General features: G+C 57.4%; 59 protein-coding genes and 1 other RNA gene (2 of these 60 cut by a window edge). 28 read left to right on the top strand and 32 right to left on the bottom strand.

Translation table 11 applies throughout. The features are described from left to right. Positions 1 to 342 carry the beginning of a thymidylate synthase gene (locus ABJ076_RS13480; RefSeq protein ID WP_348184500.1) on the bottom strand. Its footprint begins 453 nt before the window's first position, so only the first 342 of its 795 coding nucleotides appear in the window; its start codon is at positions 340 to 342; its stop codon lies off the left edge, out of view. Positions 343 to 514: 172 nt separating this feature from the next. Between ABJ076_RS13480 and ABJ076_RS13475 the strand changes: the two genes are divergently transcribed. The 5 genes from ABJ076_RS13475 to ABJ076_RS13455 all read left to right on the top strand — a co-directional run bounded on the left by ABJ076_RS13475 (position 515) and on the right by ABJ076_RS13455 (position 5,292). Further along, positions 515 to 2,032, top strand: coding sequence for a tetratricopeptide repeat protein (locus ABJ076_RS13475; RefSeq protein ID WP_348184502.1), 1,518 nt, complete (start codon positions 515 to 517; stop codon positions 2,030 to 2,032). Between the two features lie 23 nt (positions 2,033 to 2,055). Continuing rightward, positions 2,056 to 2,415: a transfer-messenger RNA gene (gene ssrA / locus ABJ076_RS13470) on the top strand. Positions 2,416 to 2,439: 24 nt separating this feature from the next. Further along, a complete protein-coding gene (locus ABJ076_RS13465) occupies positions 2,440 to 2,943 on the top strand; it encodes a ClpXP protease specificity-enhancing factor SspB (RefSeq protein WP_348184504.1) in 504 nt (167 codons plus the stop codon). Between the two features lie 92 nt (positions 2,944 to 3,035). Continuing rightward, complete coding sequence (locus tag ABJ076_RS13460; RefSeq protein WP_348184505.1) at positions 3,036 to 4,646, top strand: fumarate hydratase; 1,611 nt, start codon at positions 3,036 to 3,038, stop codon at positions 4,644 to 4,646. Between the two features lie 13 nt (positions 4,647 to 4,659). After that, entirely contained in the window at positions 4,660 to 5,292 is a 633-nt protein-coding gene (locus ABJ076_RS13455; RefSeq protein WP_348184507.1) for an alpha/beta family hydrolase, read from the top strand. A 5-nt stretch (positions 5,293 to 5,297) separates the two neighbouring features. Here ABJ076_RS13455 and ABJ076_RS13450 read toward each other — a convergent pair whose 3' ends face one another. Further along, positions 5,298 to 5,552 carry a hypothetical protein gene (locus ABJ076_RS13450; protein WP_348184509.1) on the bottom strand — a complete coding sequence of 85 codons (255 nt, stop codon included), beginning with the start codon at positions 5,550 to 5,552 and terminating at the stop codon, positions 5,298 to 5,300. Between the two features lie 665 nt (positions 5,553 to 6,217). Between ABJ076_RS13450 and ABJ076_RS13445 the strand changes: the two genes are divergently transcribed. After that, a complete protein-coding gene (locus ABJ076_RS13445) occupies positions 6,218 to 7,039 on the top strand; it encodes a flagellin (protein ID WP_348184511.1) in 822 nt (273 codons plus the stop codon). An 81-nt stretch (positions 7,040 to 7,120) separates the two neighbouring features. Here ABJ076_RS13445 and ABJ076_RS13440 read toward each other — a convergent pair whose 3' ends face one another. From ABJ076_RS13440 to ABJ076_RS13405, 8 genes are all read right to left on the bottom strand, one after another. Beyond that, positions 7,121 to 7,546, bottom strand: a complete 426-nt coding sequence (locus ABJ076_RS13440; protein ID WP_348189033.1) for a universal stress protein — start codon at positions 7,544 to 7,546, stop codon at positions 7,121 to 7,123. A gap of 12 nt (positions 7,547 to 7,558) precedes the next feature. Further along, positions 7,559 to 10,153 (bottom strand): TRAP transporter permease, encoded by a 2,595-nt coding sequence (locus ABJ076_RS13435; RefSeq protein ID WP_348189035.1) that lies wholly within the window; start codon positions 10,151 to 10,153, stop codon positions 7,559 to 7,561. Between the two features lie 185 nt (positions 10,154 to 10,338). Next, positions 10,339 to 11,322, bottom strand: coding sequence for a TAXI family TRAP transporter solute-binding subunit (locus ABJ076_RS13430; RefSeq protein ID WP_348189037.1), 984 nt, complete (start codon positions 11,320 to 11,322; stop codon positions 10,339 to 10,341). Positions 11,323 to 11,684: 362 nt separating this feature from the next. Continuing rightward, positions 11,685 to 13,040, bottom strand: coding sequence for an aspartate aminotransferase family protein (locus tag ABJ076_RS13425; RefSeq protein WP_348189039.1), 1,356 nt, complete (start codon positions 13,038 to 13,040; stop codon positions 11,685 to 11,687). Positions 13,041 to 13,088: 48 nt separating this feature from the next. Beyond that, a complete protein-coding gene (locus tag ABJ076_RS13420) occupies positions 13,089 to 13,736 on the bottom strand; it encodes an ABC-type transport auxiliary lipoprotein family protein (protein ID WP_348189041.1) in 648 nt (215 codons plus the stop codon). After that, positions 13,733 to 14,722 (bottom strand): MlaD family protein, encoded by a 990-nt coding sequence (locus ABJ076_RS13415; protein ID WP_348189043.1) that lies wholly within the window; start codon positions 14,720 to 14,722, stop codon positions 13,733 to 13,735. Before ABJ076_RS13415 ends, ABJ076_RS13420 begins: the two co-directional genes overlap by 4 nt. A 20-nt stretch (positions 14,723 to 14,742) precedes the next feature. Beyond that, the gene (locus tag ABJ076_RS13410; RefSeq protein ID WP_348189547.1) at positions 14,743 to 15,549 is read right to left on the bottom strand and encodes an ATP-binding cassette domain-containing protein; all 807 of its coding nucleotides are present in this window, start codon (positions 15,547 to 15,549) and stop codon (positions 14,743 to 14,745) included. 12 nt (positions 15,550 to 15,561) lie between these two features. Then, complete coding sequence (locus ABJ076_RS13405; protein ID WP_348189045.1) at positions 15,562 to 16,698, bottom strand: MlaE family lipid ABC transporter permease subunit; 1,137 nt, start codon at positions 16,696 to 16,698, stop codon at positions 15,562 to 15,564. Positions 16,699 to 16,868: 170 nt separating this feature from the next. Between ABJ076_RS13405 and ABJ076_RS13400 the strand changes: the two genes are divergently transcribed. The 4 genes from ABJ076_RS13400 (at position 16,869) to ABJ076_RS13385 (ending at position 21,026) form a co-directional block, all read left to right on the top strand. Beyond that, the gene (locus tag ABJ076_RS13400; RefSeq protein ID WP_348189047.1) at positions 16,869 to 17,384 is read left to right on the top strand and encodes an adenine phosphoribosyltransferase; all 516 of its coding nucleotides are present in this window, start codon (positions 16,869 to 16,871) and stop codon (positions 17,382 to 17,384) included. A 439-nt stretch (positions 17,385 to 17,823) separates the two neighbouring features. After that, complete coding sequence (locus ABJ076_RS13395) at positions 17,824 to 18,864, top strand: PP2C family serine/threonine-protein phosphatase (protein WP_348189049.1); 1,041 nt, start codon at positions 17,824 to 17,826, stop codon at positions 18,862 to 18,864. Between the two features lie 57 nt (positions 18,865 to 18,921). Beyond that, entirely contained in the window at positions 18,922 to 19,944 is a 1,023-nt protein-coding gene (locus ABJ076_RS13390; protein ID WP_348189051.1) for a serine/threonine-protein kinase, read from the top strand. Next, complete coding sequence (locus tag ABJ076_RS13385; RefSeq protein WP_348189053.1) at positions 19,944 to 21,026, top strand: serine/threonine-protein kinase; 1,083 nt, start codon at positions 19,944 to 19,946, stop codon at positions 21,024 to 21,026. The genes ABJ076_RS13390 and ABJ076_RS13385 overlap by 1 nt, the downstream gene beginning before the upstream one ends. Positions 21,027 to 21,150: 124 nt before the next feature. Here ABJ076_RS13385 and gcvA (ABJ076_RS13380) read toward each other — a convergent pair whose 3' ends face one another. Next, entirely contained in the window at positions 21,151 to 22,062 is a 912-nt protein-coding gene (gene gcvA / locus ABJ076_RS13380; protein ID WP_348189055.1) for a transcriptional regulator GcvA, read from the bottom strand. Positions 22,063 to 22,255: 193 nt separating this feature from the next. Between gcvA (ABJ076_RS13380) and ABJ076_RS13375 the strand changes: the two genes are divergently transcribed. Next, positions 22,256 to 22,540, top strand: a complete 285-nt coding sequence (locus tag ABJ076_RS13375; RefSeq protein ID WP_348189057.1) for a DUF1127 domain-containing protein — start codon at positions 22,256 to 22,258, stop codon at positions 22,538 to 22,540. Next, complete coding sequence (locus ABJ076_RS13370) at positions 22,537 to 23,385, top strand: DMT family transporter (RefSeq protein ID WP_348189059.1); 849 nt, start codon at positions 22,537 to 22,539, stop codon at positions 23,383 to 23,385. Before ABJ076_RS13375 ends, ABJ076_RS13370 begins: the two co-directional genes overlap by 4 nt. On the opposite strand, the gene ABJ076_RS13365 is transcribed toward ABJ076_RS13370, so the two are convergent. Together ABJ076_RS13365 and ABJ076_RS13360 are read right to left on the bottom strand one after the other, a co-directional pair. After that, positions 23,369 to 24,169, bottom strand: coding sequence for a phosphodiesterase (locus tag ABJ076_RS13365; RefSeq protein WP_348189061.1), 801 nt, complete (start codon positions 24,167 to 24,169; stop codon positions 23,369 to 23,371). The genes ABJ076_RS13370 and ABJ076_RS13365 overlap by 17 nt on opposite strands. A gap of 8 nt (positions 24,170 to 24,177) precedes the next feature. Continuing rightward, positions 24,178 to 24,723 (bottom strand): GNAT family N-acetyltransferase, encoded by a 546-nt coding sequence (locus ABJ076_RS13360; protein WP_348189063.1) that lies wholly within the window; start codon positions 24,721 to 24,723, stop codon positions 24,178 to 24,180. 93 nt (positions 24,724 to 24,816) lie between these two features. On the opposite strand from ABJ076_RS13360, the gene gcvA (ABJ076_RS13355) reads away from it, so the two are divergent. After that, complete coding sequence (gene gcvA, locus ABJ076_RS13355) at positions 24,817 to 25,704, top strand: transcriptional regulator GcvA (RefSeq protein WP_348189065.1); 888 nt, start codon at positions 24,817 to 24,819, stop codon at positions 25,702 to 25,704. Between the two features lie 60 nt (positions 25,705 to 25,764). Here the strand turns inward: gcvA (ABJ076_RS13355) and ABJ076_RS13350 are convergent, their stop codons facing one another. The 4 genes from ABJ076_RS13350 to ABJ076_RS13335 form a co-directional block, all read right to left on the bottom strand. Continuing rightward, positions 25,765 to 26,991 carry a bifunctional alpha/beta hydrolase/OsmC family protein gene (locus ABJ076_RS13350; protein ID WP_348189067.1) on the bottom strand — a complete coding sequence of 409 codons (1,227 nt, stop codon included), beginning with the start codon at positions 26,989 to 26,991 and terminating at the stop codon, positions 25,765 to 25,767. Positions 26,992 to 27,172: 181 nt separating this feature from the next. Then, a complete protein-coding gene (locus ABJ076_RS13345) occupies positions 27,173 to 27,802 on the bottom strand; it encodes a DNA-3-methyladenine glycosylase I (RefSeq protein ID WP_348189069.1) in 630 nt (209 codons plus the stop codon). Between the two features lie 13 nt (positions 27,803 to 27,815). Next, a complete protein-coding gene (locus ABJ076_RS13340) occupies positions 27,816 to 28,103 on the bottom strand; it encodes a hypothetical protein (RefSeq protein ID WP_348189071.1) in 288 nt (95 codons plus the stop codon). Between the two features lie 16 nt (positions 28,104 to 28,119). After that, positions 28,120 to 28,722 (bottom strand): TetR/AcrR family transcriptional regulator, encoded by a 603-nt coding sequence (locus ABJ076_RS13335; protein WP_348189073.1) that lies wholly within the window; start codon positions 28,720 to 28,722, stop codon positions 28,120 to 28,122. Between the two features lie 232 nt (positions 28,723 to 28,954). On the opposite strand from ABJ076_RS13335, the gene ABJ076_RS13330 reads away from it, so the two are divergent. From ABJ076_RS13330 to ABJ076_RS13315, 4 genes are read left to right on the top strand one after another with little or no spacing between them, the layout of a single operon-like run. Next, positions 28,955 to 29,404 carry a hypothetical protein gene (locus tag ABJ076_RS13330; RefSeq protein ID WP_348189075.1) on the top strand — a complete coding sequence of 150 codons (450 nt, stop codon included), beginning with the start codon at positions 28,955 to 28,957 and terminating at the stop codon, positions 29,402 to 29,404. Then, on the top strand, positions 29,401 to 29,994 hold the full coding sequence (locus tag ABJ076_RS13325) for a GNAT family N-acetyltransferase (RefSeq protein ID WP_348189077.1): 594 nt from the start codon (positions 29,401 to 29,403) through the stop codon (positions 29,992 to 29,994). Before ABJ076_RS13330 ends, ABJ076_RS13325 begins: the two co-directional genes overlap by 4 nt. 24 nt (positions 29,995 to 30,018) lie before the next feature. Beyond that, positions 30,019 to 30,165: an isopentenyl transferase family protein gene (locus ABJ076_RS13320; RefSeq protein WP_348189079.1), complete on the top strand. Its 147-nt coding sequence runs from the start codon at positions 30,019 to 30,021 to the stop codon at positions 30,163 to 30,165. Between the two features lie 18 nt (positions 30,166 to 30,183). Continuing rightward, the gene (locus ABJ076_RS13315; RefSeq protein ID WP_348189081.1) at positions 30,184 to 30,540 is read left to right on the top strand and encodes a hypothetical protein; all 357 of its coding nucleotides are present in this window, start codon (positions 30,184 to 30,186) and stop codon (positions 30,538 to 30,540) included. 5 nt (positions 30,541 to 30,545) lie between these two features. Here ABJ076_RS13315 and ABJ076_RS13310 read toward each other — a convergent pair whose 3' ends face one another. Beyond that, positions 30,546 to 31,499, bottom strand: coding sequence for a GlxA family transcriptional regulator (locus ABJ076_RS13310; protein ID WP_348189083.1), 954 nt, complete (start codon positions 31,497 to 31,499; stop codon positions 30,546 to 30,548). Between the two features lie 82 nt (positions 31,500 to 31,581). Here ABJ076_RS13310 and ABJ076_RS13305 point away from each other — a divergent pair, with 82 nt between their 5' ends. Next, positions 31,582 to 32,247, top strand: a complete 666-nt coding sequence (locus ABJ076_RS13305; protein ID WP_348189085.1) for a DJ-1/PfpI family protein — start codon at positions 31,582 to 31,584, stop codon at positions 32,245 to 32,247. 72 nt (positions 32,248 to 32,319) lie between these two features. Here ABJ076_RS13305 and serA read toward each other — a convergent pair whose 3' ends face one another. Further along, positions 32,320 to 33,897, bottom strand: coding sequence for a phosphoglycerate dehydrogenase (gene serA, locus ABJ076_RS13300; protein WP_348189087.1), 1,578 nt, complete (start codon positions 33,895 to 33,897; stop codon positions 32,320 to 32,322). A 99-nt stretch (positions 33,898 to 33,996) separates the two neighbouring features. Beyond that, positions 33,997 to 35,160 carry a phosphoserine transaminase gene (locus ABJ076_RS13295; protein WP_348189089.1) on the bottom strand — a complete coding sequence of 388 codons (1,164 nt, stop codon included), beginning with the start codon at positions 35,158 to 35,160 and terminating at the stop codon, positions 33,997 to 33,999. 613 nt (positions 35,161 to 35,773) lie between these two features. Between ABJ076_RS13295 and ABJ076_RS13290 the strand changes: the two genes are divergently transcribed. Then, a complete protein-coding gene (locus ABJ076_RS13290) occupies positions 35,774 to 36,280 on the top strand; it encodes a hypothetical protein (protein WP_348189091.1) in 507 nt (168 codons plus the stop codon). Positions 36,281 to 36,464: 184 nt separating this feature from the next. Here the strand turns inward: ABJ076_RS13290 and ABJ076_RS13285 are convergent, their stop codons facing one another. From ABJ076_RS13285 to ABJ076_RS13275, 3 genes are all read right to left on the bottom strand, one after another. Beyond that, positions 36,465 to 36,779 carry a hypothetical protein gene (locus tag ABJ076_RS13285; RefSeq protein WP_348189093.1) on the bottom strand — a complete coding sequence of 105 codons (315 nt, stop codon included), beginning with the start codon at positions 36,777 to 36,779 and terminating at the stop codon, positions 36,465 to 36,467. A gap of 200 nt (positions 36,780 to 36,979) precedes the next feature. After that, positions 36,980 to 37,669 carry a hypothetical protein gene (locus ABJ076_RS13280; RefSeq protein WP_348189095.1) on the bottom strand — a complete coding sequence of 230 codons (690 nt, stop codon included), beginning with the start codon at positions 37,667 to 37,669 and terminating at the stop codon, positions 36,980 to 36,982. Positions 37,670 to 37,749: 80 nt separating this feature from the next. Further along, complete coding sequence (locus tag ABJ076_RS13275) at positions 37,750 to 38,724, bottom strand: glutathione S-transferase family protein (protein WP_348189097.1); 975 nt, start codon at positions 38,722 to 38,724, stop codon at positions 37,750 to 37,752. Between the two features lie 130 nt (positions 38,725 to 38,854). Between ABJ076_RS13275 and ABJ076_RS13270 the strand changes: the two genes are divergently transcribed. Next, complete coding sequence (locus ABJ076_RS13270; protein ID WP_348189099.1) at positions 38,855 to 39,526, top strand: Fe2+-dependent dioxygenase; 672 nt, start codon at positions 38,855 to 38,857, stop codon at positions 39,524 to 39,526. Positions 39,527 to 39,537: 11 nt separating this feature from the next. Here ABJ076_RS13270 and ABJ076_RS13265 read toward each other — a convergent pair whose 3' ends face one another. Together ABJ076_RS13265 and mdoH are read right to left on the bottom strand one after the other, a co-directional pair. Beyond that, on the bottom strand, positions 39,538 to 40,128 hold the full coding sequence (locus tag ABJ076_RS13265; RefSeq protein ID WP_348189101.1) for an NUDIX hydrolase: 591 nt from the start codon (positions 40,126 to 40,128) through the stop codon (positions 39,538 to 39,540). Positions 40,129 to 40,213: 85 nt separating this feature from the next. After that, on the bottom strand, positions 40,214 to 42,070 hold the full coding sequence (mdoH, locus tag ABJ076_RS13260; protein WP_348189103.1) for a glucans biosynthesis glucosyltransferase MdoH: 1,857 nt from the start codon (positions 42,068 to 42,070) through the stop codon (positions 40,214 to 40,216). A gap of 308 nt (positions 42,071 to 42,378) precedes the next feature. On the opposite strand from mdoH, the gene ABJ076_RS13255 reads away from it, so the two are divergent. Both ABJ076_RS13255 and ABJ076_RS13250 read left to right on the top strand, forming a co-directional pair. After that, positions 42,379 to 43,590, top strand: coding sequence for an OpgC domain-containing protein (locus ABJ076_RS13255; RefSeq protein ID WP_348189105.1), 1,212 nt, complete (start codon positions 42,379 to 42,381; stop codon positions 43,588 to 43,590). Then, positions 43,587 to 44,474, top strand: a complete 888-nt coding sequence (locus ABJ076_RS13250; protein ID WP_348189107.1) for an alpha/beta hydrolase family protein — start codon at positions 43,587 to 43,589, stop codon at positions 44,472 to 44,474. Before ABJ076_RS13255 ends, ABJ076_RS13250 begins: the two co-directional genes overlap by 4 nt. A gap of 6 nt (positions 44,475 to 44,480) precedes the next feature. Here the strand turns inward: ABJ076_RS13250 and ABJ076_RS13245 are convergent, their stop codons facing one another. Further along, complete coding sequence (locus tag ABJ076_RS13245) at positions 44,481 to 44,696, bottom strand: hypothetical protein (protein ID WP_348189109.1); 216 nt, start codon at positions 44,694 to 44,696, stop codon at positions 44,481 to 44,483. A 149-nt stretch (positions 44,697 to 44,845) separates the two neighbouring features. Between ABJ076_RS13245 and ABJ076_RS13240 the strand changes: the two genes are divergently transcribed. After that, positions 44,846 to 46,384 (top strand): AMP-binding protein, encoded by a 1,539-nt coding sequence (locus ABJ076_RS13240; RefSeq protein WP_348189111.1) that lies wholly within the window; start codon positions 44,846 to 44,848, stop codon positions 46,382 to 46,384. A 40-nt stretch (positions 46,385 to 46,424) separates the two neighbouring features. Then, positions 46,425 to 47,318 carry an arginine deiminase family protein gene (locus ABJ076_RS13235; RefSeq protein WP_348189113.1) on the top strand — a complete coding sequence of 298 codons (894 nt, stop codon included), beginning with the start codon at positions 46,425 to 46,427 and terminating at the stop codon, positions 47,316 to 47,318. On the opposite strand, the gene ABJ076_RS13230 is transcribed toward ABJ076_RS13235, so the two are convergent. The 5 genes from ABJ076_RS13230 to ABJ076_RS13210 all read right to left on the bottom strand — a co-directional run bounded on the left by ABJ076_RS13230 (position 47,315) and on the right by ABJ076_RS13210 (position 51,420). After that, entirely contained in the window at positions 47,315 to 47,689 is a 375-nt protein-coding gene (locus ABJ076_RS13230) for a VOC family protein (RefSeq protein WP_348189115.1), read from the bottom strand. The genes ABJ076_RS13235 and ABJ076_RS13230 overlap by 4 nt on opposite strands. 32 nt (positions 47,690 to 47,721) lie before the next feature. Further along, positions 47,722 to 48,972, bottom strand: coding sequence for a TIGR04372 family glycosyltransferase (locus ABJ076_RS13225; RefSeq protein WP_348189117.1), 1,251 nt, complete (start codon positions 48,970 to 48,972; stop codon positions 47,722 to 47,724). Positions 48,973 to 48,976: 4 nt separating this feature from the next. Next, a complete protein-coding gene (locus ABJ076_RS13220; RefSeq protein WP_348189119.1) occupies positions 48,977 to 49,894 on the bottom strand; it encodes a DUF3445 domain-containing protein in 918 nt (305 codons plus the stop codon). A 6-nt stretch (positions 49,895 to 49,900) separates the two neighbouring features. After that, positions 49,901 to 50,650 (bottom strand): FKBP-type peptidyl-prolyl cis-trans isomerase, encoded by a 750-nt coding sequence (locus ABJ076_RS13215; protein ID WP_348189121.1) that lies wholly within the window; start codon positions 50,648 to 50,650, stop codon positions 49,901 to 49,903. Between the two features lie 80 nt (positions 50,651 to 50,730). Then, entirely contained in the window at positions 50,731 to 51,420 is a 690-nt protein-coding gene (locus ABJ076_RS13210; protein ID WP_348189123.1) for a tetratricopeptide repeat protein, read from the bottom strand. 700 nt (positions 51,421 to 52,120) lie between these two features. Here ABJ076_RS13210 and ABJ076_RS13205 point away from each other — a divergent pair. The 4 genes from ABJ076_RS13205 (at position 52,121) to ABJ076_RS13190 (ending at position 54,374) form a co-directional block, all read left to right on the top strand. Next, on the top strand, positions 52,121 to 52,615 hold the full coding sequence (locus ABJ076_RS13205) for a GNAT family N-acetyltransferase (RefSeq protein ID WP_348189125.1): 495 nt from the start codon (positions 52,121 to 52,123) through the stop codon (positions 52,613 to 52,615). A gap of 67 nt (positions 52,616 to 52,682) precedes the next feature. Next, positions 52,683 to 53,639 (top strand): agmatinase, encoded by a 957-nt coding sequence (speB, locus tag ABJ076_RS13200; protein WP_348189127.1) that lies wholly within the window; start codon positions 52,683 to 52,685, stop codon positions 53,637 to 53,639. 92 nt (positions 53,640 to 53,731) lie between these two features. Continuing rightward, the gene (locus ABJ076_RS13195) at positions 53,732 to 53,968 is read left to right on the top strand and encodes a type II toxin-antitoxin system RelE/ParE family toxin (protein WP_348189129.1); all 237 of its coding nucleotides are present in this window, start codon (positions 53,732 to 53,734) and stop codon (positions 53,966 to 53,968) included. Continuing rightward, positions 53,961 to 54,374, top strand: a complete 414-nt coding sequence (locus tag ABJ076_RS13190) for a helix-turn-helix domain-containing protein (RefSeq protein ID WP_348189131.1) — start codon at positions 53,961 to 53,963, stop codon at positions 54,372 to 54,374. The genes ABJ076_RS13195 and ABJ076_RS13190 overlap by 8 nt, the downstream gene beginning before the upstream one ends. A 59-nt stretch (positions 54,375 to 54,433) precedes the next feature. Here the strand turns inward: ABJ076_RS13190 and ABJ076_RS13185 are convergent, their stop codons facing one another. Further along, on the bottom strand, positions 54,434 to 54,852 hold the end of the coding sequence (locus ABJ076_RS13185) for an iron-containing alcohol dehydrogenase (RefSeq protein ID WP_348189133.1). Its footprint extends 727 nt past the window's final position; 419 of the gene's 1,146 nt are visible here — the last part of the coding sequence; its start codon lies beyond the right edge, outside the window — the gene reads right to left on this strand; its stop codon occupies positions 54,434 to 54,436.

The raw sequence follows: 54,852 nt of genomic DNA, 5'->3' as shown, positions 1-54,852 counted from the left end.
GTTCCGGATCTGGTCGATGGTCCCACCATCTTTGTCGGGCCAGGAGCGCCACTGATGTCCGTAAACAGGCCCAAGATCGCCGTTCTCGTCCGCCCATTCATTCCAGATCCGGACACCGTTCTCTTGCAGATAAGCAATATTGGTATCACCCGCGAGGAACCAGAGCAGCTCATGGATAATGGACTTCAGGTGCAGCTTTTTGGTGGTCAGGGCGGGAAAGCCCTTCGAGAGATCGAAGCGCATCTGGTGCCCGAAGATCGACCGCGTCCCGGTGCCAGTCCGGTCGGTCTTCTCCGCCCCCTCTTCCAGCACCTTCGCCATCAGATCCAGATATTGCCGCATGGGTAGATAGCCCCGTCACACTCATTGAGAAACGGCACATATTGTGTACTGGGACTACACCAACGCAAGAGGTTGCAGACAAATATAGCATTGACGATTGACAGATCGCTGAATCCGCTCGCACTTTTGCCTCGCAATTCCATCTCTCCGAAACCGGGCCGGGACCGCCTAAATGCAAGAAAGCCGCGACTCCCTTTTGGCCGACTGCCAACAGCTCATGGCAAACGGCAAATGGAACGAGGCGCGCTCCCGTCTGGAAAATGCGTTCGCGACATCTCCCAGCGATGTTCTTATCGCCTACACCCTCGCATCAGCCTGTCGCATTTCAGGCGCAGCCGATCGTGCCGCACAGCTATTCCAAGCCATCCACACCGCCCTACCCGATATGGCAGAGGCGGCAACCGGGCTGGCCTTCAGCCTCGCCGAACTCAACAGGGCCACCGAGGCGACAAATATACTCCGCCAGTATCTGGTGCGGCATCCGGAGCAGGCGTCAGCTTACGGGGCGCTTGCAGAGATCTGGATGAAGTCCGGTTTCTTCGCTGCAGTGACACGCGGCTTCAAGGCAACAGCGATACTCGCTCCCACAGCGGATAATCTCGGCAACCTCGCGGAATCCTTTAGCCTCCAGCGTTCCTTCGAACTGGCCGAACAGCACTACCAACGTGCGATGGCAAAAGCTCCCGGCTCAGCCAAATTGCAGCTGAATTATGCGGTCCATTTGCTCACGCAGGGAAAAACCGACGACGGCTGGAAATATTTCGAGGCACGCCTTCACCCCGATGTCGCCGACGCCCCCATCCGGACACTCTCCTTGCCCCGCTGGGATGGTAACGCGCTTGCCGACAAGCATATTCTGGTCGTTAGCGAGCAAGGGCTCGGCGATGAAATCAGACTGGCCGCGATGTTGCCGGAACTTGCCGGGAAGGCGCATGCCCTCTCGGTTGAATGCGACCCTCGCCTGGTCCCTCTTTTCAAACGGTCCATGCCGAACGTGAATTTTCACGCTTTTTCACGGATCAAGAAAAGCGGTCGCGGGCATTACACTTATGGCTGGCTCCCGCGCGACGGCGGCCCTGAATGCTATATTGAAATCGGTAGTCTGCCGCTGATGCTCGGCCACGGACTTACCATGCCCAAGAATGAGGGCGGCTTTTTGACGCCATCGGGCACATTACGGGACACGATCGGCGAAAGACTGAGAGCGGTCGCAAAGGGGAGTTCCCTCGTCGGCTTATCCTGGGCGAGCAGCGCCCGGCAATTCGGACGGGCAACCAACTATCCACCGCCCGAATCATGGCGGTGCCTGCTGGACTTACCGGATACATGCCTCGTTTCTCTGCAATATGGTGAGGCCGCCCGCGCCGTGAAAGAGATGGAAAAAGCGACCGGCCGCGAGATTTTTCAGCTTGAGGAACTCGATCTGCGGGACGATCTGGAAGCACTGGCCGCACTCGAAGCATCGCTTGATCTGGTGCTGGCCGTTGGGAATGCCACTGCCGCACTCTCAGGTGCGCTAGGCACAAAAACATTGGAATTACTGGCATCTCCGGGTTGGGTCCCTCTTCTGAACGATCGGGATTCGTTTCTCGGGGCAACGCACCGTGTGGCGCAAAAGCAGCTTGGTGACTGGATTTATCCCGTCGAGAGGGTCCGAGAGCTTGCATTGGCGCATCTACGGAAACGATAGCCACCTTCGCTCTTGCCAACTCTCCTCTTTTTCCTGAGACAACAAGCGCCTATATTGAGCGTGTCGGGCAACCGACTATGGCGATAAACGGCCTGTGGAATAGGCATTGCGGACCCGGGGGCGGTACCCGGCGCCTCCACCAAAGATTTCCGGTCTCACGACCGGCTCCTTGGGGGCGAAATAGGATCGACGCGTGTAGTAAAGACAGAACTTTCGCTCGGCATGGTACCACCGATATCGGGCCATTATAGTAGTTGCAAATGACAACAACTATGCGGAAGCACGTCTTGCTGCGTAAGCAGTCAGATGTCTTCATTTAAGTCCTAAGGGTTCGCACTTTTAGGCGGGGTTTGGGGCGCACCTGGCAACAGAAGCGTCCCGCTGAGTTTGAGTGTGCTGACGAAAGAATGCCGGGGGAAATTTTGGAAGAGCCTTTCCAATACGATATGATGGTGGATGAGGCGCTGCGCGGCGTTGTCCGGCGCGCGCTGAAGCAGGTCGCTCAGCACGGCCTTCCCGGAAACCACCATTTCTACATCACCTTCAAGACCCGGGGAGAAGGCGTTTCGATCCCTCCCTATTTGCTTGAGAAATACGCCGACGAAATGACGATCGTGCTCCAGTTCCAGTTTTGGGACCTGGAAATCGAAGAAGAATTCTTCAGCGTGGCGCTCAGCTTCAACGATGTCCGCGAAAGACTCGTTATTCCGCTCGCCGCCATCACCGGGTTTGCCGATCCATCGGTGAAATTCGGCCTTCAGTTCCAGACACTGGAGGACGGCGAGCTCAGCGATGCGGAAATGCATGAGGTGCCCAACGACGAGACCGACGACCCAATGCCAGAGGGTGAAGACGATGGTGCGGCCATGGGCCAGGTCGTTTCCCTCGATACTTTTCGGAAGAAGAAATAAGTCCGGCGGCCGCTTCGCGGTAAAGACCGGATAAATTTCGACGGAGGCGGCCCTGTTTCCGTAAGAGAGATATACGCTGGAGAATAGCCCTAATGGCCGACTTCAATTTCACCGAAATGTTCCCCCTTGCGGAGGACACAACGGAGTACCGTAAGCTCACCGGCGATTATGTCGGTGTGGAACAGTTTCGCGGCCAGAACATACTGACCATCGAGCCCGAAGCTTTCACAATGCTGACGGAACAAGCCTTTCGGGACATCTCCCACCTGCTCCGCCCCGCGCATCTGCAGCAATTGCGTAATATCCTCGAGGATGACGAAGCGACCAACAACGACAAGTTTGTTGCGTACGAATTGCTGAAAAATGCAGGCATCTCGGCGGGCGGCGTGCTGCCGATGTGCCAGGATACCGGCACCGCTATCGTGATGGGCAAGAAGGGCCAGAACGTCTTCACCGGCTTCAACGAAGAAAAAGCCATCGCGAAGGGCGTTTACGACGTCTACACAAACCACAATCTGCGCTACAGCCAGATGGCTCCGCTGGATATGTTCACCGAGAAGAACACATCCAACAACCTGCCGGCGCAGATTGAGCTTTATGCGACCGAAGGCGATGCCTACAAATTCATGTTCTGCCAGAAGGGCGGTGGCTCGGCGAACAAGAGCTTCCTGTTCCAGGAAACCAAGGCGATCCTCAATCCCGACGCGCTGATGAAGTTCCTCGACACCAAGATCCGCACCCTGGGAACAGCAGCCTGTCCGCCCTATCACCTTGCCATCGTGATCGGCGGCCCATCGGCCGAGTTCAACATGAAGACGGTGAAACTCGCCTCGACCAAGTATCTCGACGGTCTGCCGACCAATGGCAGCGAGTCCGGCCACGCCTTCCGCGACGTGGAGATGGAACAGCAGGTCCTGAAGATGACCCAGGATATGGGTATCGGCGCTCAGTTCGGCGGCAAATATTATTGCCATGATATTCGGATTATTCGCCTGCCCCGTCATGGCGCCTCCCTACCCGTCGGCATCGGTGTTTCCTGCTCCGCTGACCGTCAGTGCTTTGCCAAGATCACCAAGGACGGTGTCTTTGTGGAGCGACTGGAAACCGATCCCTCCAAATACATGCCGGATATCGATCCAAGCGAGTTCGAAGGTGATGTCGTCAAGATCGATCTCGGCCAGCCAATGGACGAGATCCGCAAGACGCTCAGCCAGTATCCGATCAAGACCCCGGTTTCACTGTCCGGCACGATCATCGTTGCCCGCGACATCGCCCATGCGAAACTGAAAGAGCGGATCGATAGCGGCGAAGGCTTGCCTGACTACGTGAAGAATCATCCGATCTATTATGCCGGTCCGGCCAAGACGCCGGAGGGCTATGCCTCTGGCTCGTTCGGTCCAACGACAGCGGGACGAATGGACTCTTATGTCGATCCATTCATGGCGGCTGGCGGCAGCTTCGTGATGCTGGCAAAGGGCAACCGTTCTCCTCAAGTTCGTGAGGCCTGTAAAAAATATGGCGGCTTCTATCTCGGCTCCGTCGGCGGAGCGGCCGCAAAGCTGGCACTGAACAGCATCAAGAAGGTTGAGGTTCAGGAATATCCCGAACTCGGCATGGAAGCCGTTTGGCGGATCGAGGTCGAGGATTTCCCAGCCTTCATCGTCACGGACGACAAAGGCAACGACTTCTTCTCCAACATCTGACGATCAGGCGCAAATGACTGCGCCCGATTTTCTCGTAAATGGGCCGGCGGATGCGCCGGCCTCTTTCATTTTTGCCCACGGCGCCGGCGCACCGATGGATACCTCCTTCATGAACCGGATTGCAGAAGGCATCGCGACTGCGGGCTTCCGGGTCTTGCGTTTTGAATTCCCCTATATGGCTGGCCGACGTACTGGCGGCAGCAAACGCCCGCCGGACCGGCAGTGCGTCCTGCTCGATACCTGGCGGAATGCCATCGCGGCAACAAAAGGGAACGGGGCACTCGTCATCGGTGGAAAGTCGATGGGCGGGCGCATGGCGAGCCTTGTCGCCGATGAATCCGGCATCAATGGCGTAATCTGCCTCGGATATCCGTTTCACCCGCCACACAAACCAGACAAGCTTCGGACGGAGCATTTGAAAAGCATAATCAGCCCCACCCTGATCCTGCAGGGCGAACGGGACCCTTTCGGCACCCGAGCGGAAGTTGAGAGCTACCAATTATCGGAAGCGGTCACTCTTGAGTGGGTGCCGGACGGCAATCATGACCTTTCGCCGCGAAAAGCCGCAGGACAGACAGTTGAAACAAACATGGCAAGAACGGTTACCGCCGCAGTGACGTTTCTCGAAAACGTCATTCCCAGATAAAAAGATTACCGGTGAACCTCGGGTCTGGAATCAATAGCAGAATTGATCAATTCGGCTGGCGACTTGATCTGCTTCTCAATCACAGGGAGCTGCAGCTCATCAGCACTGGTGCGATAGACGATATAGGCGTTTGCCATCCAGCCGCCGAGTACGATCGGGCCAACCAGAATGACAGCTAAAGAAACCAGAGAGACTACGCGCAGAAACGAACGGAAAAGCGCTTCCGAGACACTCTCTTCTGTCTGTTCCCAAACGGCCACTGCTCAAATCCCACCCAGAGAGTGCCCCCCAAAGGGCGTCCCCACAATCAACAAGCGAACTCTACAATAGCAGAAAGAAATGAAATCCTCAATGCTATGTCACAACACATTGCTGCAAGTGTCACAAAATACACAATTTTCCACAACCTGAGATGTGCACCCACACAAACTAAGAACAATGCGAATAAATACATAGACAGTCATATTTTAAAGTTGTCTTAAAATTTTACTAACAAAACGTAAGCGCATTGCCCGCATTGCCGCCCATTCATTAAGCGTCCAAGGCCCAAAACAGACCGCAAAGAAGGAACCTTTCGGTATCAACTCTAGAAGTATAATTGACACGGTACTGACGCAGATTTGTTGTCTTGCGATATAACTGTAGATCATCGGGAGCGCCAAATTCCGCACATCTGACGGAGATTTCCGCGCTAATTCCACGCCAATTCGCGATCAAATCGCCCCAAACGGAAACGAAACATCAAGCGCATAGAAAAAGCAGCCGATCCCGCCGCAGAACTGGGCGGGCGACATCTTTCACACCGGGTTTGTACGGGTTGCCGATCGCGCCTGACAAAAGATCGAGAAAGTGCTATATTTCCGGTTGAGGTAGAAAATTCTATCTCAATACCCTGTTCATGCACCGTTATAGAGAGTGCGTAGATATGGCTATCAATAATTCGATCAATACGAATAGCGGCGCCTTTTCTGCGCTCCGGAGTTTCAATTCCGCGCGTAACGATCAGAGCCAAACCCAGAACCGTATTTCTACCGGCAAAAATGTTGCAGGTGCTCTGGATCAAGCATCGCTGTTTGCAATCGCGCAGAGCATCCGAGGCGAACTGAGCGCCAATGCAGCCGTGCAGCAGGGACTGAACCAGACGTCTGGCGCGGTGCAAGTCGCCACAGCTGGCGCGACAGCAATCTCAAACCTGACGTCCGACATTCAGGGCAAACTGGTTGAGCTTTCCAATCCTGCTAACACGACTGAGCAGCAGGGCATTCTGCAGAACGATCTGGACGCCCTTCTGGGACAAGCACAAGGCTTCGTCGATAACAGTAGTTTCAGCGGAACCAATTTACTGGAGTCCGGCGCCGGTGATCTGAACACGCTTCAGAATGGCGACGGAGACGTGTTGAGCGTTTCCGGTCAAGGTTCGGTTGCGGATAGCTTAGCGGCACTGTCTGCCGCCGATTTCAGCGATCCATCTGCTGTTCTGGAAAACGAGTTCACGGACTTCCAGGCGGCGCTGAACACATCCCTTGGGGAGCTCGGTGCAAGTGGCCGCCGCATTACCGCGCAGAACGAACAGCTGCAGGGCATAGCGGATGCAACCGAAGAAGGTCTTGGCAATATCGTCGATGCAAATCTCGGCCGGGAAGCAGCCCAGCTTGCGGCTGATCAGGTCCGCGGTCAGTTGAGCGCACTCTCGCTTGGCATCGCCAACAGAAGTCCGCAGGCACTTCTAGGCCTATTCCGCTCCTAACGGGACTGCTGCCGCACCACGCAGTTAAATCACTGGCTATAGAAAGGCCCGCCGATTTGATAATCGGCGGGCCTTTTCTTGTCAGCGAACCACAAGAACTGAACAGTTGGCGTGGCGCACCACACGCGCCGCGTTCGGCCCGAGCAGATAATCCTTCAGCTCCGGACGATGCGAGGCAATAATGATGAGATCTGCGTCGATTTCCTCTGCGGTCAGAAGCACCATCTCATAGACAGTGCCTTGCCGTACAATATGCTGAACCTGCATCCCCTCTGGAACGCGCGCCGCCACCAGTTCGTGCAGGCGCTTGTTCGCCTCCGTCATGACCTTTTCGATGTGATCCTTCGGGAAGTATTGTCCGACAAGGCTCATTCCAAAGTCGGGCACAACAGTCATGACCGAGAGGGTTGCCCCGTGAGTCTCGGTATTGGAGATGGCCAGCGGCAGCGCCTTGCTCCAGGAGTCCTTGTCGTCCAGATCAACTGTCAAAAGGATGTGCTTATACATTGTGTCTCTCCCTTAGACAGTTTCGCTCCGGGCGCGGCGCGACCGTTGCAGGAATATAATTAGAATCATCAGGCCAATCGCTGGAATGAAGAACAGCTCCTTCGGCATGCGATCTGCAGGCGTCATGACTTCCGTGATCTCCCAGTCGAAATCGATCTCGGCCTTTTCCGCGGGGCTGCTGAAACCGAGATTGTCAACCAAAGCCTTGCCGTCCTCGAACCGCATTTCCAGCCCGGCCACAGTCGCCAGCCTGTCCGCACCCGGGCCAGCATCACCAAGCGGCAACAGGACCGCCTTGGAGACGGTTCTCCCGTCGATGGTTTCTCCCTGCACCATTAGCCTTATGTCCGCACCCGCCGGGATCGCCTCGGCAACTTCATAGATTGTCGTCGGATCATGCTGGACAAACGGCGGATCGATCTGGTCCAGCCAGAAACCGGGCCGGAACAGAGTAAATGCCACCAGCAACAAAGCGGCGGATTCCCACATCTTGTTCTTGACCAGAAGGAACATCTGCGTCGCCGAGGCGAACATCAGCATTGCCAGAACAGCCGTGGCCACGGTGATGATGAAATGTAGCACCCCGTCGATTCCGATCATCAGAAGTTGGGTATTGAAAATGAACAGGAACGGCAGGATCGCGGTCCGGATATCGTAGGCAAAGCCCTGCAGGCCGGTCTTGATCGGATCGCCGCCCGACAGGGCGGCGGCGGCATAAGCCGCCAGCCCGACGGGTGGCGTATCATCCGCCAATATCCCGAAGTAGAACACGAACAGGTGCACCGCGATCAGCGGCAGGATCACGCCGGACTGAGCCGAAAGAGTAACGATCACCGGCGCCATCAGCGAGGAAACGACGATGTAGTTCGCCGTCGTCGGCAGGCCGAGACCGAGTATCAGGCAGATGAAAGCTGTGAAAAGCAACATCAGCATCAGGTTACCGGCGGAGATGAATTCGACGAATTCGGTCATCTTCTGACCGAGCCCCGTCAGCGTAACGCCACCAACCACGATCCCCGCAACTGCAACCGCAACGCCGATCGGGACCATATTCCGGGCACCCGATACCAAACCGTCATAAAGCTCCGTCCGGCCAATGCCGAAAGCCGCGATATCAATGCCCTCTCCCCGGAAGAACGCCTTACCGGCCCTGTGGGTCAGTGCGACGAACAGCATCACCACCGAGGTCCAGAACGCGGCCAGACCAGGCGAGAAGCGCTCGACAATCAGGCACCAGACCAGCACGCCGATCGGCAGCAGAAAATAGAGGCCGGACATCAGCGTCGGCCGCATCTCCGGGCATTCGGTCATCTCCTCAAGGTCTTCCGGGCGGCCGTCTTCATAGGACGCGCCCAGCTTCAGCAGAGCCGCATAGGCAATCAGCAACACGATTGAGGCGATGTAGATCGTCCCATCGCCAAAGACATCCTTGGTCCAGGCAAAGCCGAAATAAGTGATCGCCATCAGAACGAGGAACCCGACCAGAGCGGTTGCAGTGCTGAAGATCTTGGCCAGGATCGTGCGTCCCTTCGAGGAACGCGGCAACCCTGTCATACCGGCCTTCACCGCCTCAAGGTGCACGATGTAAACGAGCGCAATGTAGGAAATGATCGCCGGGAGAAAAGCGTGCTTCATGATCTCGACCAGATCGATGCCAACCCGTTCGATCATGATGAAAGCGGCGGCGCCCATGACCGGCGGCGTGAGCTGCCCGTTGGTCGAGGATGCAACCTCCACGGCGCCAGCTTTCTCCGCTGGAAAACCGGTACGTTTCATCAATGGAATGGTAAAGGCACCCGTGGTCACCACGTTGGCCAGGGACGAGCCGGAAATCAGGCCGGTCATCGCCGAGGAAACGACTGAAGCCTTGGCCGGGCCGCCCCGCATATGACCAACCAGCGCTATGGAGAGCTTGGTCAGGTAAATGCCGGCACCGGACTTGTCCATCAAGGCGCCGAACAGCACGAACAGGAATATGAATGATGTCGACACGCCGACACCGATACCGAACACGCCTTCCTGGGTGATCCAGAGGTGGGACATGGCCTTTTGGAAGGACGCGCCCTTCCATGCGATGATGTCCGGGCCGTACTGGCCGAAGAAGATATAGGCGAGAAAAACCAAAGCGACTGCCATCAACGGCACGCCAAGAGACCGCCGGGTCGCTTCCAGCAGCAGCACGAGACCGATACCGGCTGTCGTAACATCCGCGGTGGTCGGGATGCCCATACGGCCAGCGAGTTCATCGGCTTCCACAACCAGATAAAGAATACATACTGACGAAGCGATCGCGAACAGCCAGTCCGTTACCGGCACGCTGCGGCGCGGCGAGCTCTTCAGTGCCGGATAAGACAGAAAGGCCAGCACCACGGCGAAGCAAAGATGGATCGGCCGCGTCTGGGTGTTGTTCATCAACGGGATAAAGTCGGCCAGCATGAATGGCAGCGGCGACGCAATCCAGAGCTGGAACAGGGACCATGCCAATGCGCCGAGCGCGATACCCAGCCCCACCTTTCCAGGAACGCTGCGTGCACCCGTATCAACGGCAGCAACTAGATCTTCAGCCGCTTGGCGGGCGGATTTCGACTCTGTCGTCTCGTTGCTCATATAGCCCCCTCCTAGCGCGTCCTTTCACTCAGGACACGTCACCCTCAGACAAATTGCAGCGCGCAGTCGGCGCGCTGTTCCCAGTTCACATAGCGAGCCCATTGGACAGGGCTGCCCGTCGTTGTTTGTTATTAGTCAGGCAAAGCAAGAAGGGAGGGGCGAACCCCTCCCCGCTTCTGGCCAGATTACATCCAGCCTTTTTCTTTGTAGTACTTCGCGGCACCGCCATGGATCGGAGCGGACAGACCGTCCTTCACCATTTCGGATTCCTTCAGATGACCGAAGGCCGGATGCAGCTTCTTGAAATCGCCGAAATTCTCGAAAACCGCTTTCACGACTTCATAGACGACATCATCGGCAACGGCAGTCGAGCTGACAAAGGTCGCACCCACACCAAAGGTGTTCACGTCTTCCGGATTGCTGGAATACATGCCACCCGGAATAGCGGCCTTACGGTAGTAGGAATTATCGGCAACCAGCTTGTCGATAGCCGGTCCGGTCACATCGACCAGCACCGCGTCACAGGAAGCGACGGATTCCTTTGTCAGAGCTGACGGGTGACCGACGAGCCAGAAATAGGCGTCGATCTTGTTGTCGCACAGGGCCTGACCGGTTTCGGAGGACTTCAGCTCGGCTGCCAGCTTCAGATCGCCGCGCGTCCAGCCCAGGGCTTCTTCCATCACTTCCCAGGTACCACGGGTACCGGAACCGGCATTGCCGATATTCACCCGCTTGCCCTTGAGGTCGGTGACGTTCTTGATGCCGCCATCGGCACGCGCCAGAACCGTGACCGGCTCGGCATGGACGGAGAAGACAGCGCGCAAATCTTTGAATTCGCCCGCATCCTTGAACTTCGAGGTCCCGTGATAAGCGTGGTACTGCCAATCGGATTGAGCGACGCCCATATCCAGCTCGCCAGCCCGGATGGTGTTGATGTTGTAGATCGAGCCGCCGGTGGACTCGACCGAGCAACGGATACCGTGCGCCTTACGGCCCTTATTGACCAGACGGCAAATGGCACCACCAGTGGGGTAGTAGACACCGGTTACACCGCCGGTACCGATGGTAATGAACTGCTGCTCAGCAGCGCTCGCGCTCTGCGTTGCTCCGACGAGCGCCGTGCCAGCCACCAGGGCCGCTGCAACGCCAAACGTGAAAGCCCGTTTCATGAAGCCTCCTCCAAGAGAATTCGTTGTTTAAACTTGCCTGCGTTCTTCAGCTTCGTTTTGTCAGACAAAAAAAAGCCTGAACCGGATCCGGATATACTCCCATGCCTATCGCGCATCAAAGCCATCGGGTCGCAGGCCAACCTATTCAACTATGCCCCGCAAAAACGAGAAAGGTCAATCCAGTCTAAATGTCTGAAAAATATAAAAATACTGAAGATATTTTGTATACAATGATAAATTTAGCCGAACGTCAGTGATTGCTGCACTGCGATCATTCCCCGCTCCAGAATCAAGATCTCTTTCAGCAAATCGACGGTTCTGACGGACCTAATATAGCCACAATTTCACAGTCCGGCGGTTCGCTAGCGGGACGCCAAAGCGCTTTCAACCGCCGCGCCAAGCTTCTCAACAATTTCATCCACATGGCTGTCGTCAATGATGAACGGCGGCGCCAACAGAATATGATCGCCCGTCCGGCCATCGATGGTACCACCCATCGGGTAACACATGAGCCCGTTCGCCATAGCATTGGTCTTTACCTTTGCATGGAGCTTCAGGCTTGGGTCGAAGGATTGTTTGCTCGCCCGGTCCTCGACCAGCTCAATGCCGATGAAAAGACCGCGGCCGCGGATATCGCCGACATGGGGATGGTTGCCGAAGCGCTCCTCAAGCGCGGTCTTCAGCTTTCCCCCCATAACCCGGACCCTGTTCAGCAGTCCGTCTTCCTCAATTACCTGCTGCACCGCGAGTGCACCGGCACAGGCGGCCGGATGTCCCATATAGGTATGGCCATGCTGGAAGAAGCCGCTGCCATCGCGGATCGCCTCGAAGATCTTCTTTGAAACCAGTGTGGCTCCGATCGGCTGGTAGCCGGCACCAAGTCCTTTGGCGATCGTCAGCAGGTCCGGCGCAACACCATCCTCCTCACAAGCGAAGAGATAGCCCGTCCGTCCCATGCCGCACATAACCTCGTCGAAGATCAATAGGATGTCATGGGCATCACAGATCTCGCGGATACGTTTCAGATACCCCGGAACAGGAGGCACCGCGCCGAGGGTCGCGCCAACAACAGGCTCGCACACGAAAGCCGCAACCGTTTCCGGGCTGTGCTCCTGGATAGCCGCTTCCAACTCGTCAGCAACGCGCTGCCCATAGGCCTCTTCGCTCTCATCATCCTGTCTCCCCCGATAAGCGTAGCAGGGCGAGACGTGTGCGATGTCGATCAGCAGCGGGCGGAACTGCTCACGCCGCCATTCGTTACCGCCGACAGCCAGTGCGCCTAGCGTATTGCCATGATAGCTCTGCTTGCGGGCGATGATCTTGTGCCGTTCCGGCTGGCCGATCTCCATGAAATACTGGCGCGCCATCTTCAGCGCCGCCTCGACAGCTTCGGAACCACCCGAGACGAAATAAACCCGATCAAGGTCGCCCGGCGCCCGCGCAATCAGGTGATCCGCCAGACGCTCCATCGGCTCGTTCGAGAAAAAGCCGCTATGGGCGAACGGGATCTCGTCCAGCTGCGCCTTGATCGCATCGATCACCCGCTTGTCGCTATGCCCAAGGCAAGATACGGCAGCCCCGCCGCTGGCGTCGAAGTAGCTCTTGCCAGCAGTATCCTTGATATAGACACCCTCACCGCTTGAAGCGACGGGATAGGAGGCTACAGCACTGCGATGAAAGACGTGGTTCATGCCGGAGACTTTCAGTTGGGATGCCAATAAACTCGACAGTGCTCCTGCACTTCATATCCGGTCAAGCCATCCGGATCAGAGCTCCGCTACACGCGTCAATGTCCAGCCGACGATCTTCTTCATCACGTTACCGAGCGCCAGATCGAAGGACTTGATGATGCTCTCCATCCGGTTATCCGGCGCCGGCCGCAGGGACTCGAAGGAATGCGATGCGACGATGATCCTTTGCGGGATCTTCACCAGTTTGCAGTTCATCCGGACCCGAATTTTCGGAACAGCGCCGCCCTCCAGATATTCGGCCTGGAATTCCCGGAGTTCGGTCTGCAGCTCGTAATCACTGCGCAGACCGACACCACTTCGGCCCACGCCAACAATCTTCCCCGAATTCTCGAAGGATTCGACAAGCAGCCGGTGCACCATGGCCGGCGCGGTATCGACCCATTTCGCCCGGGCGAAGTAATCCATCGTCAACTCGCCCCGCATGACCGCGATCTGGGACGAATTGAGACCGGCCGGCGCCAGCGGCGGCTCGATACCGAGTTGCAAGGCGACGTTCGGGATATTCTCGTCGAAGGTGCTTTTCGGCGACAGCCGGTAAAGCTGCGAGGGAGGCTGAGGCGTCGGGAGTATTCCGCAGGCGGAAATGACGCCAGCCGGCAGTACTGTTCCGGTGAGCACTAGCAAGCGGCGGCGGCTCAGAATGGGGACGTCATGCTTGCTCATCGATCTGTCTCCACACCTTTTTGCCTGTTACCAAAGAGAATACGTGCTGGATCTGCTTCAACTTGCCGGACCAGGCGATCCAGATCGCTCATCAATTGCCGTCCTTCGACAAGAAACTCCGTGAGCTCATAAAGACCGGTCACCGCGAAATCATTGACCGCCTCGCGGTTCTCCGAAATCAGGCTTGCCGCCTCGCCGGAGGCCTTGCTGACACTCTGAAGCGTGTTGCGAAGATCAACTGAGACAACTGCAATCTCCGCATCGACGGCCGACACCGTGCCGCGCGCCGTCGCCATGGTCTGGGATATCTCCTCGCTCATAACCGCGATGTCGCCGCTGACCTGACTCACCGTATGATCCAGCACCAGCATCGTTGTATGCGCATTCTCGATAATCTCTTCGATCTCAGTACTGCGGTTGGCGAGAATAGCTGAAACGCTCTCAAGATTTTTCAGAGTATTCTCTATGGACGCCCGGTTCCCGTCATTCAGCAACTGATTGGCCCGGTTCACCAGAACGACAAGCTGTGAGGCGATTTCAGGCGCGGCTTGGGCGACCTCCTGCAGGACGGAGGATCGCGATTCCAGCACCGGCACGTCGTCGCCCGGGCGCGCGGCCAGCAACGGAGCATCGTTCGAGCCCCCAGCAAGCTGGATATAGCCAACTCCTGTCAGACCCTGACTCTCCAGGACCCCATAGACGTCCCGCTTGATCGGAACCTTCCCGTCGAGCTCCATGCGGACCCGGATGATCTCGATGTTATCCGGATCGATAGCGATATCCGTCACCTGCCCGACAGGAATGCCCCGGTAGCGGACAGGGCTGCCGACTGAGAGTCCGGTCACCTGCTCCTCAAACTCGATCACGTAAGTCGAAACGTCCCGGTCCAGCTCGACCTTGCCGAGCCAGACGACAAACCCCATACCGGCCGCGAACATCGCGAAGACGAACACTCCGACAACGACATAGCTTGCGCGTGTTTCCATGGCAGTTCCGTCTCCCTCCCCTAGCCTTTGAGGCCGGGGGTTTCGAAAGCGGCCCGTGCGCGGGGCCCGTGAAAGTATTCCTGTATCCAGGGGTGCGGATTGGCAACCAGCTCCTGCATGGTTCCCACCGTCACCTGTTTGTCGATCAACACCGCGACCCGGTCACAGATCGCCACCAGACTGTCGAGATCGTGGGTGACCATGACCACGGTGAGATTGAGGCTGGTCTGCAGGTCCCGGATCAGCAGGTCGAAATTGGAGGCCCCGATAGGGTCGAGGCCGGCTGTGGGCTCGTCGAGAAAAACCACCGGCGGATCGAGCGCCAGTGCCCGGGCAAGGCTTGCCCGCTTGCGCATGCCGCCAGATAGCTGGGATGGGAATTTGTCCGCCGCATCCGGAGGCAAGCCAACCATATTGATTTTCAGCAGTGCCAGCTCGCGCATGAGCTGCTTTGGAATACCACCACGCTCCCGCATCGGCGCCATGATATTCTGCGCAACCGTCAAGGAGCTGAACAGTGCTCCATCCTGGAACATCATGCCGAACCGGCCCTGCAGCTTGCGCGTTGGCATCTCGCCATGCCCGGCTTCGATCTTCTCGCCGAGCAGTTCAATCTCGCCCGCTGCGGGTACCTGCAAGCCGATCACGGTACGGAGCAACACGGACTTACCCGAGCCAGACCCGCCGACAACACCCAGCACCTCGCCGCGCCGGACATCCAGATCAAGATTGTCATGCACAACCTGCGAGCCGAATGCATTCCGGATACCGCGCAAACGGATGGCAGGCTGGGTCTCCGGATATCCTGAGATGCTCTCCTCCGTCATCACCGCCACGGTTTAGATCCCCACTTCGGCAAAGAAAACAGCGAACAACGCATCCAGCACGATCACGATAAAAATGGATTCAACCACGGATTTTGTGGTGCGGAAGCCGACACTCTCGGCACTGCCTGAAACCTTCAGGCCCTGATGACAACCGACAACCGCGATGACATAGGCGAAGACCGGTGCTTTCAGCATGCCGGTACCGAAATCCCAGAAATCGACAGCGCCCTTGAGCTGTGTCAGGAACTGCTGGATCGTCAGATCCAGCGAAACGACGGCAATCATGGCACCGCCCGCCAGCCCGGCGATATTGCCGATAAAGACAAGAATCGGCAGGGCGATGAACAGCGCGATCAGGCGCGGAATCACCAGCACGTCGACCGGCGACAGGCCAAGTGTCTCCAGCGCATCCACCTCCTGGTTTACCTTCATGGTGCCGATCTGGGCGGTAAAGGCGCTGCCGGACCGGCCGGCGACAATGATCGCTGTCAGCAGCACGCCGATCTCACGCAACACCGAAATGCCGACAAGATTGACAGTCAGAATCGCCGCGCCGAACCGTTCAAGCTGCAAAGAGCCCATATAGGCCAGCACCACACCGACAAGGAAACAGAGCAGCGAGACGATACCGACGGCATTGAGACCGACATGTTCGAGCTGACTGACAAGCGCGACAAAGCGGAGCTTCGTGCGGCCCGTCAATAAAGACAGCAGCGAGACGATGGTCAGGCCGAAAAAGCCGAACAGATCGCGCCCGACATGGGCCATGTCGAACATCGCCTTCCCGGCCCGGGCGGCAATGACGACCAAAGGGTTCGGCCGATCTTCGTCCGTCGGCACGTCCGAGTCAGGAATGAAGGCTTTTTCAAGCAGCGCTGAATATTCCGCCCGCAAGCCGTCCAGCCGCACCTCAATACCGCGTCCGGAGAATGCCTCAGACGTTCGGCGCAGAGCCCAGGCTCCGGCACTGTCAAGCGCGGTGACCCCGGCAGCATCGATCACCACCTTACGCGGGGAGGCTTTCACAGCTTGCCGGAACTGCCGGTCCAATCGTGCGACCTCTTCGATTGTGAGCGGCCCGGCAATGCCGATCCTGAGTTCGCCACTTGCTTCCGTAATCGAAAGCGAGGCTTCAGCTGCAGCCGCCACGTCTAGCTCCCCCCAGTCCAAGGACATCGGCGCTCGGCCGGCCGGCTCCGTAATTATATTCACTCACATCCCATGCGCCTGAAATCGCGTACATTTCATAAGATACTGGAATTAATTGCAACTCTCACCTATCAAGGCCGCTGCTTAACAGACGCCACGGGAATCCGAGCATGGACCTCAAGAAACATATCCGCGAAGTGCCCGATTTTCCGAAGCCGGGCATCCTATTCTACGATGTCTCGACCCTGCTCGCCCATCCGGCGGCATGGAAAGAAACCGTGGACCAGCTAAAATCCGTCGTCGATGGCTACAAGCCGGACGTGCTGGCTGGCATCGAGTCCCGCGGCTTCCTCGTGGCCGCCCCGCTCGCCCTGGAACTCGGCCTCGGTTTCCACATGGTCCGCAAGAAGGGCAAGCTGCCTGGCAAGACCATTCCCTATACCTATGATCTGGAATACGGCAGCGACACGATCGAGGTCCAGGACGGCGCAATCGAGCCGGGCCAACGCGTGGTCATCCTGGACGACCTGCTGGCCACCGGCGGCACGCTTGCCGCCGCCATTGAGCTTGTCCGCAAGGTCGGCGGCGAAGTCACCGGCGCCGCCAGCATCATGGAACTCACCTTCCTGAAGGGCCGCGACCGGCTCGACATCCCCTTCACATCCCTGATCGCCTACGACGACTGAGGGGCTCCCCGCCCCACATCGTCATCCCGGCCAAAGAGCCGGGACCTAGATGATCATAAAACCGCACACGTCTTCCATGGATCCCGGATCGGGGCCCAGGATGACGGCTTGATTCGACGCCGTAAAAACGTAGGGCATCCTATCAGCTAACTCAAAGGCAGGTGGAGGGCATAATGTAAGCCAAGAGGCGGGCGTTGGTCGCTGACCACCGGCCCTCTTCAGCCTACCAAAGGCCTAGAAGGCATCTAAGCCCACTTGGCGGAGCTCTGAAATTCTGCAAGGATTTCGACACTTACTGCCTCAATGGACTATAACTAACTTGAAGCGACGATAGCTGTTGCATTCCAAAACGTTCACGTTGGTGCTGAGTAGACATGTCTTTTTTCCGACCACACGTCGTGCATATAATTGAGAAATTGGCACAAAAAAGAAGAACAACATGTTAGCAGAAAGACTTGGAATCTGGTTTGAAGCTCCTCCTAAAGATGCCTCATTCTCGAAGACAAATTCGACAACAGATTTCTTTTGCTTGAATTCTAACTTAGGACTTAAGCGAAATGAAAACCAAGACCGGACGGCTGCTTTGTACGTCAATTCAGGCGGAAACTTAAAGCAATCGTTTTATTGTTTTGTTCTTTGCGACGGCATGGGGGGAATGAAGAACGGTTCTGCAGCTGCATCTGTCTCCGTCAGCACTTTTATTGAATCTCTAATAGTTTGTCGGAACGACCCTCCAGAGCAAAGACTCCAAATATCCGCATTGGCCGCAAATGATGCCGTTAAGAAAAGAAACGGTGGGGGCTCGACACTATCTGCCGTATTGATATCTGAAAATAAGATTTTCTCTCTTAACGTTGGAGATAGCCGTATTTATTCAAAGTCGACAAATGGTGTCGTTAAGAGACACACAAAAGACGACAACCTAAAAGAATTTGCGGGAGGCGAAGACGAGAGACTTCTACAGTTCATTGGTATGGGAGATGGACTACGCCCTCACATCAACACCCTAGAAAATGATTTTGATCTACTTTTCCTGACTTCTGATGGAGTGCATTCCTTAGATACAAATGTATTTGATAAACTTGTTCAAAATTCACATTCTTCTACTGAATTGTGCAGCCGGCTTGTATCAACCTCTGTTTGGACAGGAGGGCATGACAATGCGTCTGTGATTGGAGTTTCAAAATCAATAACTGAAAATCTCAAGCCTGAACGTCAGGGGCCGGAAATCGCAGTATGGAACAATAGTTCTGAGATGCAAATTGTTTGGGCCGATCGCGAACAAAAAAAGCCTCTTTCCGGAGACAACACACTTGACGCCAAACCTCCCGTTGCGGAACATCAAGATCCTGATTTCGACCTGACAGAAAATGACGATCTAGGTTTAGAGGGAGGACAAGATAATAGAAAAACCCCTCCAAAAAATAAAAATAAAACCAAGAACAAAGAGCCTAAAGACTCATTTGGTGATTTTGGATAAGTAATGATCATTAGTTCACGATATGAGATTTCAGGGGACGATCCCTTCCGCGGAGGAATGAGTGAAGTCCGCAAAGGAAAAGATTTACACTTAGATCGAGATGTCGCTTTAAAGTGCCTGCAGCCATTTCAAGACCCGCAACGAATTATTGATGAGCAGACAGCACTTCAAGAAGTCACATCAAAACATGTAGTGCAATTGTTGGATATAGTTCAAGAAAAACTTGACTCTGTTAATAGAACATTTTTGGTCATCGAATATATAGATGGTGCTGACCTTCAAGAATTTACATTTGAATACAATGAAGAATATTTGATCATGCTCTGGCAAATTGCGTCAGGGCTATCGCAAATTCATAGTTTTTCTGTAATTCACAGAGATATCAAGCCAGGAAATATCCGGATCGATCAAGAAGGCGTCGCGAAAATTTTTGACTTCGGACTAGCCAGACAGCAAGGAGTAAACAATAAGACGCAGAATGCTATGGGTACTCCACTCTATATTGCTCCGGAAATGTTTGGTGATAGCACTATTAATTTCACGATTTCTGCCGACGTTTTTTCTTTTGGGGTCATGGCGTTGACGCTATTGAAAAGGCAGCCACCGACTTGGGTCAGTCAACTTCCCAGAAGCATTCCCGTGGGGGCCGTTGCGGCCCATATTCCAGAATTTCCCGCATCGATAGCTGACATTATACAAAGGTGCTTGTCGGAAACGCCAGATAGAAGACCCTCGATGCATGATGTCTGTTCCGCAATATCTAAGATCTTGTTGAAAGACAAACACACAGCCCAATTAGTCTTGGCCGGTTCGGTCAGCAACATCGACAAAGACCGCCGAGAGGGTTTTCCAAAGGTCGTCATCACGACATCTCAAGAAGTAGTAAGTGGCCTTAAAATTCGCTACGACGGTTACGATTTCATCGTTGTTGAAAATATCGGAGATGTTGTAGCAAACAATCTTCCTATTAAACCTGGCGCTAAGCTTGCACCTTCATGTGTCATCGCCTTCCCACGCACTGGCAGCACTCAACCGTATTTCGCCACATTCAACGTTAATCAGCCGGAGGTCTTAATATAATGGATATCGGCGATATTCTTTCGGATCGTTATGAAATATTCGAAAGAATTGGCCAAGGAGGTATGCAGGAGGTCTTCAAAGCGACAGATGGCGTTATTGGAAAAATAGTAGCCGTCAAAACTCCACTAGAAGGACAGACACACCGCCGTTTTAAGCAGAGTGCTATTCTCGCAGCCAAGGTCAACAACCACGGCACAGCTAAAACGTTGGATTATTTTGAAGAGAATGAGCGGCCCTTCCTTGTTGAGGAGTTTGTTGACGGGCAAACACTCGACAAAGCAATAATCGATTTTGCAGGCTACATTGACCCTCCATTAGCGGCAATTTTGTTTGGAAAGCTAGCCAAAGGCATCGGAGCGTCCCATCACGTAGGTGTAGTACACCGCGACCTCAAACCATCCAACGTTATGGTTACAGGAGGCTTCGCACTTGATGCTGTAAAAATTACGGACTTCGGAATCGCCACACTTGCCAAAGAGATTGTTGACCAAGAGTTTGAAGAGAATGCCGATATTACTAAGTCCACATCAGGCACTGTCAAAGGCGCCATTCCGTTTATGGCGCCAGAAATGTTGTTCCGGAAACAGGGTCAGTCTATCGATGCACCTGCAGATATCTGGTCACTGGGATGCATGATTTTTTATGCGTGTACTGGTAAGCACCCTTTTGGCGTCGGAATGGATGCGGTATTGGCGATTGGTAACGGTGATCGACTAGACTGGCCAAATTTTATGATCTCTAACCCTCAATTCAAGCCTGTGGCTGAAGCTCTCCAAGCGCTAGTTGAACAGTGTCTCACACCAACTCCTGCGAACCGACCAACAGCAACCGATTTGGCACTAGAACTCTCGAAATTATGTGTCTTTTCTAGCCCGCGCTTCAGCGGACATATTCACTTCAAATCGAGCCCCACAGTGTTCTTCATCACTAACGACCATGGTGGGCAAACTATGCTCCATAGAGACAGTGTTTATGGTCCAAATCGACCAGCAGAAGGAAAGCGGGTGGTCTTCTCATCGTCTCCCGGCAGTCCACAACAGCGAGCTTTTCCAGTCTTAGTGCAGCGCACTGAAGCCGTTTAGAGCGTGTTTAAGAGAATTGGAGTTGGGGGAGTTATGGGAGCAGGGGCGTAATCGCGGGAAAACTGAGCTCCCTACTCCATGGGTCCCGCATCAAGTGCGGGATGACGGTGCAGGTGTGGGAACCTCACTCCCCGTTCACCTTTCTCCCTTCCTCCATTAGCCAATCGCGAAACGCAGCGATCTTTGGTGTATCGGCACGATCCTTCGCGCTCAGCAGATAGAAAGCGAAGGTCAGCGGCGTACTAAGGCCTGGATCGAAGGGACGCACGAGACGGCCCGCCGCAAGGTGATCAGCCACCAGTAATTCCCCCACCAGAGCGACACCTTGTCCATCGACCGCTGACTGAACAGCCATGCTCTCCATGCTGAAGCGCGGCCCCCGGGCCGGATCAATATTCTGCAAGCCCGCGGCCAGAAGCCACATGCGCCAACTCGCCTCGGCCTCGATCCAGTCAATATGCAGCAGGGTATGGTGACGCAGATCCTCGGGCATGCGTAACGGGTGTTCGCCGTCCAGCAGTGCCGGGCTGCAAACCGGTGTGTTGACCTGACCGAATAACCGGTCGACCCGAACGCCTTCGTATCCGCCGGGGCCATACCGCACCGCCACATCGACATCATCGCGGACCAGATCAACCAGGCGGTCGGTTCCGTCGATGCGAACTTCGATGTCCGGGTGTCGGCTGCGGAACCTCTCCAGTCTGGGAAGTAACCACATACCTCCAAACGAAGGGCTGACGCTGATCGTCAGGACCCCGCTCTCGCAATGGGTACGCATCTGTTCCACCGCCTGAGCCAGCTTGTCAAAGCCCTGCCCCAGTGTCGGCAAGGCAACCTGCCCCGCCTCAGTGAGCCGAAGCGCCCGGGTCAGGCGCCAGAACAAAGGCACCCCAAGCATCTCCTCAAGCGATTTGACCTGATGACTGATTGCGGCCGGCGTGACGTTCAACTCGGCAGCCGCCTTTGTGAAGCTGAGGTGCCGCCCAGCCGCCTCGAAAGCCCTGAGAGCATTAAGCGGCGGTTGCGGTCGCCCCATGACTCATACCCAAATTTTTCTAATACATAAATCGAGATCTTCTCGTTTGTCGGTAGCAATAATACTCAATATTTTCTCAAAAATACAACAAACGCCGCGCCTCCCCGACAGGAGCGGAAGATGAAATCATCAAATAAATCTCTTCCATAAAAAAATCGACGGCCGGTGAAATCTTAAGCCGTTGGAGGACATCATGCACCTACGCCACCAGCACCCCGAACCCGCTTGCGACTTCCAGCAACCGCGCCTCGATCAGCTCGGGCACCCGATTTTTGGAAGCGTGTCACGGCTCATCCGGGCCGCGAATTCAGCCATGCGCCGGGGGCTCCACAAGATCGCCCGCGAGCGACTACGGCGCGCCAGAATCAAGGAACTACAGGGCCTGACGGACCACCAACTTCTGGATATCGGTGTAGAGCGCTCCGAAATTGCCGCGACGGTCGAGAAAGTACTCGAACGCAAAGTGTATCCCCGATGAGCCACGCCTCACGGGCCGAATATTTTGTCGGCGTTGCACTCCTTGTTACAGCGGCAACGACCTACAGCACGGCAGGTCTGTTCACGAAAGGCGTGGAAGCCGGGTCATGGGAGGTTATTTTCTGGCGAGGCGTTTTCGCCGCCGGTTTCACGACGGCCTGGACTATAAAGAGGCGGGCGCTGCGGGCCAACTTCATCGGCATTGGAACCAGTGGCTGGACGGTGGCGATTGTCGGCGCGCTGGGTACGGCGGCCTTTATTCCAGCGTTCAAGCTCACGTCGATCGCCAATGTCGCGTTGATCTATGCAACATCTCCGCTCATCGCCGCCGCGCTCGCCTGGGTCATGATCGGCGAAAAGGCCTCGACGAAAACTGTGGCCGGGTGTGTGGGCGCGCTGCTCGGGGTCGGGATCATTGTGTCAGGATCGCTCGGCACCGTCAGTCTGCTCGGCGATTTTCTGGCTCTCTGCATGACGGGTGCCATGGCCTCGATCATGGTCATTTACCGGAAATGGCCGAAAACACCCGGAGCGGGCCCGGCCGCCCTGCAATCGATACTCCTGCTGCCTTTTGCGGCGATGTTCGGCGACCCATTCGACACAGCGCCCGAGGAAATCTTCATTCTCGCCGCATTCGGGCTGATATTCGCCATCGCTTCCGTCGCCCTTGCAGAAGGCGCCAAACGGCTCCCCTCGGGTCAGACGGCCCTTCTGAGCAGCCTGGAAACCCCGCTCGCACCGATTTTCGCGTTCTTCCTGTTCTCGGAAGTTCCAGCGATTGCGACGGTCCTCGGAGGTTCGGTCGTGCTTTTCGCGGTTCTGTTCTCGATCAGGAGGGGCACCTGATCGCTTGCTCCGTCCAAGGCCGCTCTACTTCTTCGAAATGCACAACCACGCTGTCACTAGAGGTCATGACGACACCGTATCCCGGCGTCTCGAAACTTACTGACGCTACATCCTGCGTGGTGAAATCCAGTGCGATCTGATGGCTGGTGCCGCGCACCCCGGAAAAAGGCACGCCATGCCACGAGCCGGCAATCGCGCGATGCAGATGGCCGACAAACAGGTGTCGAATGCGCGGCAGATCTGGGTGCAGCACGTCCAGCAGGCGTCCCGCATCCTGCAGGCGTATCTGATCCATACGCGATAGCCCGGCACAGAATGGCGGATGATGCAGGAAGAGGAAAATTGGCGCATCCCGCACTTCTTCAATACGCTGCCGCAGCCAGTCAAGCCGTTCGCGGCATAGACGCCCCTCAGCCCGTCCGGGCTCACTCGTATCCATAAAGACAAGCCGGCCGATCTCAACGTCGATCACATGCTGCACGAAACCGGCGCCATCACGGGGTGCATCGGGAAAGACAGACTGGAAAACATTCCGGTCATCATGATTGCCCATCATCAGATGGACGGGCATCGGCATTCTGGAAAGATGGTCCCGCGCCGCCTCATAGGCCTGTGCGTCCCCGGAATGAGTCAGATCCCCCGAGACCACGCAAAAGGCCGCATCGGCATGTTTTCGGAGAACGTCCGTGACGCAGAGCGAGAGTTGTTCTGCCGGGTCAAGACCATGCAATACCGTGCCGGGCCGAACCAGATGCAGGTCCGAAAGATGCAGAAATTTCAGCATACTATCAGTCAGGAATGCGCCACGACAGGCTTGCTCATGATGACACTTCGATAGTTGGTATGCTCCCATTGTGTGTGCTCGATGAAGCGATATCCGAGGCGCGTGTACCAATCGACGAGATGCGTCGCCGGTTCAGCCGTATCCAGCGCAATTTCAACCGCACCCGACGCGGCAGCCTGTTTTTCGGCGACAGTCATGAGGCGTCGTCCGAGGCCATTCGCCTGCAATGTGGGCTCAACCGCGAACTGGCCAATAGAAGCCACACCTGGACGGTCGTACCAGGGGCACCCCTTTGTTTGCACGGCCTTCTTGAAGACAATCGTTCCCTTGATGATGCCATCCACGACGGCAACAAAGCAGTTCCCTTCTGCCACGCGTTGCCGGGTGACATCGTCGTCCTGATGCGTTGCCCTATAGCGCAGTCCCATATCGGCAAGAGAGCCATAGGCGCGATGCAGCAGTTTCGTCAGTTCGGAAATGGAATCAGTTTCCGCAAAAGGACGGACGGCTATGGCGTGAGGAGCGTCTGTCTTGGTAATTTCGGTAACAGGCATTTCTGACCTCGTGTGCGTTATCCTCGTATTTTCCAGAGCCGGTCGCTATACACAAACGAGATTTTTTCCATTTCGTGTGAGGTTTACTCACGGATGTTTCGCCGCCTTCCGCCACTCAATGCTGTCCGAGCTTTCGAAGCTTCGGCGCGCCTGAAGAGCTTCACCGCTGCCGCCGGGGAGCTCGGCGTCACCCACGGCGCCATCAGCCGTCAGGTTCGCAATCTAGAAGGCTGGTTCGGCTTCGCTCTCTTCCTGCGATCCAACCGGAAAGTCACGCTGACCACGGAAGGCCAGGAATATCTGGATGAGGTGAGCGCCGTCCTCGACAAGCTCTCTGTCGCGACGGAGCGGTTGACGGGTCCAAGGGGCGTTAAGGTATTGCGCGTCTGCGCACCCGAAACCTTTTCCGTACGCTGGCTGATACCAAGGCTCTCGGCCCTTGCGCGCGCCCACCCGAATATCGAGATCCGGCTGCGCCCCATGGTGACGCTGGATGAACATTTGACGGACTCGTTCGACGTTGTAATCCGCCGGGGCGAAATGGAGCGCCCCGGCTTCAAAAGCACCCCGTTTCTGCGGGAGACCTGCACTCCCGTCATAAGCCCCCGGCTGCTTCAGCAGGTACCGCTGGATACGCCGCGTGCGCTGCGAAACCACACCTTGCTAAACGCGGAATCGCTCGACCATCTATGGCCTTCATGGCTTCGGAGCGTGGGGTTAAACGCGCGTAAAGCCTCTCGCAATCTGCGCTTTCAAAGCCTGAATTATGCACTTCAGGCCGCAGTCGAAGGTCTTGGTGTGGCCATGGGACCATCCGCAATCGTCGCCGACGACATCGCCTCCGGCCGATTGGTAACCCCTTTATCCGAACATACGTTGACCATGGGGGATTTTCACATCCTTACGGCGGCCAACATTTCAAGCCACGATCCAGCCTATATATTTCGCCGATGGTTGATTGAGGGACAGCCTCAGGAATGACGCCTGGAGGGTGTGTCGGCAGCGGCGTGCGAAGCGGCAAGCGCCTCCCTCACCTCACCATCACGCGGCATCGACCATTTCTGTCTCGATCCTAATCTCCGAATGCAGGGTCCGGTGGACCGGGCACTTGTCTGCAATCTCCAGAAGCTTTTGCCGCTGCTCCGCATCGAGTGGTCCCTCGATAATGATCTCGCGGCTGATCTTGTCAATCTTCCCGGCCTGCGTTTCACAGGAAGAGCAGTCATCGGCGTGAATTTTACTGTGTCGAAGCCGGGTCTCCAGACGGTCAATGTGCCAGCCCTTGCGTTCGGCATAGAGCGACAATGTCATATTGGTGCATGCACCGAGGCCGGCCAACAGGAAGTCATAGGGCGCAGGGCCACTATTATCACCGCCGACATTTCGGGGTTCGTCCGCCCGTAATCGGTGCCCCGCCGCAAGAATGGTTTGCGGGAATTTCCCTTCCCCCAGATGCGCGACCACGACCTCTCCCTCGCGCGCCGCGATCTGCAGTGGCGCCTCTTCCGGAACGAGACGGCCCGCCCATGCGGCAATCACCGAGGCAACATAATCGGCATCGGCGGCTCTGGTGAGCAAATGGTCCGCCTTGTCGAGGGAGACGAAGCTCTTCGGATGTTTGGCAGCGGCGAATATCCGGCCCGCATTCTCGATACCGACGGTCATGTCCAGGGGCGCATGGAAGATCAGCAGGTCCCGTTTCAGGTTCCCGACCCGCTCCTCAAGGTCGTGTGTCTTGAGATCGTCGATGAACGACTTCCGGATCCGGAAGCTCCGGCCGGCGAGCGACACATCCGCCTCTCCGTCCCGCTCGATCACATCAAGATCCGCACCGAAATTATGCACGACATGTTCCGGGTCCGCCGGCGCCCCAATGGTGGCAATCCCCTTGACCTCCGGGATATGAGAGGCCGCCGACAGAACCGCGGCGCCGCCAAGTGAGTGACCGATCAACAGTGCAGGCGCCATCCCTTCACCACGCATCCAGTCCGCCGCCGCGACGAGGTCCTGAATGTTCGACGCGAAAGTCGTATTCGCGAACTCCCCTTCGCTGTGCCCGAGGCCGGTAAAGTCGAACCGCAGCACGGCGAGCCCCTGTGCAGCCAACCCACCCGCGATCTGGCGCGCGGCGGCAATATCCTTCGAGCAGGTGAAGCAATGGGCAAACAGCGCATACCCGCGCGACTTGCCGACCGGCAGATCAAGACGCGCCGCCAAAGTGTCACCATCCGCACCGGGAAAACTGACTCTACTGGTCTCGATCGACATCGGTTGCCTCTCCATAAAAATCACGGTCTGGACGCACGCTTGCCGTTCATGACATCAAGACCACCGGCGTGCGCATTGACATATGCCGGGCATCAGGCGTGAGACTTCATATCTGCGCGAGCGCAGCATATTTACAACCGCAGCGGCTCTATACCTGTGCTGTAGCCCTCCGGGTCCTGCTTCACGTGCCGGTTGGCGACATCCGTGTAGGGCGCTCGAAAAGCGCTCGCTCCGCCATTGCCCGCTCCCACACGATACATGTCTCGATGTGATCGTTGATCAGTCCCATGGCCTGCATGAAGGCATAGACCGTGGTCGGGCCAACGAATTTCCAGCCTCGCTTTTTCAGCTCCTTGGAGAGCGCGATTGAGCTTGCCGAGGTTGAGGCGGTTTGCGGGGGCGCACACTCGGCCCTGCCTGGCTCATAGCTCCAGAAGAAAGCTGCGAGGGAGCCTTCCCGCGCGACCATCTCCAGTGCCCGACCCGCGTTATTGATCACCGCCTCTATCTTGCCGCGATGGCGGACGATACCCGCATCGCCAAGCAGCCTTTCGACGTCCTTTTCCGTGAATGCCGCGATCTCCGCGAACTCGAAATTCTTGAAAGCGGCCCTGAAGTTCTCCCGCTTTACCAGAATGGTGCGCCAACTCAGGCCGGACTGGAAGCTTTCGAGACAGAGTTTCTCGAACAGCCGACGGTCATCAGCGACTGGAAATCCCCATTCGGCGTCGTGATAGGGCAGGAATTCCGGTGCACCGCCGCACCAGCGGCAGCGCGGTTTGCCGTCCGGCGCAATGAAGGTTTCGCTCATGCTGCTGGTCTCCTCAAGCGGTGAGGAAATCTAGGCGCTTGTCGGTCATGGCCGGTGCGATTTCGATGATTTCGGGACGGACTACGTCTTCGGCAACGAACGGATCATCGGCCAGCCGTGCCTCCAGCGCCCCCCGGTCGATATTATGAACGAGGATACCACCGCCCGCACCCGGCGGCAGGCCACCGGCCAGCAGAAAAACGCCATCCTCGAAACCTCGTTTCAACCAGGCTTTGTGCTTGTCCATGAAATCACCAGCGCGGTCTTTCTGTGCGGAGAACTTAAGCAAGACGACAAACATCGGATCGATCTCCCGATTAATTCTGATCTGTGGAGGAAGGGGCGGAAGCGTCCCGCGCGGTTTCAGCCGCCAGCCAGGCGCACATGGACGCGACTTCGCGCTCGACAAAAGCCGGGTCCCGATAGGCGGCGGAGAGTGTGGCGACGCCTTGGCTGCGCACAAGCAGATGCATGGCGAGCGCGTCAGCATCAGCCTCCCGGCCAAGCCGTTCAAACTGCCGTCGGAGCCAGACCCGAAACAGGGTGAAAATCCGAGCCGCCTCGTCTTGGGCCCCATGGTTGAGCTTGGCAAGCTCAGTGCTGAGAGAGCCGACAGGGCAACCGAACTGTTCGATTTTGTCCCGGTTGCGGATCAGGATCTGGATAAAGTTGCGAATGCGCTCCTCCGGATCTTCCCCGGCAACTTCCCAATCCTGAAGCATCTCTGAGGTGTTCGCCATACGGCGCGCGATCACGGCCTCCAGCAAATCGTCCTTGGCCTTGAAGTGGTAATAGAAATTACCCCGAGAGATACCGACCGCAGCGGCGATATCGGCGAAAGATGTCGCCTCGAAACCCTGCCGGTAGAACAGATCGTCCGCCGTTTGGACAATAAAATCACGTGTCTTCTGCCCGCTCACAAAAGTTGCTCCCGCACGCCGTCAGGCAGTGAAAAATATTTAGGACAAACGTCCGAATAAAATAAATAGGACGAATGACCTAATCGCGTCAAGCCGTCGATTGCGTGGCGCAGCATTGATATCGAACACTACTGACATCCTGCTGTCAGCAGGTCCTGCTTATGGTCGCTCCGGACATAGCAACAAGAGAGAAGAGTGATGTTTGAACGCGTTATGAATTCGGGGGCAGCACATGGCTGAGACAGACATTATCAATAAGGGTTTCGACACAAGGCCGATCGACATGCAACCGATGTGGCAGATCATGTTTCAGGCGCCGGAAGAGGATATCGACCGGATCTTCGAAGCGATCACCGGGGTTACGCCCCTGCCCCAGGGAAGGACAGACAGAAACGGATATCGCGCGCCGGCCGGGGTCGAATATTACCGTCCTCGCGAAGGCGCCCCGACCGGACCTGAAGATGACACCCGCCACCGCCCGAACGTGGATGAAATGCGTTTCTTTATCCCGAGGGACACGAATATCCTGAACGAAGTGATCGAGGCGATCTACGCTGTGCATAGCTATTACGAGCCGGTCATCACCGTGACCGAAGTTCTGCGCAGTCAAAGCAAAGGCCTCGACGACAAGGACAATCCGCACCGCTGGTGGAACAAGGGCGGCGACTGGCAAACGCAATGAGCGAAAGCGCTTCGAAGACTGGAACAGGTTTCGATATCCGGCCAGCAGATTGGTGCGGCTTCGAAGCCGTCATGGGCGAGAAAGGCGGCTGTGGCGGGTGCTGGTGCATGCTCTGGCGATTGCCGAAGAAAGACATGGATGCAGGTATGGGCGACGGCAACCGCTTGGCTATGAAATCACTGTTCGACAGCGGACATGTACCTGGCCTCGTCGCTTGGCACGCCGGCGAAGCAGTTGGCTGGATTCAGGTCGATGAAAGAAGCGCCTTTCCACGTCTTGATTCTTCCCGCGTGCTGAAGCCTCTTGATGATCAGCCTGTCTGGAGCGTTTCCTGCTTCCTTGTCGACAAACGGTTCCGCAAGAAGCGCCTGTCAGTAAAGTTGCTTGAAGCCGCATGCCGTCTCGCCAGAGACCGGGGCGCGACAATTCTTGAAGGCTATCCCGTCGACAGTCCCAAGAAGAGCTATCCTGCGGTCTATGCCTGGACCGGGTTCATCGGAGCGTTCCGCGATGCCGGCTTCGAAGAAGTCGCGCGGCGCTCCGAAACACGGCCGATCATGCGAAAACGGCTGAACGAGATCGATGAGTGATTTTCGAGCCGGAGGATAAAAGTCATGAACCGCGTGCTCATCCTCGGCTGCCCGGGCGCCGGTAAATCAACTGCGGCAAGGAGCCTCGCGAAAATCACCGGGCTGCCGGTTATTCATCTGGACCGGCATTACTGGGAACCCGGATGGGTGCGTCCGGGCCCGGATGAATGACGCGCGAAAGTCCGGGAATTGGCAAACAGGCCGCGCTGGATCATGGACGGCAATTACGGCGGATCGCTGGATCTTCGCCTTCCAGCTGCTGACACGCTCATACACCTGGATTTCGGCACACCGGTTTGCTTCACCCGTGCGTTGCGTCGCGCAATAACCGGGATGGGCACTCTGCGCGGCGAAGAGTTTGGCGAGGGCTGTCCCGAGCGGCTGGACTGGGCTTTCTTGCGCTTCGTTCTGACCTATCGGCGCAGTCACAGGCAAGGGGACCTTGACCGAATGTCCATGTTCACCGGAGACCTGCTGCGGTTCGCCTCACCGAAACAGCTTCAGATGCATCTGAGCGATTTGAGTAATTACCGACAGATAGACTGAGCGGATTACACAAATCGCTCTCGATATTCTTGTGGGCTGGAGCCGAGGCGGCGCCGGAAGATGCGGCGCATGGTTTCCTCCGTCCCGAATCCGCTATGTCGGGCGACGCGCGAGATATGGCCGTTCTGCTCGAGCAGGCGCCGGGCAGTTTCCAGCCGCATGTCCTCAAGCGCGCTTGCCGGGGTACGGCCCGTTGCGGCCCGGTAATGCCGGGAGAAACTCCTGACGCTCATTCCCGCCCGGGCGGCGAGGTCGTCGACGGAGAGACGATGCTGCAGGTTTTGCTGCATCCATGCATGCAGCTCGTCGAAACGGCCGGCTTCCCCCTGCAGCGTAAGCGCAGTGCTGAATTGCGACTGACCACCGGGGCGCTTCAGAAACACCACCAACTGGCGGGCCACGCTCAATGCCATGTCCCGTCCAAGATCGGCTTCTACCATAGCCAGCGCCAGATCGATCCCTGCCGTCACTCCGGCCGAGGTCCAGACATCGTCATCGCGCACAAAGATCGGATCCATCTCCAGACGAACCTTGGGAAAGCGCAAGGTGAATTCCTCACAGCGCTGCCAATGCGTCACCGCCCGGCGGCCATCGAGCAATCCGGTGGTCGCAAGTAGAAACGCGCCGCTGCAGACCGATGCCGCCCGGACTGCCGAGCGGGCCCGATCGCGCACCCACGCCACCAGCTCCGCATCCTCGCAGGCAACATTGACGCCCACACCTCCGGCAACGATGAATGTATCGAGCGGCCGATCAGGCGGTCCTAGCGGCTCCACCGCAATCGACAGGCCGGCACTGGTTCTCACATCCGATCCGCGCCCAACGACAACAAGCGCATAAGGTGCCTTGGCACCATCCGACCGCGCCAGGTCATTCGCCGTGGAAAACACCTGCAACGGACCCGCAATATCCAGCAATAGGCAGTCCGGAAATCCCAGTATTTCGATCTGGCGAGTCATTTTGGCCTAATTCGTTGGATCTTTGGCAGTACGGCCAGAATAATTGGCTTTAGGCTCCCCACAGTCAACCAGGAGCACTCACATGACGGTCAAAATCGGTCTTTTACTGTTTCCCAACGTTCAGTTACTCGACTTCGTCGGTCCTTTTGAAATTTTCAAAGCCACGCGCGACACGGAAACATTTCTAATCGGGGAAGATAAGGAGGCCATTGCCGCCTCCTGCGGCCTCCCTTTGCAGCCTACAGTCTCATTCGATGACTGCCCGCAGCTCGACGTGATCTGCGTGCCGGGTGGCGGCGGGGTTAACCCGCTATTGCGCGATGAGGCCACGCTATCCTTCATCCGCCGTCAGGCCGAGGGCGCACGCTATGTCACGTCTGTCTGCACCGGCTCGCTCCTGCTCGGCGCAGCGGGATTGTTGAAAGACAAGAAGGCCACGTCTCACTGGTCTGCTGTCGATTATCTGGAAAAATTCGGTGCCACTTACACACCGGGACGTGTTGTGCGCGACGGCAATCTCATTACAGCCGGCGGCATCACCTCGGGCATTGATTTCGGACTGGTTATGATCGCCGAACTGTTCGGCCAGGAAGAAGCAGAGGCCGTCCAATTGATGATGGAGTACGCCCCACAACCGCCATTCAACAGCGGAACGCCCGAGGATGCGCCCGCAGCGGTCAGAGCTTTGATCGAGCAGCGCATAGCCGGCTCGCGGAAAATTCGGGAACAGATCTTCGCTGAAATGTGAGGTGCCCGAACTTGTCATCCCCTCACACGAGGGGATGACAATGCTGGAGTGAAATGAAGGTGACCGTGTTGCCTAGAAGTCCAGCGCATCAACCCGTGCGACGTTTGGCAATGCCTTGACCGCATTCAGCAAATCCTCACCGACCGCGCTGTCGACCTCGACAAGGGCTACTGCCTCACCGCCCTCTTCCCGGCGGCCAAGATGGAAAGTAGCGATATTGACCCCGGCATCGCCAAGGGCGGAACCCAGCGAGCCGATGAAACCTGGCTTGTCGTAATTGCGGACATAGAGCATGTGCGCGCCGAACTCAGCCTCGATGGAAATGCCCTGCACGTCGACCAGGCGCGGCAGGTTTTCCGCAAACAACGTTCCCGCGACCGACCGGGTCCGGTCTCCCGTCTCGACGGTGACCCGCAGCATGGTCTGGTAATCGCAGGGCCGGTCATGCTTGATCGTCGTCACGGCGATTCCGCGCGCCTGCGCTTCCGCCGGGGCACTGACCATATTGACCGAGGTCAGCGTCGGCTTGAGCACGCCCGTAAGGGCGGCCGCCACAACTGGGGCTGGGTTGATTTCAGCCGCCAGTCCTTCGAACTCGATGGAGATCGACTTGATTGCACTGCCGATCACCTGGCCGGAAAACGCGCCGAGATTTTCGGCCAACTTCATATATGGCTTGAGCAGCGGCGCTTCTTCCGCCGTGACAGACGGCATGTTGACAGCATTGGTCACAGCCCCCGTCAGCAGATAGTCGGACATCTGCTCGGCGACCTGCAAGGCCACCTTCTCCTGCGCTTCACTGGTGGACGCGCCGAGATGCGGGGTAGCGATGAAGTTCGGTGCGCTGAAAAGCACGTTCTCCTTCGCCGGCTCCTCGACGAACACGTCGAAGGCAGCCCCTGCAACGTGACCGGTTTCCAAGGCACCCCGCAGGGCAACCTCGTCCACCAGACCTCCACGCGCACAATTGATGATCCGAACGCCCGCCTTCATCTTCTGGATTGCGCCAGCATCTATGATATTCCGGGTCGCATCCGTCATAGGCGTGTGCAGGGTGATGATGTCCGCCTCGGCGAAGAGCTGATCGAGCTCGACCTTGGTAACGCCGAGCTGTGCAGCCCGTTCGTCGCTCAGATAAGGGTCATACGCGGCGACGCGCATTTTCAGGCCGCGCGCCCGCTCAGCAACGATAGCGCCAATATTGCCGCACCCGATCAGGCCAAGGCGCTTGCCGGTCAGCTCGACGCCCATGAACTTGGACTTCTCCCACTTGCCTTCCTGGGTGGAGCGGTCGGCAGCCGGGATCTGGCGGGCCAGTGCGAACATCATTGCGATGGCGTGTTCCGCCGTGGTGATGGCATTGCCGAATGGCGTGTTCATCACCACGACACCGGCGGCCGTTGCGGCGACGGTATCGACATTGTCGACACCAATCCCGGCCCGGCCAACCACCTTGAGGTTCGGGGCCTTGGCCAAAACCTCTTTTGTCACTTTAGTCGCGGACCGGATGGCGAGGCCGTCATAGTCGGCAATGATCTCAAGTAATTCTTCCGGCGACAGACCCGGCTTGAAATCGGTTTCGAGACCACGCGCTCGGAAAATATCGACGGCGGCGGGGCTCAGTTTGTCGGAAATAAGGACTTTGGGCACGGCATGCTCCTCGTGCGCTCGTAACGTAGCGCTGTATAGGTAAATTTCTGGGCAATGCATGGAAAGACGCTCCCGGCCTGTTGCCGGGAGCATTTTCGATCAGGCAGCCTTGGAGTTGGACTGCTTCACTTGGGCATAAGCCCAGTCGAGCCATGGCAGCAGAGCTTCCATATCGGAGGCTTCGACGGTCGCACCGCCCCAGAGCCGGAGACCGGCAGGCGCGTCACGATACCCGTTGATATCGAAAGCAACACCTTCAGCCTCAAGCAGAGCGTCGATCTGTTTCATAGCCGCCCGCTGCTCGTCCTCGGACAAGCCGTCGAACCACGGATCGGACGCGGAAATGCAGATGGAGGTGCTGGAACGCACCGCCTGATCGGTGGCGAGGAAGCCCGCCCAGTCGCTTTTTTCGACCCAGGCAGAGACCGCGGCCAGATTGGCTTCGGAGCGGGCGATCATTCCCTTCAGGCCGCCGATCTGTTCCGCCCATTTCAGCGCGTCGAGAACATCTTCGACCGCGAGCATGGAAGGCGTGTTGATGGTCTCGCCCTTGAAGATGCCTTCGATCAGCTTGCCGCCCTTCGTCAGGCGGAAGATCTTCGGCATCGGCCAGGCCGGAGCATAGCTTTCCAGCCGCTCAACAGCGCTCGGGCTGAGGATCAGCATGCCGTGCGCCCCCTCACCGCCCAGCACTTTCTGCCAGGAATAGGTGGTGACATCGAGCTTATCCCACGGCAGATCCATGGCGAAGGCGGCCGAGGTCGCGTCACACAGCGTCAGGCCTTCACGGTCGTCCGCGATCCAGTCGCCGTTCGGCACCCGGACGCCAGAGGTCGTGCCGTTGAAGGTGAACACGGTGTCGCGCTTGGGATTGGTCGCGGATAGGTCTGCGATCTGGCCATAATCAGCCTCAAGCACACGGACATCCTCAAGCTTAAGCTGCTTGACCACATCCGTCACCCAGCCGGAACCAAAGCTTTCCCAGGCCAGCAGATCCACACCACGGGCACCGAGCATGGACCACATGGCCATCTCGAAAGCGCCGGTATCGGACGCGGGCACGATGCCGATGCGATAATCATCCGGCACACCCAAAAGAGCGCGGGTCCGGTCTATGACTTCCTTGAGTTTTGATTTTCCGATCTTGGATCGGTGAGAACGCCCTAAAGCGGCGTCAGCAAGTGCAGCGGGGCCCCATCCGGGTCGCTTAGCGCAAGGTCCGGATGAGAACTGAGGCGCACGCGGGGTTACCGTCGGCTTCATCGTATCATCCTTAACATGTAACCACTCGTTGGGGAGTGGCGGCCCGCCGCGAACGCTATGGATTTCGCCGGGACTGTCAACCGAGGAATTGTTACCACCCAATGCTGCGGCGCAAAAAAGAAAAAGCCATTCCCGGTTCGGTTGAGGCGGCAAAGCGACCAACTCCCCCCCTCTAGAACCCAGATTATTACAGTCAAAATTGGTTCAAATGACTTCAATTCGTTGCAAATTAATCACATCCCATATGGGAAACCGGCTCGTTCCAAATCGAAATCAATTTTGCCCAATGAATGGGTTGCACCGCAGAAATTCACAACATATATTGTGCACTGCAATACGGACTGCCCAGCCGTATTGTTTACTTCTTGGGCGTTTCCTCCCTTAACTCGGGCCGCTGTAAAGCGGCCCTTTTTTCTTGCCTATAGGTCAGATATGACCGGCAGAAATCGCCTGTCCTAGCAAGGTTTCAGCCATTCCAAAATCTATCTGGGTAAAATTTTATTCATACAAATCAATAGTATAAACACAGAAAACCTCTACCAAAATGTACTGGCCCAGCTCTTGCTCTTCTTGTTCGGACAATCAACGCAGCATCCGACAGCTGGAGCAAAAAATGGCAGACATCGATTACCGCACCTGGCCAGCCCATGGCTCAAACATTGAGCCATCCGACGACCACTGGATGACACCAGCCGGGCGCTTTAACCACGGGTTTTCATCTGCCGACCAAGTCCATGGCGAAACAACGGCTGCAAACCAGAACATCGGGGCACCTGCCTTCTCACTGGCCGATCATCTCCCGGAAGTTATCGTCGAAGCTGTCGCCGAATGGGCGACTCACCTTCAGCACCAGACCTGGCGCTTGCGCCGGCGCGCCCTCTCACGCTTCGCCGAGGCCTTTGCCGATCAGTTCGTCGCACTAAACCCGTCCCTGAACGACGAGGAATACGAGAGCCTTATCGATATCGGTTACACTTGCCTGCTTGAAAAACTGGATAGCGGGAACCCGATTGCCGATCTGGACCAGGCTCATTGCTACAAGCGTAGCGTCCATGATGAACACCGGTTCGCCGCCGATCTTTTCATCGAGATCAACCTTCCGACGGCGACCATCCACTAGTTCCCCCGCGCTGTCCCCTACGGCGCATCTCCCCAGCTATGGGCCGCAATCGCGGCCCATTTTTTTGCCGATTGCTCTTCTTCTCCTGTCAATTCAAGTCACAGACCTGATAACTGCGACACTTTTTTTTCAAAATGACGTCGGTGAAGCAGACTTGCGATGGTGAGGGTTTTCGAACATGTCGTCACACGGGCTTGGCGCCACTTTCTTCAAGCCACTGGCAAGCCTCGTCATAATCCGAAAACAAGCGTGTCACCTGACCATATCTGCTTTCGGAAACCGCCCGCCACAGCTTGAGGAGCATGAAATCAGCGTCCCTGAGAGCGAGGACAGCAATACGAACAGACCGTCGTTTTGGCGTCTGCTCCATAAAACTCAGCATCAATTTCATATCCTCGGCCGCGATGGCCGAGAGATCAGCCTCACGAAAATCCCACAGCGCATTTAATCCATCGGAATAGCCATCAACCAAGCGCATTTCTGCGATGGCTTCCACCATTGACGCACCTGTGACAACGTCGTGGCAGATGCCTTCGACAAACCGTCCGTTTGGTATTGTCCGGATTTCAAATCGCATACTGAGTTCACAACAAGGTGATGCCTGCGGCTTGAATAGCCGCAGGCATTGAGAAATTCAAACGCTCTTATTTGTTTACTAGGCGTCGAAATGCTTTTCCGGCGCCCGTCTGAAGTGCTGAGTTAACGGCGCTTCGACATGCCGGAAACAGAGATATCTCCGGCTTCAATCGCATCCCGCATGGCCTCGAATCCCTGCGACAATTCCTCGTACATTTCACGATAGAACTTAAGCTCGGTAATCTCCGCTTCCTGCAGGAATCCGTGACGCGGCGCGCCTGCATCGAGGAGCTTGGCGAAATAGCGGCCTCGCGCCTTCGCTGCCATCTGGGCGATGCCTTCGAGCTCGCCTGACGCGACCTCCATGACTGTTTCCTGGGTCAAATGCCGGTTCTGCTCATTCCTGTAACGATCAAGCTCGCGGGCATACTGCTGCGGATTGACTCGCATCGCGTTGTTTTTGCCGTGCAGCCAAGGGGCATTCTTGGCTGTCGACGGTCTCGCCTGCTGGGTCTGCTGGGCCTTTTGCGCCTGCTGAGCTGCCCGTTCGGCGGCAGCATTCGCATTGGCCGGACGCGGTGTTCGTGCAGGAGCTGCAACGGCTGCGCCGGGGCGATCCGCCCGTTCGGCGCGAAGCGGCTGTTTCACCACCGGAGCCGGCTGCTGCGCGGCCTTCGCGGGAAGCTTGGAAGCCGCTGACTTACCGCCCTGACCATCTTCAGGATACGGGTCCCAGTCGGCACCAGTGCCATTGCCCGAAAGATCCTTCAGGCGGGCACCCAGACCCGCTTTCAACGCCGATGTCAGGGACATATGCTGCTCCTCTCATTCTTGGGCCGGTACTGCACCGGCATCTCGAAGAGAGATAAAGCAAAGAGCGTGCCGGTTTCGGATCAGGCGGCCAGAAGACGGGCTCGGTCATGCGGCTGATTGAAATCGAGTACCGGTCCCTTCGGCACGATGCACTTGGGATTGAGACTCTTATGACTACCGAAATAGTGCTGCTTGATGTGCCGCATATTCACCGTTTCAGCCACGCCACCGATCTGGAAAAGTTCTCGCAAATAGTTGGAAAGGTTCGGGAAATCGGAGATCATCTGGCGATTACACTTGAAGTGTGTGAAATAGACCGCGTCGAACCTTACAAGCGTGACAAAGAGCCGCCAATCCGCTTCCGTAATCCGGTCGCCGACCAGATATCGGCTTCGGCCAAGCTTTTCCTCTAGGCTGTCCAGACGGGCAAACAATGCATCATATGCCTCCTCGTAGGCCTCCTGCGTCCCGGCAAATCCGTTCCGGTAAACTCCGTTATTGATGTCGTTATAGATGCCCTCGTTAACGGCGTCGATTTCAGTACGGAGCCCTTCGGGATAAAGATCCAGCGCGGCATCCACTCCCTCCAACCCATTAAACGCGCTGTTGAACATCCGGAGGATCTCGGAGGATTCATTGGAAACGATCGTGCTCTCCTTCTTGTCCCAGAGCACCGGCACTGTGACCCGGCCCGTATAGGTGGGGTCCGCCTTCACATAAACCTCCCGCATGAACCGGGCACCGTTTACCGGGTCGTTGATGCCATCCGGGTCGTCACCGAAAAACCATCCGTCGTCCCCCATAATCTGATCGACGACAGAGATGTCGATATGCGGCACAAGGCCTTTCAGGGACCGGGCGATCAGTGTGCGGTGCGCCCATGGGCAGGCATATGACACATACAGGTGATAGCGCCCGGACTCCGGAGCGAACCGAGCATCGGGGGCGTCTTCGACAGCATTGCGAAATGCCGAACTCTGACGCTGGAAGCGACCATTCTTCGTTTTCACACCCACATCGTCCGCCTGCCATTCGCCATCTACAAGCATGCCCATATCAGATATTCCCGCGCTTATTTCCGTCCACCCGATCTGGCGATCTGCAGCCATCACATCAAGGCTCGTATTTGGAAACGGTCCTGTTACCATGCGGGCCAATTACCATGCGGGAAGGGAAATTGGGGCCATGGTTGCGGTTATACGCGGGCTACTGAATAAGGATCAGGTGAAGACCATCGCGGCGAAGCTGTTTTCGGCGCAGTTCGTCGATGGGAGTTCGAGCGGCGGCCCGCTCGGCAAGGACATTAAGAAAAACACTCAAGTTCCGCCGAACAGCCCTCAATACCGCGAGATGGCGGACCTGGTTATGGGCGCGATAAAGACCAACGAGACCGTCGCCATCAAGGCCCTGCCCCGACGCATCCTGTCGCCGATCTTCGCCTCCTATATGACTGGCAACAAATATGGGGAGCATATCGATGCGGCGCTGATGGGGCCCTATCCGGGCATGCGCACGGACCTCTCAATCACCATTTTCCTGAACAAGCCGGATGCCTACGAAGGCGGTGAGTTGGTGCTGAGCACCGATTTTGGCGAGCAAGTCTATAAAGAAGAACCAGGCGACGCTGTGCTCTATCCGACGCACTACCTGCACCATGTGAACCCGGTAACGTCCGGACGGCGCCTGGCCATCGTGACCTGGATGGAAAGCTTGATTCCTGACCCGCTAAAACGGGAAGTGATCAGCGATCTTGCAGAAACTCAGGCGATCCTGACCAGCTCCGACATAGACAAAAAAGCTGTTCTGCTGCTCGAAAAGGGTCGCCTCAACCTTCTGCGCATGTGGGCACAGACCTGAGCCTATCACAGTTACGTATTGAAGTGCGTTACCAGCCCGGCCGGCAATATGCCGCGCCGGGCAAGCGCATCTGCTTTCAGCAGCATGGTCTGCGCAAACGCATCGACAATCTCGCCGCTTAGCGCCATTTCGACCGCCTCGCGCACCGGCAGCCGGCGCAGTTCAAGCCGCTCGCACGCTTCCGGTTCTGCCGTGCCCTCTTCCAGATCCCAGGCAAGAAAACCGATTGCCTGCTCATCCGTGATGGCGTTCGAGAGGTCCATGCGCAGGAGTTCCTGCCAGCCGGCGGCTTTCAGCCCCGTTTCCTCAAGCAACTCCCGCTCGGCAGAGCCTTGCGGGTCGTCGAAGGAGCCGCCGCCTTCCGGCAGCTCCCAGCTGTAATAGTCTCGCGGAAAACGCTGCTGGCCGACGAGCCATGTCATGCCTTCGTGATCTACCGGCAGGATGCCGACAGCCAGCGCCTTTACCCGAACGACGCCGTAGAGGCCCGGATTGCCGTTCGGATCGATCACATCGTGCTCGGTAACGCGGATCCATGGGTTGTCGTAGACATCCCGTTCTTCGACCACCTGCCAGACCGCATCGCCCTGCTGTTTCGTCATCGTCCGCCGCTTTCCATCTTATATGGGCGAACCCTAAGCGAGCGCAGGTCAGAACAAAAGAGCGGGCTTGACCGATCAAGTCCGATCAGGCCCGCTCCGGATCGGCCAGCGGGCGTACTGTCGGCGCCGCAGGACGGATGAGCGCGGGCTGAGGGACCGTAACCTGCACGTCTCGCAAGACCTCCGGAACCAGGTTTTCCTCAGGAACGGCACACACACCCAACCGGCGGAACAGGCGGCCGAGAAATGGCGTCGCGGTTACAACAGCAAACGGAACGGACAGCAGCAGGCCGGCGATTACGGGCGCCGCCCAGGGCAGAATGTGCGGTGCGACCATTGAAAGCACCGCCAGGAAGACCGCACCCAGTATTGTCTGCTGCCAGAGACCGCTCAGTGCTTCCCGTAGCGTCACCCGCCTGTCGTCCCGTTCCTGCGCGTCCCAGCGGATCCGCTTGCCGAAGAAGAGACCAAAGACGAAAACGGTCTGCGCCAGAGCGATAACCGGCGACAAAAGCAGTGAAAAAAGCGTCTCCAGCACGGTTCCGGCGGCAATCCTCAGGCCTCCGCCATAAGTCCTGCGCCCGGAGCGGCGGAGCGCCATATCCAGGATCCCGAAAAGCTTCGGCGCAAAAGTCATCCCCATGACGGTCGCGAACAGAGCCAAGCCAAAGCCGGGTGCCTCAATTGCCGGACCGGTCCCACCGATGGAATCCGCAGCGAGAGAAAGATCCGCCAACCCAAGCCCCATGAAGGCGTACCAGAGCGGCGCGCCGGTATACATCATTATGGCAAGCAGCAGTTGCAACCGCCCCATTGGCCGGACTCCCCGGATCAGGGAGGGGTGCCGAAGCAGTTTCAAATACTGCATATTGCCCTGGCACCAGCGTAGATCCCGGGTAAGAAAATCAGGCAGGGTGGTCGGGTTTTCCTCATAGCTGCCATCTTCCAGCGGTAGTACCCGGACTTCATAACCACCACGGCGCATAAACACAGCCTCGACCTGATCGTGACTCAGAATTTCGCCGCCGAGCGGGCGTGCCCCCGGCAGGGTTGGAAGCGCGCAGTTCCGCCGGAAGGCTTGCAGTCGCAATATGGCGTTATGCCCCCAATAGGGCCCGTCCGGTCCCTGCCACCAGGCGCTGCCCGTCGTGTAGGAGCGCATGCCGTGACGCATACCGAACTGGAACATCCGGGCGAAGGCACTGCTAGCCGGCATACCGGTCACAAGGGTCTGCAGAATACCGAGCGCGGGATTATGCTGCATGAGCCGGACCAGACGCAGGATCGCCGGGCCGGACATCACGCTGTCCGCATCCAGCACGATCATAAAGTCGAAACCGTCGCCCCAACGCTTACAGAAATCCTCGATATTGCCGACCTTCTGACCGGCATTATCCGTCCGTCGCCGGTAATGCAGCCGGTCCGGTCGGTCGTTTCCGTCCCGCCATGCCTCGAAAAGAGCTTGCTCGCGCTGCGCGATATCTGGATCGGTCGTGTCGCTCAAAAGGAATATATCGAAGGTGTCGGAGTGCCCGGTAGCATCCAGACTGTCGGTCACGGCTATCAAATTACCGACGACCAGATCCGGGCTTTCATTATGGACCGGCATGACGATCGCCGTCCTGCTGCCGAGCGCGGAAGTCTCATCTTCCAAGCCAGCGAGGCCGGTCACCGACCGCAGCCAGGCGCGATTGAAATGCAGCAGGGAAAAGCCGATCACGGCATTCCAGAACCCGATCACCATCCAAGGGGTGTTCAGGGCAAAGACGACAATCATCGCGATTTCTATGGCCCGGAGACCGTCTGACGCAAAAACGTAAGTGAGCGCTGACACAAGGGCGAGAATGGTGCTTGCAACCAACCCGAAGAAAAGAATACGCCGCGCGGTCATCCTCCGGCTGGAGACCGAAAACCCTGCCCCCATACGGTGTCCTACATCCATAGACCTTAGCCCCTTCGGCACTCTGCACTCGACGCGACTTCAACGGCGACCATGCCGCCGCCCGCGCATTACCACCTACTCCATTGGACAAGGACGATGGCTTTTTTATGGTGGCGAGAAAGACATAACCTTCTTACCCACCGTATCAATGCAGACACTTGATCCGGAGAGACCTCCACGTCAGCAAAACAAGCTTCACAAAGGCGCGAGACCAAATTGACTGGAGATGCCCGTCAATTCAGCTCTTATTAGCGATATGGCAAGATGATGACGGTATGCGATTTTCCCGCTGCCAATGAGTGGAATGCATGACGGAACAACCGACCAAGACACAGCGGCAACGCGATCCGAGGCTCGACTTCTTTCGTGGCGTTGCCATGCTGATCATCTTCATCGCTCATGTCCCGAAGAATCACTGGTCGAATTTCATTCCGGCGCGCTTCGGATTTTCCGATGCGGCAGAAATGTTCGTCTTCTGCTCCGGTTTCGCGGCCGCGATCGCCTTTGGGGGCACTTTCATCAAGGCCGGTTTTTGGCACGGCACCGGCCGCGTCCTTTATCGGATATGGCAGCTCTACACTGCTCACATCCTAATTTTTTTCCTGATAGCCGGGCTCATGCTGGCGGGAAATACGGTCTTCGCGGAGCCAGATTATATCAGCCGCCTGAACCTGCATTTCTTCTTCAACGAAACGCCAGAAGCCCTGCTCGGCCTGCTGACACTGACCTATGTGCCGAACTATTTCGACATCATGCCGATGTATATGGGTGCCTTGCTGATGATACCCGTCTTCATGGCACTGGCGAATGTCCATCCCTGGCTGGCGATGAGCTTCTCACTTGCAGTCTACAGCCTTAACTGGATCTTCGACGGCGGCCTTCCTGCCCATCCGAGTCATGACCATATCGAATGGTTCTTCAACCCACTCGGCTGGCAGCTGGTGTTCTTCACCGGCTACTCCATCTCCCGCGGCTGGCTAACCCCGCCACCCTTCAATCGTGCCCTGATGGCGGCTTGCATTGTTTTTGTGATTGCCGCAGCGCCGGTCTCCCACTGGTGGTTTTTCGTGGGTTATAAAGAGAGCCTGCCGTTCCTCGCCGAGTGGCGGCAGGCGATCCTGCCATGGCGCGCGAAGACAGATTATGGAATCCTCCGCTTCATTCATTTCCTTGCGCTGGCCTACATAGTTGTCAATCTGGTACGTGGGCGAGAGCATCTGCTGCAGCACAAAGTCTTCCACCCGATCCGGACAGTCGGCCAGCAAGCACTTCCTGTCTTTCTGCTGAATATGTGGCTCGCTCAGCTTGGCGGCATAGTTCTGGACCAGCTGGGCCGCAGCCAGACGACATGGGCGCTGGTAAACCTCAGCGGTCTCGCCATCGTGGTGCTCTTCGCCTATCTGGTCACAGCAATCAAAAAGGAGTGGTGGCGCGGAGCTGCAGACGCCAATCGCGAAAAAGCAACTGTGCGCAAAAATGCGGATACGCCGTCCGGCTCTGCGCTCTCGCCCGCGGAATGACTATCCGGCTTTACGGCGATTGTTTAGCAGCCACCTTCGCGTTTCTTCTATTCGTTACAACCTCTCATGCAGCCGAACTGCAGGAAAGCCTGACGATAGAGAGCCCTGCACTTGGCAGGGAAATGCGATATTCGCTCCTTCTGCCGGATCCGGTGCATACCTCACAGCGCCATGGACCAATCCCGGTCCTCTACCTGCTGCATGGATTGGGCGGAAATGAGCGGGACTGGGAAAAGCTTGGCAGGATCACAGAAACCGCATCCCGATTGATTGAAGACGGCGCCATCCCTCCGATGGCCATCGTCATGCCGGACGGCGAAAACAGTTGGTATGTGAATTCCGCAAAACACGGGCGCTATCAAGACGCCCTCATGGACGACTTAATACCGAGTATCGAAAAGCTGCATGATATCGGCGGCGACCGTTCGCGGCGCGCGATTGCAGGGCTTTCAATGGGTGGATATGGAGCTTTAAGACTGGCCTTCCGCAATCCATCCCACTTTGCAATGACCGCCGCACTCAGCGCCGCGATCTTTCCCGACCTGGAAAGTACGGAAGATGTCTCCCGCCAGCAGATCCGCTTCTTCAAGGGAGCGTTCGGGGAGCCGTTCGATATAGTGGCATTCAACCAGGAGAATTTCTTCTCCGATATACAGTCATTGAAAGCAGCCAGCGATCGGCCATCGATATGGATCACGGTCGGCGACGATGACGGGTTTCGCCTCTATGAGGGAAATTTGGCACTTTACCTGGCACTCAAGCAAACCGGTGTGCCGGTCGAGTTCCGGGTGACCGACGGCAATCACACCTGGAAGCTCTGGCGCTCCGAGATCGAAAACATTCTGCGCTTTTACGGACGTATTCTGACTGCGGGTGCCGAATAGGCGTTTTCAGCTGGCCTGCATCAGATCCAGATCGATCAATGCATCGTCTTCATCGCTCAGTGACCAATCGCCGCCAAGAATCTCGACCATCTCGCTGCCGTCATTGAACAGGAAGGCTGCATCGAAAGCATCTTCAGTATTGCTCAAACCGTAATCGTCTGCATGTTTCGGAATGTAACGCATCATCTTCTCCTGCTTTTTGTCGTTTGCTACACGTTTCACTCACTCCCGAACTCATAACTCAGTCAGAGCAATTGCCATGCCAGTTTGAGCCTAATTTTGATGGTGATAATCGGGAGTGTTCTGGTCAGCTGGCGTGACCTGCTATTAGATTTCTCACGGTCGACAAAAGATCGGCGGGGAGGAACAGGATGAATCAGGCAGCACTTTTGGCGCAGGTCGCGCGGATACATGCGGACCGGCCGGCGATATCTTACGGGCAGAGGGTTTGCCGGACATATGCCGCGTTCGGAGACCGGGTGGCTCGGCTCGCAGGAGCCCTCCGAAATGAGCTTGACCTGATGCCAGGCGACCGGGTTGCGCTGGCCATGAAGAATGACCCGGTCTATCTGGAAATCCTTTACGCCGTCTGGCATGCCGGACTCGCTGCTGTGCCGATAAATGCCAAGCTTCACCCGAAGGAATTCGCCTTCATCCTCTATAATAGCGGCGCCAAGGCCTGTTTCGCGACGCCGGACGTCGCCTTCACGCTGGCCAACGTGAAGGCGGAAGCCCCCGACCTTGAGCACCTGATTGCCATCGACGATCCTGATTTCGAGGACTTGTTCGCGGGCGCGCCGATCCCCGTAGCGACTGTCGATCCGGACGCACTCTGCTGGCTGTTCTACACCTCCGGCACCACCGGACGGCCGAAGGGCGCGATGATCACCCATCGCAGCCTGATGTTCGCGACGACGAACTATCTCGCCGATGTTGACCAGATAAGCGAGCGGGACTGCATGATCCATGCGGCGCCGATGAGCCACGGGTCCGGCCTCTACGCCATGCCGCATGTGGCGCGCGGAGCGAACAATATCGTGCCCCAGAGTGGCGGCTACGATGTCGAGGAGAGCCTGGAGCTGATCCGGTTCTGGCCAGGCGCCAGCTTCTTCTTCGCGCCGACCATGGTCAGCCGCCTGCTCAACCATCCGGGAACGGGCAACGCCGACCTTTCGAACCTGAAGACCATCGTCTATGGCGGCGGGCCTATGTATCTTGAGGACACGCTGAAGGCGCTCGACATGCTCGGCCCGAAGCTGACCCAGATCTACGGCCTCGGCGAAGCGCCGATGACCATCACCGGCCTGCCGAAATCGGCCTATCTGGACAAGGAGCACCCGCGCTATCTCGCCCGCCTCGCGTCCGCTGGCTATGCCCGTACGGGCGTCGAGGTCAGGGTTGTGGATGCGCATGGCAATGATGTCCCCTACGGCGAGACCGGAGAGATCATTTGCCGGGGCGACATTCTCATGGCCGGTTATTGGCTGAACCCGGATGCGACGGCCAGCACCCTGCGCGACGACTGGCTCTGGACCGGTGATCTCGGCGCCATGGACGAGGATGGCTACGTCACCCTGAAAGACCGCTCCAAGGACATGATCATTTCAGGCGGCACGAACATCTATCCGCGCGAGATCGAGGAAGTACTGCTGCGCCATCCGGATGTCTACGAATGCGCCGTGGTCGGCCGCCCGCATGCGGACTGGGGCGAGGAAGTGGTGGCTTTCGTCGTTCCCCAGCCGGACCGGGAGATCGACACAGCCGAACTGGACACGCTTTGCCTCGACAATATCGCCCGCTTCAAGCGGCCGAAGGAGTACCGGCTGGTCACGGCCCTCACCAAGAACAATTACGGCAAAATCCTGAAGACGGAGCTTCGCGACTTGATGGCGGCGGAGGCGGAAGGTTAAGCTGGCTGCTCCTTTCGCGACTCTCTTTCCGGATAAAACGATGACCTCTGGCTCGAACGCTTTCGCCGTTGCCTCCGAGTTCGGCGTCCTCAAGGACGTCTATCTCTGCCGCCCCGATAATTTCCAGTGGTCGGACGTGGCCAAGGAAGACACAACCGCCAATGCCGTGGTCAGGGCGACCCTGCGCGACGGTGTCCCGTTCGACAAGGCAACGGCACTTGCCGGCTATCAGGAATTCATCGATGCCTATGAAGGCGCCGGCGTTACCTGCCATTTCGCCGACACAGACCCTGCCCTGAGCTACCAGATCTATACCCGCGACCCGTCCGTGATGACGCCGTGGGGTGTGTTCCTCGGCCAGATGTACCGCCAGCAACGCCGTGGCGAGATCGCCACGACATACCGCTTCTACGAGCAGCTCGGCATTCCGGTCTGGAACTGGGCGACGGCAGGGCCGATAGAAGGCGGTGACATCCATCTGATCAAGCCCGGCGTCGCGGTCATCGGCTATACTGGACAGCGCACCTGCGAGCCAGCAGCGAAACAGCTTCAGGCATGGCTGCAGGCCGAAGGCTGGGAATGCCGCATCCAGAAATTCGCCGAGCATTTCCTGCATCTCGACCTGCTCTATGCCACCGTGAACGACCGCCTTGCCCTAATGTGCCTCGACGTGCTGCCGGATGATTTCGTCGAATGGCTAGCCGGTCACGGCATCAAACCGGTTCCGGTGAGTTACAAGGAAGCCATGCTGCTCCAGTGCAACTGCATGTCCCTCGGCAATGACCGGGTGATTTCATCGAAGAGTGCCAAGCGGGTCAACGAGGCCCTGCGCGCCGAAGGCATCACCGTGCTCGACCCGGATTTGTCGATGTTTACCCAGGCCGGCGGCGGGCCGCGGTGCCTCTCGATGTCGCTCCTGCGGGAAGCGGTCTAGCGCGGAAAGGTCACCGCCTCGATCTTGTTGCCGTCCGGGTCGCGAATGAAGGCGCCATAATAGGTGGTCATCTGAGCCTGCCTATCCGCTGGCACGCCGTCGTCGCGACCGCCTTGCTCAAGCGCTGCCGCGTGGAAATCATCCACCGCTTGCCGGGAACTGGCGCGCAGGCAGATATGGATACCGGTTCGCTCTGGAACCACTTCCATATCGGGGCGGAGATTGAGCCAGAATTCCGGGTACTTCTTGCCGAAACCGATGGTGCGTTCCCGCTCTGCGAGGCGGGTGAAGCCGAGCGGTGCCAGTACGGCCTCATAGAAGGCCGCACTGCGCTCGAGATCGGAGACGGCGATGGAAACATGGTCAATCATGGCCCGAGCCTAACCGGCCCCGACCGGAAGCGTCACGCAAGAAACCACGGATTGAGCCCGGCCCAGGCGGCCGAAAGCGTGCCCATGTTATGGGCGTAGGCATAGACGTCGTTACCCTGGAAGCGTGCGATTTCATTGTTCCGGATCTGATCTTCATAGCTCTTGCTCATCACGACGAACCGCGCGTTGGCCGCGTCATCCGGTGCTGGCCCGTCACCAAGGCGTGCGTGCATTTCCTGTACCGCCGCCAACAGATCATCCGCTGAGCAATCTTCCGCCCGGAACCCGTGTTCCGCATACCAGTCCTGGTCCGGCAACGGCCCTGACACCAAACGGTTCGGAAGCATGCAGGACAGCTGTTCCTCGTAAGAAAACGGCGTTGTGCTGTCGCCGCGATAGAGCGGCTTGAAGAGAAAAATATCGCTGCCGAGATGATGGCTCATCACCGTCGGCAGAAGATTGGTATTGACGCTCGGCCGCCCGAACGCGCGCGCCAGGGCTTCAGGGCCGGACTGGCAGTTCAGCGAGAAACTGCAGGTGGCCATCAAATAAATGTCGAGAAAGTCCTCGGCACGTGGATCATGGGGCAGATCGATCACCTTCCCGGATGGGTGCATGAACGGCTCAGAGTTTTCTCCCCCCAGACGGAAAACCGTGTATCCGGCCTCGACAAGCCAATCGACAGCGGGGCGGAAGTTGGCGGGATCTACCGTGCGCAACTTCCCGTAAGGCGCGCTGCCGGCATCATGCGCGTAGCCTTCCTCACGCATATGCAGGGTGACGTAGGGGCTCCCCTGCTCCAGTCCGATGCTCACGAGCCAGCGTTCCCCCACCGCACGCATCTCGTCATCAAGCCGGAGATGCACCAGCGGTTTCCGCGCCGCGCGGTGTTGCGTATAGGCGCGGTAGAATTTGTGAGTATGCACAAGACACAGATCGAACGGCCCCATCCGAACAATCCCACGGTCGAGATCCCGCAGCAGCAGCAAAGACACATGCTGGGTTTCCGCCATGCCGAAATCCCGGGCCAGCAGATCGTAAAGCGGGCGCTTCATCGTCGGCACGGCGCGGGGTGGCGTCAGCAGTACGATCCGGTCGTATTCCGGGCCGTAGAGCGACGCCAGATAGTGCGGCTCCGGCGCCAGATGGCCGATCGCGTCCGCATAGGGCATCGGATAGACCAGCGTCCGGGTGCCGTCCTTCAGATGCGGCTCCAGCGCGCGACCAAGGAGCGTCAACGTCTCCGGCTTGCTCAGCTCGCCGAGCAGGGTTTCGACATCCATCCGTTCAGGCCGCCCGTTCCATCAGGTTTTCCAGATAGCCATCCAATGCGTTGCGAAACGGGATAAGGCTCTTGTAGCGCTGCATGCCCTCCGGCATATCCGCGACGGCGCGACGCAGGCCCATGGCAAGATCTGGCCGCGCCTCAAGCGAGGAGAGCGGGTCGACGAAGGTGCGGATGGTAAACAGGATATCACCGGATTCTGGCAGTCGCCGCAGGGTCTGCCGTTCGACACGAAGCCAGAGCCGCTCACCGGCATTCTGTGCCGTGACGCCGGATTGCCTCACTGTCGACGAGTGGCCCGAAGTCTGGAACAGGGCTGGGTCATCTAGGATCGACCAATTGAGGCGCGATACCGGTTTGTCTGCCGTCAAATGCGTGAAGAACCGATCGACCGGTTTTCCAAGTTTCTCCGCATATCCGGAGACCGGCTCGTGAATCTCCATCATCGGCCTGCCCAGTTTCTCGCCAAGCACCCAGCGCCCCGGGAAGCAAAGAGAGGCTGCATGCAGGACGTAGCCCTTCTCGCCAGGCGTCATCAGGCATAGGTCCTCCTGAACCAATCGGCCTGCAAGGTCGAGGGCATTATCGGCAAATTCGCTGAGACAATAGGACTTTCCAGTCTCTGCAATCCAGATTTTGCCCTCGTCAAAGGCGATCAAACCGGGATGGTGAAGCTCCAGATTATCCAGCAGGAGCATCAAAACTTCTCGCTGGGCAGCTTCGCTTCCATGCAGATCACCGAACACCGCATTGTGCTGGCAGGCCAGCAACCGCTCCTTCTCCCGCAGCTCAACAGCGCGGTTCTGATCGACATCGATCCAGTCCCTCAGATCAAGCGCGACCATGCCCATTGCCATCTGGAATTTACCGCTGGCATAGGGCGCATAGCGCGGCCCCTTAGCCTCCGGGATCGTGTTCATCTCAGTTTACTTTTCAACCGGGTTACCGGATTTTATCCAGTCAATCATGCCAGTCGCGTGATTGTAGACCTTCGCATAACCTGCTTGATCCGTCATGGCACGTGCCAGCGCGAGAGAACGCTCGCCGCTTCGGCAAATCAGCACGACCTCAGCATCCTTACCGACCAGTTTTCCAAGCGCATCCGGGAAACTCGGCACGAATTGTCCGTTCCTGTCGAATGCCGTCAGCCGTTCCACTCCCTTGATCGTTCCTGTCTCCGCCCATTCTTCAGGGCGCCGTATGTCCAAAACGATAACGCCGCGCTCCATCAAGCTCTTCAGTGCGTCATTTCCGATTGCCCTGAATTTCGGTGCCGAAACCGAGATCAGCTCGACTTCAAACCGTAGAGCCGCATCCGGCGGAATCACGCCGCCCGCTCCGCGCGCGCCATAAGCAAGCTTCGACGGGATGAGGAGTTCTCGCGTGCCGCCGACTTTCATGCCGACAACGCCCTGATCCCAGCCTTGGATCACGCGACCGGCGCCAAGTGTGAAGGTCAAGGGTTGGTTACGGTCGTGGCTGGAGTCAAACTTGGTTCCATCGAGCAACCACCCCGTATAATGCACCGTCACCGATGCGTTCTCGGTCGCTGTCGCTCCTGTACCAAGGACCATATCGAGGACCTTCAGCCTGTCGGGCGAAAGCTGCTGGTTGGCATGCACTGGCATAGCGTTCAAAGCGAACAGCATCATGGCAGCAGCAATGAATTTCATCATCGGGATCGATCCTCGGACTGAATGGTTCGGGCATCAGGATAATGGGATCTGCGAACCGGTCCAACCTAAGACGGCGGATTCTATTCCGGCAATGTCATGCGCCAGGATTCGGCGCGTTCCAGAGCTTCCGCCTGCCCCTTATCATCGAGCGCACCACGAACGGCGCGCATTGCCGACGCGACACTTTCGGCATCCGCGCGTTCCGCCAGAATGAGCCACTTCAGGGACTCTACAAGATCCTGCTCCACCCCATCGCCCCTGGCATAGAGAATGCCGAGCGGCAGAAAAGCCTGCCGCACGCCCTTACCTGCGGAGATTTCATAGAGCCGGGCTGCGTCCTTCGGCTCGCGCGCTCCGCCCGAGCCGGTCTCCAGCATGACCGCGTAATTGAATTCAGCTTCACGCAGACCTGCTTCGGCAGCAACACGGAACCATTTACGCGCGTCAGCAAGCGAGCGCTCAACACCCTGGCCAATTTGGTAAAGTACGCCGAGGCGATATTGAGCAAGCGCGAAACCGCCTTCGGCTGCTTTCTTGTACAGCTCGACAGCTTGCGCCTTGTCCGCTTCTCTCTTCGCGCCTTGCGCACCGCGTTCCAGCGCAAGACCATAATAGAACTGCGCCTTAGCATCGCCCGCTTCCGCCTGCGCACGGTACCAGTCCATGGCTTCGCCATAGGTCTGACGCTTGCTGTCCACCGCGAGGGACGGTGCGGAATACAGACTGAGGAACGCGCATGCGGCGAGGAGTGGCGGGAGTACCCGTTTCAAGGAATTTTCCGTTAATTCAAGGGATGCGAACGCCGTTACGGCGAAAGGGGCCCGGTTCCGGCGTTCGGACGCGGCGCCGGCCCCTGATACCCAACAAGACGGTTCGCTTCCGATCCATCAAGGGGCTGAGTGTAGCAATTAACTTTTCCGAGAGTTTTGTAACAGTAGCGGGGCTCGGGCGATGTAGACGGTTCCGGTTGGGCGCGCGCACTGACTTCGAACGGCAAGTTAGCACATGCCGAAACAAGGAAACAAACAAGCAGTGTCAGCGTTCGTACCGCCACCAGAGTATCCAATGGTTGGTCAAGTCATTCTGAATGTGACTTTTTTAACCGTACTTGGCAATTGAAAAGCGGAATAGGCAAAGATGTGTCGCATCCCACCTAGTTGAATGTTTTCCATTGCCAATGCCCCTCTCATGAAGAGACACCAATCATACCGATAGCAACGCCACCCACTCCCCATCAGATACAAGCTTCAAAATTGACAGGTCCTAATGTCCTGAGAAAGATATGGTAATGGTAATGATCATGGACCTTGCCGTAAGCGTTTCCTCACTATGCATGCATTTGCGGTGTGAGGCGTGCACTCCGCGACGAAGAAGGTAATTGGGACGCGCATTCCCGCATTCACCTCCCAGAAGTCAACCGCCCAGCCCATTATACGATCGGCAGGGCTATTATGTACTTGCGAGAACAGTATGTCTGAAGACCTTCCCCTGCATTTCCGGAATGCCCTGTCCGAAGACGCAAAAGCAATCCGGACACTGGTGTGCGCCACCTACGCAAAATGGGTCCCCGTCATTGGCCGAGAGCCGAAACCGATGAGGGCCGATTATGAACTTGCCGTGCGGAAGCATGATTTTGCCCTGCTCTGCATCGGAGAGGAGATTGCCGGGCTGATCGAGACAATGACGCGCGATGATCATCTTTGGATCGAAAACGTCGCCGTTTCCCCGGCATATCAGCGAATGGGGTTGGGCCGCCGGCTTCTCGAGCATGCCGAAGAGATCGCCAGACAATCGGGCCTGAGTAAACTCTCCCTGCTGACAAACGCGGATTTCGAAGCGAACGTCGCCCTCTACGAGAAGGTTGGATATGCCGTCACGCTGAGAGAGCCACTCATGGAGGGCACCACACTTTACATGAGCAAATCACTCAAGGATGGCGCACAAAGAACGCCTTGGAACGACTAACCATTGCACCGCCCGGCAGAATCGCCTGCAATGCCTATCATCGCCTCCAACCCGCCGGGGTCAGCACATGTCATCGCACGGATACGAAACGGGCCGCCTCAACCTGCCTTTCGTCGGCATCGCAACCTTCGGAAAATATCCCTATCAGCCGGACTGGGACGCCATCGAGGCGGATGTCGCGGTGCTCGGTGCGCCGTTCGATTTCGGTACCCAGTTCCGGCCCGGCGCCCGTTTCGGCCCGCGCGGTATCAGGGAGGCATCCACCCTGTTCTCCTTCGGCCATGGCGGCGCCTACGACCATGAGGACGACATCACCTACCTGCCCGCGGAGACGACGCGGATTGTCGATCTGGGTGATGCGGACATCATCCATACTGATACGGAACAGAGCCACGCCAATATCGAATTCGGCGTGCGCAAGATCCTTAAGACCGGAGCCATCCCAGTCGTTCTTGGCGGCGATCACTCGGTGAACATCCCCTGCATCAACGCCTTCTCCGAGGAGGAACCGGTCCATCTAGTGCAGATCGACGCTCACCTCGATTTCGTCGACGAGCGGCACGGTGTGCGTTCCGGCCACGGCAATCCGATGCGGCGGGCGGCGGAAAAGCCCTACGTCACCGGCCTCAGCCAGATCGGCATTCGCAACGTGTCATCGACTGCGCGCGAGGGGTATGAAGATGCCCGCTCCATGGCCTCGGACATCCTCTCCGTCCGTCAGTTCCGCAAGCTCGGCGTGGAGGGAGTGCTGGAACGCATCCCCGCTGGAAAACGCTATTACGTCACCATCGATATCGACGGCTTCGACCCCTCTATCGCCCCCGGCACCGGTACGCCCAGCCATGGCGGCTTTACTTATTACGAAGGGCTGGAGCTACTGGATGGACTGACCAGGCTCGGATCAGTGGTCGGCGTCGATCTGGTGGAGGTCGCACCGGATTACGATCATTCCGGCAGCACGTCGACGCTGGCCGCCCAATTGTTGCTGAATTTCATCGGGCGAATATTGCATCATCGGACGTGAATCTGGAACTGGCTTCCGAATAACACCTCAAAACCCCTCATATCTCGAATTGCGATTCTCATTGTCTGAAATCACTTTTCGCGATATTTTGCATGAAAGAAGTTCGATTCACGGAGGCAGCGCACAAGCAGCTCCGCTCGCTTTCGGAGGCGTCCAGGATCACGGTTAAGATCCAACGCTATGCCGAAACTGGCGAAGGTAACGTCGTTGCACTGAGAGGAAGCCCCGGCTTTCGCATCAGGATCGGCAACTACCGGGCGATCTTTACAGAAACCGGCACAGAAATTCTGGTTCACGCTGTCGGGCGCAGGCGAAAAATTTATGACTGAACATGTCCAGATACCCCTCGTGCAGAGCATCTTCACCCCGAGCGGAGAAGAGCTGGTTGTAATTTCGCGTGCGGAATATGACGAGCTCGTCGCCGGGATGGCAGATCTTGACGATGATGCCGTCGCCGGACGAATCATTGCCGAGAGCCTCGCCGCCATCGAACGCGGTGACGATATCGCCTTGCCGGAAGCCGTCTGGAACAGGCTGGAGGCGCGTGAAAGTCCTGTCCGCGTCCTGCGGGAGTTTCGCTCCATGACTCAGAAGGAACTGGCGGAGGCCGCTGGTATTTCCCAAAGCTATCTTTCCGAAATCGAGCGCGGCTCCCGCGAGGGAACGCTCAGCACTATCAAGGCGATCGCCAAGGCGCTTGCCGTACCGCTGACTGTTCTGACCGAGGATTACTGAGCGTAAAACGAAAAGGGCGAGCCCGAAAGCCCGCCCCTTCCCTATCCATTCACAACCGGTCAGATCGACTGCTTGAACAGCTCCGCCAGGTTCTTGACCGTCAGCTCCACCGGGTTGCCGCCACAGCTCGGGTCTTCAATGGCCATGGCTGCCAGCTCGTCGATCCGGTCGGTGCCGACGCCGAGGGTGGACATCTTGTCCGGGGTGGCCAGGTCCTCGCGCAGCTTCAGCACATAATCGAAGAAGCCGTCAAAGCCACCGGAAATGCCGAGATACGCCGACGCCTGGGCAAGCCTGTCCTCGATTGCCGGACGGTTGAAGCGCAGCACCGGGGGCATGACCACGGCGTTGGTGGTGCCGTGATGGGTGTTGTAGACGGCACCGAGCGGGTGGGACAGCGCGTGGATGGCACCGAGGCCTTTCTGGAACGCCGTGGCGCCCATGGCCGCCGCGCTCATCATATGGGCGCGGGCTTCAA

This window comes from Nisaea sp., from assembly GCF_039990255.1.
Taxonomy (GTDB): Bacteria; Pseudomonadota; Alphaproteobacteria; order Thalassobaculales; family Thalassobaculaceae; genus Nisaea.
The sequence above is the reverse complement of the archived record's forward strand: the minus strand, read 5'-3'. Positions and strand labels throughout refer to the sequence as shown.

Coding starts and splice junctions, on each gene's coding strand:
- ABJ076_RS13235 (WP_348189113.1), top strand. CDS start 46,425: ATGACCTCTGGCTCGAACGCTTTCGCCGTTGCCTCCGAGTTCGGCGTC.
- ABJ076_RS13370 (WP_348189059.1), top strand. CDS start 22,537: ATGAGCCACGCCTCACGGGCCGAATATTTTGTCGGCGTTGCACTCCTT.
- ABJ076_RS13195 (WP_348189129.1), top strand. CDS start 53,732: ATGAAAGAAGTTCGATTCACGGAGGCAGCGCACAAGCAGCTCCGCTCG.
- ABJ076_RS13395 (WP_348189049.1), top strand. CDS start 17,824: ATGTTAGCAGAAAGACTTGGAATCTGGTTTGAAGCTCCTCCTAAAGAT.
- ABJ076_RS13445 (WP_348184511.1), top strand. CDS start 6,218: ATGGCTATCAATAATTCGATCAATACGAATAGCGGCGCCTTTTCTGCG.
- ABJ076_RS13440 (WP_348189033.1), bottom strand. CDS start 7,546: ATGTATAAGCACATCCTTTTGACAGTTGATCTGGACGACAAGGACTCC.
- ABJ076_RS13240 (WP_348189111.1), top strand. CDS start 44,846: ATGAATCAGGCAGCACTTTTGGCGCAGGTCGCGCGGATACATGCGGAC.
- ABJ076_RS13385 (WP_348189053.1), top strand. CDS start 19,944: ATGGATATCGGCGATATTCTTTCGGATCGTTATGAAATATTCGAAAGA.
- ABJ076_RS13205 (WP_348189125.1), top strand. CDS start 52,121: ATGTCTGAAGACCTTCCCCTGCATTTCCGGAATGCCCTGTCCGAAGAC.
- ABJ076_RS13225 (WP_348189117.1), bottom strand. CDS start 48,972: ATGGATGTCGAAACCCTGCTCGGCGAGCTGAGCAAGCCGGAGACGTTG.
- ABJ076_RS13410 (WP_348189547.1), bottom strand. CDS start 15,549: ATGACGGAGGAGAGCATCTCAGGATATCCGGAGACCCAGCCTGCCATC.
- ABJ076_RS13420 (WP_348189041.1), bottom strand. CDS start 13,736: ATGAGCAAGCATGACGTCCCCATTCTGAGCCGCCGCCGCTTGCTAGTG.
- ABJ076_RS13435 (WP_348189035.1), bottom strand. CDS start 10,153: ATGAGCAACGAGACGACAGAGTCGAAATCCGCCCGCCAAGCGGCTGAA.
- ABJ076_RS13255 (WP_348189105.1), top strand. CDS start 42,379: ATGACGGAACAACCGACCAAGACACAGCGGCAACGCGATCCGAGGCTC.
- ABJ076_RS13220 (WP_348189119.1), bottom strand. CDS start 49,894: ATGAACACGATCCCGGAGGCTAAGGGGCCGCGCTATGCGCCCTATGCC.
- ABJ076_RS13290 (WP_348189091.1), top strand. CDS start 35,774: ATGGCAGACATCGATTACCGCACCTGGCCAGCCCATGGCTCAAACATT.
- ABJ076_RS13310 (WP_348189083.1), bottom strand. CDS start 31,499: ATGACTCGCCAGATCGAAATACTGGGATTTCCGGACTGCCTATTGCTG.
- ABJ076_RS13270 (WP_348189099.1), top strand. CDS start 38,855: ATGGTTGCGGTTATACGCGGGCTACTGAATAAGGATCAGGTGAAGACC.
- gcvA (WP_348189055.1), bottom strand. CDS start 22,062: ATGGGGCGACCGCAACCGCCGCTTAATGCTCTCAGGGCTTTCGAGGCG.
- ABJ076_RS13330 (WP_348189075.1), top strand. CDS start 28,955: ATGGCTGAGACAGACATTATCAATAAGGGTTTCGACACAAGGCCGATC.
- ABJ076_RS13295 (WP_348189089.1), bottom strand. CDS start 35,160: ATGAAGCCGACGGTAACCCCGCGTGCGCCTCAGTTCTCATCCGGACCT.
- ABJ076_RS13365 (WP_348189061.1), bottom strand. CDS start 24,169: ATGCTGAAATTTCTGCATCTTTCGGACCTGCATCTGGTTCGGCCCGGC.
- ABJ076_RS13280 (WP_348189095.1), bottom strand. CDS start 37,669: ATGTCCCTGACATCGGCGTTGAAAGCGGGTCTGGGTGCCCGCCTGAAG.
- ABJ076_RS13285 (WP_348189093.1), bottom strand. CDS start 36,779: ATGGTGGAAGCCATCGCAGAAATGCGCTTGGTTGATGGCTATTCCGAT.
- ABJ076_RS13190 (WP_348189131.1), top strand. CDS start 53,961: ATGACTGAACATGTCCAGATACCCCTCGTGCAGAGCATCTTCACCCCG.
- ABJ076_RS13215 (WP_348189121.1), bottom strand. CDS start 50,650: ATGATGAAATTCATTGCTGCTGCCATGATGCTGTTCGCTTTGAACGCT.
- ABJ076_RS13390 (WP_348189051.1), top strand. CDS start 18,922: ATGAGTGAAGTCCGCAAAGGAAAAGATTTACACTTAGATCGAGATGTC.
- ABJ076_RS13305 (WP_348189085.1), top strand. CDS start 31,582: ATGACGGTCAAAATCGGTCTTTTACTGTTTCCCAACGTTCAGTTACTC.
- mdoH (WP_348189103.1), bottom strand. CDS start 42,070: ATGGATGTAGGACACCGTATGGGGGCAGGGTTTTCGGTCTCCAGCCGG.
- ABJ076_RS13275 (WP_348189097.1), bottom strand. CDS start 38,724: ATGGGCATGCTTGTAGATGGCGAATGGCAGGCGGACGATGTGGGTGTG.
- ABJ076_RS13455 (WP_348184507.1), top strand. CDS start 4,660: ATGACTGCGCCCGATTTTCTCGTAAATGGGCCGGCGGATGCGCCGGCC.
- ABJ076_RS13400 (WP_348189047.1), top strand. CDS start 16,869: ATGGACCTCAAGAAACATATCCGCGAAGTGCCCGATTTTCCGAAGCCG.
- ABJ076_RS13415 (WP_348189043.1), bottom strand. CDS start 14,722: ATGGAAACACGCGCAAGCTATGTCGTTGTCGGAGTGTTCGTCTTCGCG.
- gcvA (WP_348189065.1), top strand. CDS start 24,817: ATGTTTCGCCGCCTTCCGCCACTCAATGCTGTCCGAGCTTTCGAAGCT.
- ABJ076_RS13325 (WP_348189077.1), top strand. CDS start 29,401: ATGAGCGAAAGCGCTTCGAAGACTGGAACAGGTTTCGATATCCGGCCA.
- ABJ076_RS13460 (WP_348184505.1), top strand. CDS start 3,036: ATGGCCGACTTCAATTTCACCGAAATGTTCCCCCTTGCGGAGGACACA.
- ABJ076_RS13265 (WP_348189101.1), bottom strand. CDS start 40,128: ATGACGAAACAGCAGGGCGATGCGGTCTGGCAGGTGGTCGAAGAACGG.
- ABJ076_RS13375 (WP_348189057.1), top strand. CDS start 22,256: ATGCACCTACGCCACCAGCACCCCGAACCCGCTTGCGACTTCCAGCAA.
- ABJ076_RS13345 (WP_348189069.1), bottom strand. CDS start 27,802: ATGAGCGAAACCTTCATTGCGCCGGACGGCAAACCGCGCTGCCGCTGG.
- ABJ076_RS13475 (WP_348184502.1), top strand. CDS start 515: ATGCAAGAAAGCCGCGACTCCCTTTTGGCCGACTGCCAACAGCTCATG.
- ABJ076_RS13430 (WP_348189037.1), bottom strand. CDS start 11,322: ATGAAACGGGCTTTCACGTTTGGCGTTGCAGCGGCCCTGGTGGCTGGC.
- ABJ076_RS13230 (WP_348189115.1), bottom strand. CDS start 47,689: ATGATTGACCATGTTTCCATCGCCGTCTCCGATCTCGAGCGCAGTGCG.
- ABJ076_RS13320 (WP_348189079.1), top strand. CDS start 30,019: ATGAACCGCGTGCTCATCCTCGGCTGCCCGGGCGCCGGTAAATCAACT.
- ABJ076_RS13250 (WP_348189107.1), top strand. CDS start 43,587: ATGACTATCCGGCTTTACGGCGATTGTTTAGCAGCCACCTTCGCGTTT.
- ABJ076_RS13350 (WP_348189067.1), bottom strand. CDS start 26,991: ATGTCGATCGAGACCAGTAGAGTCAGTTTTCCCGGTGCGGATGGTGAC.
- ABJ076_RS13360 (WP_348189063.1), bottom strand. CDS start 24,723: ATGCCTGTTACCGAAATTACCAAGACAGACGCTCCTCACGCCATAGCC.
- ABJ076_RS13465 (WP_348184504.1), top strand. CDS start 2,440: ATGCCGGGGGAAATTTTGGAAGAGCCTTTCCAATACGATATGATGGTG.
- ABJ076_RS13340 (WP_348189071.1), bottom strand. CDS start 28,103: ATGTTTGTCGTCTTGCTTAAGTTCTCCGCACAGAAAGACCGCGCTGGT.
- speB (WP_348189127.1), top strand. CDS start 52,683: ATGTCATCGCACGGATACGAAACGGGCCGCCTCAACCTGCCTTTCGTC.